The 57,671-nt window shown below is 38.1% G+C and carries 58 protein-coding genes and 1 tRNA gene (2 of these 59 cut by a window edge); 19 read left to right on the forward strand and 40 right to left on the reverse strand.

Annotated features, from left to right (window positions below):
• On the reverse strand, positions 1-960 hold the 5' portion of the coding sequence (locus BUB03_RS06195; protein ID WP_073061124.1) for a lysylphosphatidylglycerol synthase transmembrane domain-containing protein. It extends 69 nt beyond the left edge of the window; 960 of the gene's 1,029 nt are visible here — the first part of the coding sequence; its start codon is at positions 958-960; its stop codon lies off the left edge, out of view.
• Positions 961-963: 3 nt separating this feature from the next.
• Positions 964-1,314, reverse strand: coding sequence for an aspartate 1-decarboxylase (panD, locus tag BUB03_RS06200; protein WP_040998077.1), 351 nt, complete (start codon positions 1,312-1,314; stop codon positions 964-966).
• A 398-nt stretch (positions 1,315-1,712) separates the two neighbouring features.
• Between panD and BUB03_RS06205 the strand changes: the two genes are divergently transcribed.
• Positions 1,713-2,003, forward strand: a complete 291-nt coding sequence (locus tag BUB03_RS06205) for an HU family DNA-binding protein (protein ID WP_002976900.1) — start codon at positions 1,713-1,715, stop codon at positions 2,001-2,003.
• Between the two features lie 159 nt (positions 2,004-2,162).
• On the opposite strand, the gene pdxH is transcribed toward BUB03_RS06205, so the two are convergent.
• Positions 2,163-2,804 carry a pyridoxamine 5'-phosphate oxidase gene (gene pdxH, locus BUB03_RS06210; protein WP_073061126.1) on the reverse strand — a complete coding sequence of 214 codons (642 nt, stop codon included), beginning with the start codon at positions 2,802-2,804 and terminating at the stop codon, positions 2,163-2,165.
• Between the two features lie 24 nt (positions 2,805-2,828).
• Here pdxH and BUB03_RS06215 point away from each other — a divergent pair, with 24 nt between their 5' ends.
• The gene (locus tag BUB03_RS06215; protein WP_040998085.1) at positions 2,829-3,377 is read left to right on the forward strand and encodes a YqgE/AlgH family protein; all 549 of its coding nucleotides are present in this window, start codon (positions 2,829-2,831) and stop codon (positions 3,375-3,377) included.
• A gap of 106 nt (positions 3,378-3,483) precedes the next feature.
• Positions 3,484-4,065 (forward strand): N-acetylmuramoyl-L-alanine amidase family protein, encoded by a 582-nt coding sequence (locus BUB03_RS06220; protein WP_073061128.1) that lies wholly within the window; start codon positions 3,484-3,486, stop codon positions 4,063-4,065.
• A gap of 86 nt (positions 4,066-4,151) precedes the next feature.
• On the opposite strand, the gene BUB03_RS06225 is transcribed toward BUB03_RS06220, so the two are convergent.
• The 12 genes from BUB03_RS06225 to BUB03_RS06280 form a co-directional block, all read right to left on the reverse strand.
• Positions 4,152-4,961 carry an aminotransferase class IV gene (locus BUB03_RS06225; RefSeq protein WP_073061130.1) on the reverse strand — a complete coding sequence of 270 codons (810 nt, stop codon included), beginning with the start codon at positions 4,959-4,961 and terminating at the stop codon, positions 4,152-4,154.
• Between the two features lie 77 nt (positions 4,962-5,038).
• The gene (locus tag BUB03_RS06230; RefSeq protein WP_040998091.1) at positions 5,039-5,425 is read right to left on the reverse strand and encodes an START-like domain-containing protein; all 387 of its coding nucleotides are present in this window, start codon (positions 5,423-5,425) and stop codon (positions 5,039-5,041) included.
• Between the two features lie 188 nt (positions 5,426-5,613).
• Positions 5,614-6,789: an aspartate aminotransferase family protein gene (locus BUB03_RS06235; RefSeq protein WP_073061346.1), complete on the reverse strand. Its 1,176-nt coding sequence runs from the start codon at positions 6,787-6,789 to the stop codon at positions 5,614-5,616.
• A gap of 124 nt (positions 6,790-6,913) precedes the next feature.
• Positions 6,914-7,690 (reverse strand): hypothetical protein, encoded by a 777-nt coding sequence (locus BUB03_RS06240; protein WP_073061132.1) that lies wholly within the window; start codon positions 7,688-7,690, stop codon positions 6,914-6,916.
• Between the two features lie 2 nt (positions 7,691-7,692).
• Entirely contained in the window at positions 7,693-8,520 is an 828-nt protein-coding gene (locus BUB03_RS06245) for a hypothetical protein (protein WP_073061133.1), read from the reverse strand.
• A 1-nt stretch (position 8,521) separates the two neighbouring features.
• Positions 8,522-9,445, reverse strand: coding sequence for a hypothetical protein (locus tag BUB03_RS06250; RefSeq protein WP_073061135.1), 924 nt, complete (start codon positions 9,443-9,445; stop codon positions 8,522-8,524).
• 274 nt (positions 9,446-9,719) lie between these two features.
• Entirely contained in the window at positions 9,720-11,453 is a 1,734-nt protein-coding gene (locus BUB03_RS06255) for an OstA-like protein (RefSeq protein ID WP_073061137.1), read from the reverse strand.
• 3 nt (positions 11,454-11,456) lie between these two features.
• Positions 11,457-11,930, reverse strand: coding sequence for a Fur family transcriptional regulator (locus BUB03_RS06260; protein WP_040998101.1), 474 nt, complete (start codon positions 11,928-11,930; stop codon positions 11,457-11,459).
• 69 nt (positions 11,931-11,999) lie between these two features.
• Complete coding sequence (locus tag BUB03_RS06265; RefSeq protein ID WP_040998103.1) at positions 12,000-13,994, reverse strand: KUP/HAK/KT family potassium transporter; 1,995 nt, start codon at positions 13,992-13,994, stop codon at positions 12,000-12,002.
• 117 nt (positions 13,995-14,111) lie between these two features.
• Positions 14,112-15,092 carry a pyruvate dehydrogenase complex E1 component subunit beta gene (locus tag BUB03_RS06270; protein ID WP_040998105.1) on the reverse strand — a complete coding sequence of 327 codons (981 nt, stop codon included), beginning with the start codon at positions 15,090-15,092 and terminating at the stop codon, positions 14,112-14,114.
• A 221-nt stretch (positions 15,093-15,313) separates the two neighbouring features.
• Complete coding sequence (locus BUB03_RS06275; protein WP_040998107.1) at positions 15,314-15,733, reverse strand: DUF2147 domain-containing protein; 420 nt, start codon at positions 15,731-15,733, stop codon at positions 15,314-15,316.
• Between the two features lie 153 nt (positions 15,734-15,886).
• Positions 15,887-17,815 carry an LTA synthase family protein gene (locus BUB03_RS06280; protein WP_073061139.1) on the reverse strand — a complete coding sequence of 643 codons (1,929 nt, stop codon included), beginning with the start codon at positions 17,813-17,815 and terminating at the stop codon, positions 15,887-15,889.
• An 89-nt stretch (positions 17,816-17,904) separates the two neighbouring features.
• On the opposite strand from BUB03_RS06280, the gene BUB03_RS06285 reads away from it, so the two are divergent.
• From BUB03_RS06285 to BUB03_RS06305, 5 genes are all read left to right on the forward strand, one after another.
• Complete coding sequence (locus BUB03_RS06285) at positions 17,905-18,618, forward strand: CDP-alcohol phosphatidyltransferase family protein (RefSeq protein ID WP_073061141.1); 714 nt, start codon at positions 17,905-17,907, stop codon at positions 18,616-18,618.
• Between the two features lie 86 nt (positions 18,619-18,704).
• The gene (locus tag BUB03_RS06290; RefSeq protein WP_040998109.1) at positions 18,705-19,469 is read left to right on the forward strand and encodes a 3'-5' exonuclease; all 765 of its coding nucleotides are present in this window, start codon (positions 18,705-18,707) and stop codon (positions 19,467-19,469) included.
• Positions 19,470-19,472: 3 nt separating this feature from the next.
• The gene (locus tag BUB03_RS06295; protein WP_073061142.1) at positions 19,473-19,871 is read left to right on the forward strand and encodes a putative signal transducing protein; all 399 of its coding nucleotides are present in this window, start codon (positions 19,473-19,475) and stop codon (positions 19,869-19,871) included.
• Positions 19,872-19,970: 99 nt separating this feature from the next.
• Positions 19,971-20,576 carry a fumarylacetoacetate hydrolase family protein gene (locus BUB03_RS06300; RefSeq protein ID WP_073061144.1) on the forward strand — a complete coding sequence of 202 codons (606 nt, stop codon included), beginning with the start codon at positions 19,971-19,973 and terminating at the stop codon, positions 20,574-20,576.
• A 58-nt stretch (positions 20,577-20,634) separates the two neighbouring features.
• The gene (locus BUB03_RS06305; protein ID WP_040998116.1) at positions 20,635-21,072 is read left to right on the forward strand and encodes a universal stress protein; all 438 of its coding nucleotides are present in this window, start codon (positions 20,635-20,637) and stop codon (positions 21,070-21,072) included.
• 77 nt (positions 21,073-21,149) lie between these two features.
• Here the strand turns inward: BUB03_RS06305 and BUB03_RS06310 are convergent, their stop codons facing one another.
• On the reverse strand, positions 21,150-21,383 hold the full coding sequence (locus tag BUB03_RS06310; RefSeq protein WP_040998117.1) for a DUF6341 family protein: 234 nt from the start codon (positions 21,381-21,383) through the stop codon (positions 21,150-21,152).
• Between the two features lie 42 nt (positions 21,384-21,425).
• Here BUB03_RS06310 and BUB03_RS06315 point away from each other — a divergent pair, with 42 nt between their 5' ends.
• A complete protein-coding gene (locus tag BUB03_RS06315; protein ID WP_073061146.1) occupies positions 21,426-22,331 on the forward strand; it encodes a DUF6427 family protein in 906 nt (301 codons plus the stop codon).
• A gap of 5 nt (positions 22,332-22,336) precedes the next feature.
• Positions 22,337-22,921: a DUF3109 family protein gene (locus BUB03_RS06320; RefSeq protein ID WP_040998121.1), complete on the forward strand. Its 585-nt coding sequence runs from the start codon at positions 22,337-22,339 to the stop codon at positions 22,919-22,921.
• Positions 22,922-23,036: 115 nt separating this feature from the next.
• On the opposite strand, the gene BUB03_RS06325 is transcribed toward BUB03_RS06320, so the two are convergent.
• Together BUB03_RS06325 and BUB03_RS06330 are read right to left on the reverse strand one after the other, a co-directional pair.
• On the reverse strand, positions 23,037-23,723 hold the full coding sequence (locus BUB03_RS06325) for a hypothetical protein (RefSeq protein ID WP_040998123.1): 687 nt from the start codon (positions 23,721-23,723) through the stop codon (positions 23,037-23,039).
• Positions 23,724-23,904: 181 nt separating this feature from the next.
• Entirely contained in the window at positions 23,905-25,239 is a 1,335-nt protein-coding gene (locus tag BUB03_RS06330; protein WP_040998125.1) for a trigger factor, read from the reverse strand.
• A gap of 343 nt (positions 25,240-25,582) precedes the next feature.
• Between BUB03_RS06330 and BUB03_RS06335 the strand changes: the two genes are divergently transcribed.
• Complete coding sequence (locus BUB03_RS06335) at positions 25,583-26,113, forward strand: DoxX family protein (RefSeq protein ID WP_073061148.1); 531 nt, start codon at positions 25,583-25,585, stop codon at positions 26,111-26,113.
• Positions 26,114-26,167: 54 nt separating this feature from the next.
• Here the strand turns inward: BUB03_RS06335 and BUB03_RS06340 are convergent, their stop codons facing one another.
• The 10 genes from BUB03_RS06340 to BUB03_RS06385 form a co-directional block, all read right to left on the reverse strand.
• Positions 26,168-26,740 carry a hypothetical protein gene (locus tag BUB03_RS06340; protein WP_073061149.1) on the reverse strand — a complete coding sequence of 191 codons (573 nt, stop codon included), beginning with the start codon at positions 26,738-26,740 and terminating at the stop codon, positions 26,168-26,170.
• Between the two features lie 43 nt (positions 26,741-26,783).
• Positions 26,784-29,168 (reverse strand): TonB-dependent receptor, encoded by a 2,385-nt coding sequence (locus BUB03_RS06345; RefSeq protein WP_073061151.1) that lies wholly within the window; start codon positions 29,166-29,168, stop codon positions 26,784-26,786.
• Positions 29,169-29,467: 299 nt separating this feature from the next.
• Positions 29,468-29,824: a hypothetical protein gene (locus tag BUB03_RS06350; RefSeq protein ID WP_073061153.1), complete on the reverse strand. Its 357-nt coding sequence runs from the start codon at positions 29,822-29,824 to the stop codon at positions 29,468-29,470.
• Positions 29,825-30,049: 225 nt separating this feature from the next.
• Positions 30,050-31,978, reverse strand: coding sequence for an ABC-F family ATP-binding cassette domain-containing protein (locus BUB03_RS06355; protein ID WP_073061154.1), 1,929 nt, complete (start codon positions 31,976-31,978; stop codon positions 30,050-30,052).
• A gap of 301 nt (positions 31,979-32,279) precedes the next feature.
• Positions 32,280-33,623: a T6SS phospholipase effector Tle1-like catalytic domain-containing protein gene (locus tag BUB03_RS06360; protein ID WP_073061156.1), complete on the reverse strand. Its 1,344-nt coding sequence runs from the start codon at positions 33,621-33,623 to the stop codon at positions 32,280-32,282.
• A 149-nt stretch (positions 33,624-33,772) separates the two neighbouring features.
• The gene (locus BUB03_RS06365) at positions 33,773-34,450 is read right to left on the reverse strand and encodes a response regulator transcription factor (RefSeq protein WP_040998135.1); all 678 of its coding nucleotides are present in this window, start codon (positions 34,448-34,450) and stop codon (positions 33,773-33,775) included.
• Entirely contained in the window at positions 34,419-35,132 is a 714-nt protein-coding gene (locus tag BUB03_RS06370; RefSeq protein WP_228417780.1) for a sensor histidine kinase, read from the reverse strand. The genes BUB03_RS06365 and BUB03_RS06370 overlap by 32 nt, the downstream gene beginning before the upstream one ends.
• Before the next feature lie 65 nt (positions 35,133-35,197).
• On the reverse strand, positions 35,198-35,821 hold the full coding sequence (locus BUB03_RS06375; RefSeq protein ID WP_073061158.1) for a hypothetical protein: 624 nt from the start codon (positions 35,819-35,821) through the stop codon (positions 35,198-35,200).
• Positions 35,822-35,839: 18 nt separating this feature from the next.
• Entirely contained in the window at positions 35,840-36,577 is a 738-nt protein-coding gene (locus tag BUB03_RS06380; protein WP_073061160.1) for a hypothetical protein, read from the reverse strand.
• Between the two features lie 151 nt (positions 36,578-36,728).
• Positions 36,729-37,349 carry a DUF5715 family protein gene (locus BUB03_RS06385; RefSeq protein WP_073061162.1) on the reverse strand — a complete coding sequence of 207 codons (621 nt, stop codon included), beginning with the start codon at positions 37,347-37,349 and terminating at the stop codon, positions 36,729-36,731.
• A 215-nt stretch (positions 37,350-37,564) separates the two neighbouring features.
• Between BUB03_RS06385 and aqpZ the strand changes: the two genes are divergently transcribed.
• Positions 37,565-38,284: an aquaporin Z gene (aqpZ, locus tag BUB03_RS06390; protein ID WP_394359171.1), complete on the forward strand. Its 720-nt coding sequence runs from the start codon at positions 37,565-37,567 to the stop codon at positions 38,282-38,284.
• A gap of 111 nt (positions 38,285-38,395) precedes the next feature.
• On the opposite strand, the gene BUB03_RS06395 is transcribed toward aqpZ, so the two are convergent.
• The 4 genes from BUB03_RS06395 to BUB03_RS06410 form a co-directional block, all read right to left on the reverse strand.
• Complete coding sequence (locus BUB03_RS06395) at positions 38,396-38,941, reverse strand: hypothetical protein (RefSeq protein ID WP_040998144.1); 546 nt, start codon at positions 38,939-38,941, stop codon at positions 38,396-38,398.
• A 30-nt stretch (positions 38,942-38,971) separates the two neighbouring features.
• Complete coding sequence (locus tag BUB03_RS06400; protein ID WP_073061165.1) at positions 38,972-39,955, reverse strand: LuxE/PaaK family acyltransferase; 984 nt, start codon at positions 39,953-39,955, stop codon at positions 38,972-38,974.
• Between the two features lie 181 nt (positions 39,956-40,136).
• A complete protein-coding gene (locus BUB03_RS06405) occupies positions 40,137-40,928 on the reverse strand; it encodes a UDP-2,3-diacylglucosamine diphosphatase (protein WP_081780220.1) in 792 nt (263 codons plus the stop codon).
• A gap of 26 nt (positions 40,929-40,954) precedes the next feature.
• Positions 40,955-41,401 (reverse strand): 6-pyruvoyl trahydropterin synthase family protein, encoded by a 447-nt coding sequence (locus BUB03_RS06410; RefSeq protein WP_040998146.1) that lies wholly within the window; start codon positions 41,399-41,401, stop codon positions 40,955-40,957.
• Between the two features lie 61 nt (positions 41,402-41,462).
• Here BUB03_RS06410 and BUB03_RS06415 point away from each other — a divergent pair, with 61 nt between their 5' ends.
• Positions 41,463-42,902: a WG repeat-containing protein gene (locus BUB03_RS06415; RefSeq protein WP_073061167.1), complete on the forward strand. Its 1,440-nt coding sequence runs from the start codon at positions 41,463-41,465 to the stop codon at positions 42,900-42,902.
• A gap of 77 nt (positions 42,903-42,979) precedes the next feature.
• Here the strand turns inward: BUB03_RS06415 and BUB03_RS06420 are convergent, their stop codons facing one another.
• The 3 genes from BUB03_RS06420 to aceB all read right to left on the reverse strand — a co-directional run bounded on the left by BUB03_RS06420 (position 42,980) and on the right by aceB (position 46,471).
• The gene (locus BUB03_RS06420; RefSeq protein WP_073061351.1) at positions 42,980-43,369 is read right to left on the reverse strand and encodes an acyl-CoA thioesterase; all 390 of its coding nucleotides are present in this window, start codon (positions 43,367-43,369) and stop codon (positions 42,980-42,982) included.
• A 125-nt stretch (positions 43,370-43,494) separates the two neighbouring features.
• On the reverse strand, positions 43,495-44,775 hold the full coding sequence (aceA, locus tag BUB03_RS06425; protein ID WP_073061170.1) for an isocitrate lyase: 1,281 nt from the start codon (positions 44,773-44,775) through the stop codon (positions 43,495-43,497).
• Between the two features lie 118 nt (positions 44,776-44,893).
• The gene (gene aceB, locus BUB03_RS06430) at positions 44,894-46,471 is read right to left on the reverse strand and encodes a malate synthase A (RefSeq protein ID WP_073061172.1); all 1,578 of its coding nucleotides are present in this window, start codon (positions 46,469-46,471) and stop codon (positions 44,894-44,896) included.
• 124 nt (positions 46,472-46,595) lie between these two features.
• Here aceB and BUB03_RS06435 point away from each other — a divergent pair, with 124 nt between their 5' ends.
• From BUB03_RS06435 to BUB03_RS06445, 3 genes are all read left to right on the forward strand, one after another.
• Complete coding sequence (locus BUB03_RS06435; RefSeq protein ID WP_073061174.1) at positions 46,596-48,083, forward strand: helix-turn-helix domain-containing protein; 1,488 nt, start codon at positions 46,596-46,598, stop codon at positions 48,081-48,083.
• 65 nt (positions 48,084-48,148) lie between these two features.
• Positions 48,149-48,802, forward strand: coding sequence for a ComF family protein (locus BUB03_RS06440; protein WP_073061177.1), 654 nt, complete (start codon positions 48,149-48,151; stop codon positions 48,800-48,802).
• Between the two features lie 199 nt (positions 48,803-49,001).
• Positions 49,002-49,694: an alpha/beta fold hydrolase gene (locus BUB03_RS06445; RefSeq protein WP_073061180.1), complete on the forward strand. Its 693-nt coding sequence runs from the start codon at positions 49,002-49,004 to the stop codon at positions 49,692-49,694.
• Here BUB03_RS06445 and upp read toward each other — a convergent pair whose 3' ends face one another.
• Positions 49,695-50,348 (reverse strand): uracil phosphoribosyltransferase, encoded by a 654-nt coding sequence (upp, locus tag BUB03_RS06450; protein WP_040998160.1) that lies wholly within the window; start codon positions 50,346-50,348, stop codon positions 49,695-49,697.
• A gap of 76 nt (positions 50,349-50,424) precedes the next feature.
• Positions 50,425-51,735 (reverse strand): ribosome biogenesis GTPase Der, encoded by a 1,311-nt coding sequence (gene der, locus BUB03_RS06455; protein WP_040998162.1) that lies wholly within the window; start codon positions 51,733-51,735, stop codon positions 50,425-50,427.
• 257 nt (positions 51,736-51,992) lie between these two features.
• Between der and BUB03_RS06460 the strand changes: the two genes are divergently transcribed.
• A tRNA-Gln gene (locus BUB03_RS06460) sits at positions 51,993-52,063 on the forward strand.
• A gap of 74 nt (positions 52,064-52,137) precedes the next feature.
• Here BUB03_RS06460 and BUB03_RS06465 read toward each other — a convergent pair.
• Complete coding sequence (locus BUB03_RS06465; protein ID WP_073061183.1) at positions 52,138-53,370, reverse strand: autotransporter outer membrane beta-barrel domain-containing protein; 1,233 nt, start codon at positions 53,368-53,370, stop codon at positions 52,138-52,140.
• A gap of 135 nt (positions 53,371-53,505) precedes the next feature.
• Positions 53,506-55,785 carry a catalase/peroxidase HPI gene (katG, locus tag BUB03_RS06470; protein ID WP_073061186.1) on the reverse strand — a complete coding sequence of 760 codons (2,280 nt, stop codon included), beginning with the start codon at positions 55,783-55,785 and terminating at the stop codon, positions 53,506-53,508.
• 324 nt (positions 55,786-56,109) lie between these two features.
• Here katG and BUB03_RS06475 point away from each other — a divergent pair, with 324 nt between their 5' ends.
• Positions 56,110-56,571, forward strand: coding sequence for a heme-binding domain-containing protein (locus BUB03_RS06475; protein WP_073061189.1), 462 nt, complete (start codon positions 56,110-56,112; stop codon positions 56,569-56,571).
• Positions 56,572-56,582: 11 nt separating this feature from the next.
• Positions 56,583-56,996, forward strand: a complete 414-nt coding sequence (locus tag BUB03_RS06480) for a thiol-disulfide oxidoreductase DCC family protein (RefSeq protein ID WP_073061191.1) — start codon at positions 56,583-56,585, stop codon at positions 56,994-56,996.
• A 149-nt stretch (positions 56,997-57,145) separates the two neighbouring features.
• Here the strand turns inward: BUB03_RS06480 and BUB03_RS06485 are convergent, their stop codons facing one another.
• Positions 57,146-57,671 carry the 3' end of an alpha-amylase gene (locus BUB03_RS06485; RefSeq protein ID WP_073061194.1) on the reverse strand. The gene runs 908 nt beyond the window's last position, so the window shows 526 of its 1,434 coding nt (coding positions 909-1,434); its start codon lies off the right edge, out of view; it ends in the stop codon at positions 57,146-57,148.

Below are 57,671 nucleotides of genomic sequence, written 5' to 3' on the forward strand. Positions count from 1 at the left end.
TCCCATGACCAGCATAATGGTGATCTGCAATGGAAGTGAAATAAAGGAATAGGTCAGCCCCATTTCGCCACCCAGATCTGCACTTTTCCCCATTGAGATAAACAAAGCCATGAATCCGTACTTCATTGCCAGATTAAATGCGCCGATGCCGCCACTTGCAGGAATAATCATTCCCAGGGTACCGACTACAATGATAAAAAAGCCGTCGGCTATAGTAAAATTCGAGGTTTCGGGAAGTGCAAAGCAAACAAGATAAGCTGCAAAATAATAGCATATCCAGATTCCTAATGTATAAAGGATGAATTTCCCTTTCTCTTTTAATTTGAATATAGTGGTTAAGCCCTGGAAAATACCGTCAATAAAATTCACGATCTTCCCTAGAAACGGAATATTTGCCAGCTTCTTTTTGAAAACAAAAAACAAGACGGTTCCTACTGCCAGAATCAGAATAATTAAAAGGATCTTATTCGGATTAAAGTTAACACCTGAATTTTTATAAAAAGACAGGATCGCGTCGTATTTGAATAAAAGGGTCAGTCCCAAAAACCCAAGCATACAGATAAGATCCACTACTCTTTCCAGAATGATTGTCCCGAAAGATTGATCCACCGGAACTTTTTCCACACCATATAAAGCGGTGGCTCTTGCCACTTCTCCACTTCTGGGAATGGTAAGGTTCATCAGATAGCCAAAAGATATGGACCAGAGCGAATTCGAATTGGAAATGCTGTGTCCCATCGGCTCCAGCATTAAATTCCAGCGCACAGCCCTGAACCAGTAAGCCAGAAGCCCAAAAACAGCTGCAAATAGTACCCAAAGATAATTCGCTTTAGCCAGGGATGCCTTTATAACTTTAAAATCAAGTCCTTTTAATGCAAGCCATAAAAAAAAGCCTGCAAAAGCAAGCGAGATTACTATTGTTAGTATTGATTTTATGGGACTCTTCGATTCCTTCTCCATAGATTAAGTTAGAAGATTTGTTTTTTCGTCCGGGAAAACGATTTTCGGCTGGAAGACTTTTGCTTCTTCTGGCGTCATCTGTGCATAGGCAATGATAATTATGATATCATCTTTCTGAACTTTTCTTGCAGCAGGCCCGTTCAAACATACTTCCCCGGATTTTCTTTTCCCCTTGATAACATAGGTATCAAAACGTTCTCCGTTATTCACATTGACGATATAGACTCTTTCGCCCACTACCAGACCGGCAGCTTCTATAAGATCTTCGTCGATCGTTATACTCCCAATATAATTAAGGTCTGAGGCCGTAACCCTTACCCTGTGGATCTTAGACTTGAAAACTTCTATTAACATTCTGCAAATTTATTAATAAAAATTAATAAATCGAGTGTTTGAAATCATTTTAAAACTCCCACAGACCCAGCCATTTAATTTTACTTTAAACAAGTTTTCAAGACTTTGTTTATAAAATCAGCAAACATATCCATAAAAATATTAATACTTTATACGTAATTCAGGATTTAATAAATACAGTAAATAATATTAATTTTTTGCTAAAGTCAATACTCATAAGCATTTGGCATGATTTTAGTGAGCCGTAACGTAGATTTTACGTGAAAAGTGAAATTATCATATTTTAACTGTTTTCAGCAAAAACCAAAAAAGTTTTATAACTTTTAATAAAATAATTGCACAATTAGAAAATAGTATTATATTTGCTATAATTACGAACTAACTTAATATTAAAAATTATGAACAAGTCTGAATTAATCGACGCAATCGCAAAAGATGCAGGAATCACTAAAGTTGCAGCTAAAGCTGCTTTAGAATCATTCATTGGTAACGTAACTACTACTTTAAAGAAAAAAGACGGAAAAGTTTCTTTAGTAGGATTCGGTACTTTCTCAGTAGCTGAGAGAGCAGCTAGACAAGGGATCAACCCTGCAACAAAAAAACCAATCAAAATTGCTGCTAAAAAAGTTGCTAAATTCAAGGCAGGAGCTGATTTATCAAATGCAGTTTCTGGTGCTAAGAAAAAATAATCATTCAGATTAGAAAATTCAAGACCGTTTCTCAGGAAACGGTCTTTTTTTTGGGCTATTACGCAAAAGCGGGCCAAAGCCTGCTCTATTGATTTTACATTCAAATAATTTTGTAGAACTTGTTTTAAATTAATCAAATTTTAATTCAAAACATGAACCTTATGGTGCCAGTCGGGAAATTTTCCAGTCCAGATCTTCAAGCTGATAAATAATCCTGTCATGGAGCCGGTTGGGTCTTCCCTGCCAAAATTCTATTTCGTAGGGCTTTGCAATATACCCTCCCCAGTTGGCCGGTCTTGGTACTTCGCTGTTTTCATATTCTTTTTCCAAAGCTTTTAATCTTTCCTCCAGGAACTCTCTATCAGGAATTTCCTGACTCTGCGGTGAAACAACAGCTCCCAGCTGGCTTCCTTTAGGCCTTGAATGGAAATAGCCGTCGCTGAGGTTTTCAGCAATTTTTTCAAGGTTGGCTTTTATGATGATCTGTCTCTCCAGGTTGGGCCAGAAAAAATGAAGACAGGCTTTATGATTGCTTTCTATAGACTTTCCTTTCCGGCTGTTGTAGTTTGTATAGAAAATAAATCCTTCATACGTATATTCTTTCAGCAGTACCATTCTTGTCCTTGGGCATCCATCTTCCTCCAAGGTAGAAACCGCCATGGCATTGGCTTCAGAGACTCCAGGAGTATTACTGGCATCCAGAAACCAGTCCCTGAACTGTTCAATGGGATTTTGTTTTATCTCACTTTCAATAAGTTGGGATTTCTCATACACTTTTCTTTTGTTGTGCAGGTTTTCCATAAATATTTTTTATTAAATTTGAGTATGAATTACTCATACAAAGGTAAAATATTAATTTCCACACCTGACATTTCCGGCGATATTTTTTCGAGATCGGTGGTGTTGATCGTTGAGCATAACGAAAGCGGTGCATTTGGTTTGATATTGAACAAGAAAAACGGCCAGATGAGTAGTAAGTTCAAAAACTTTTTTGATTTCAAAATAGAGGTCTATGACGGCGGTCCCGTCGAAAATGACAAGGTCTTTTTTATTGTTAAGAATAAAAAGGTGACTGAGGTCTATTCTGAGATTAACAAAGACTTTTATATCACAGAAGACATCGAAAGCATCATTAGCGCTGTCCTTAATAAGGAACTGAGCATCCATGATGTGAAAATCTTCTCAGGATACTCAGGATGGTCTGCCGAGCAGCTTGATAACGAGGTACAAAGAAAGATGTGGACTGTGGTGGATATCTACAATCTGGATTATACTCTTCCCAATGACCAGACGCTCTGGAAGTCGATTATGCAGAACCTGGGCGGAGAATACCTGCTGTGGGCCAACTCACCTGAGGACATCTCTCTTAACTAACTGAATTTCTATCTGATACGCTTTAAAAACATTAACAAATTTTAAGATTATGTTAACCAATTTTATAGAAAGAATTTCCGTTATTTGAAAAACCAAAATCACTGAAATGAAAGGAATCAAACTACTTGCTTTAGGAGCCTTTTCCGCCTCATTTTTATCATTTACTCCCATCAACAAAAAATATATCGTTATTGATGCCGGACACGGCGGAAATGACATGGGAACGGTTTTTGAAAAATTCTCTGAAAAAGAGATCACCATTAATATCGCCAAACAGATCCAGAAACTGAATGAGAACCAGGATCAGTATGAAGTGGTATTAACAAGAGATTCGGATACTTATCCAAGCCTTCAGGAGAGAACTGATATGATCAACAAGCTGAATCCTGAAATGGTAATTTCCCTTCATATGAATAACAGCCCGCAAAAGGAAACTCCCAAACAGGGCACTGAAGTATATATTCAGAATACTGAAAATTCAAAAAAACTTGCTGAAAAAATCTCCAAAAAATTTGATGTCCGCAAAATTGAAGAAAAAAATCTTCATATGCTGAGAGAAACAAAATCACCTGCAGTACTGGTAGAGCTTGGCTTCATCAACAATACTAAGGACAGGGAATATGTCACGAGTGAAAACGGACAGAAAGAAATCGCACAAAAATTCACAGAAATTATCCGTGAATATTAGATAAAGAAACAATTTCTGATTTAATCAGAATAAAACCCGGTAAAGGACTTGGGTACTTTGTTGTTTACCGGGTTTGTCAATTTTTTTTAAAAACTATTTTTCCAGCTTTCCACCATTTCTTTAAAACGGGAGCTTTCAAAAGTTTTATTTCTTATTTTACCTACAGAAAATATGCCTTTCTCGTCGGAGATCATCAGAATCTCTTCGGCTTTTTGTGATTCAAAGGCAATAATTTCATGTTCCTGAATATCTGCCAGGTTATTTTTATGTAAAAAAGTAACGAAGTTTTCCATTAAGGGAGAGATGTATGCTCCTTCGGACTGCTTTGGAACTTTAATAACGTTCCCTTCCAGAAATAAAAGGTTTCCGGAAGTGGTACGTGCGATCCGTTTGTTGGGATTCAGCAGGATCACATCATCCAGATCATTCTCTTCTGCATAAATACTTCCGTAGATATTTTCCGGGCAATGAACCCTGATATTGCTCAACAGGTTATTATTGACATTGATTTCCTTGATGAGATCCATTTCTAACGGTCTGTGATGAACCGCAAGCACATCTTCCGATTCCGTTACTTCATAAAAATAGGATACAGAAGACTTTGAAACCGTTACTGCATCATCATTCCTGAAAACCTGAAAGTTGATAATCCCGTTTTTTATTCCTTTACCATCGATAACATCTTTATGAAAAAGGGTCTGGAAAAACTCCAATGTATAGGTAAGCGGAATATTCAGCCTCATTTTCCTCATGGAAGCCATTAAGAAGAAATAGCATTCTTCATCCATGATCAGCTCACCATTTCTCACAAAGAAAGAAACCTTCACTGCGTCGCCCAAAAGAAACGCTCTGTTCTTTACATTTAATCCGTCTGATGTAAAATATTGATTTTCCAATTTTTGATGTGATTTATTTATAAAAAAATAATGAACGATAAATCGTTCATCAGTTTTACCATGTCATAGTATCCGGCCTATGCCGCACCTAATTTTATTCTAAGGTTTTCTATAAGGTTTTCCCAATACAGTGCATTCTCCTGCTCGTCACCTTCTTCACAGAAATCTGTAATATTCAGAGCCAGGTCTTCTGTAATATCATCTATTGTAATCGTCATTTCAAAGAAGTTTTTAGTCCCTTCATCTTCTTCCCATCTAAAACGTACGAAACCTTCCGGCTTATATCTAATCAAAGTGGCCTTTTCGGCAGGTCCTCCGCCCCAGCTAAAAAAGAAGTCATCGCCTTTTTCTGTTACCTCATCCGCAAACCATTCAGATAAACCCTCCGCCGTCGCCAGATATTCGTATAAAATCTCTGATAAACAATGCATTGGAAATTCGTAATGGACTTTATGTTTCGCCATATAATCTTTGTTTTTATCGTCCCGCAATATATAAATTAATTTTTTTATTACACTAAAAAGCGGTTATTTTTTTAAACAATCTTCATGATATTTATCACAGATTTTAAATCTATATTGAATCTAATTTCAGAGCCTGAAACTACCATGCAACCCATAAAAAAACTCCCCGTTAAGGAGAGATTTTTTATTTATTTTTCGTTTAAGACATCAAGAATAATCTGGCAACCTTGTCTGATTTCGTCCATAGAAATGGTAAGGGGCGGCGAGATTCTCATATACTCGTTTCTGTAGAGCTGCCAGAATACAATAAGACCTTTTTCCATGCATTTTTTAGCTGCTTCCAGGGTATATTCAGGTGTTCCCAGATTAACTGCAAGCATAAGCCCTTTTCCGTTGATATTTTTGATTTTGGGATGTACCAGAAGTTCCCTGAACAGCTTTTCCTTTTCAGCGGTTTCATCCATCAGCCCGCTTTCCAGGACTTCTTTCAAAGTAGCATAACTGGCTGCTGCAATCAGAGGATTCCCTCCGAATGTTGTAATATGTCCTAATTTAGGGGAATGCGACAATGTTTCCATAATTTCCCTGGAGCTCATAAAAGCACCCACAGGGACTCCGCCGCCCATTCCCTTCCCCATAACAAGGATATCAGGAACAATTCCGAAATGCTCGAAAGAGAATAATTTACCGGTTCTTCCAAAGCCGGGCTGGATTTCATCAAGGATCAGGAGTGCTCCTACTTCTTCACATCTTTTTTTAAGCTTAATTAAATAATCACCTTCCGGAACCAGGAATCCTGCAGCTCCCTGTATGGTTTCAAGAATTACGCAGGCGGTCTTATCCGTAATTTTATCCAGATCATTTTCGTTGTTGAATTCTATGAAGCTGACCATTGGCAGCAATGGGCGGAATTCTCTTTTATGGGTTTCATTACCGGATACACTCAGGGCTCCGTGGGTATTCCCGTGGTAAGAATTTTTAAAGGAAACAATTTCTTCTCTTCCTGTATACCGTTTGGCCAGCTTAAGGCTTCCATCGATCGCTTCTGCACCACTGTTAACCAGATAAGTAATTTCAAGCGGATCCGGAGTAGCTTCTGCCAGAAGTTTACATAATGCGATTGGTTTTTCCTGTGCATATTCCCCGTAAACCATTACATGGAGGTATTTTTCTGCCTGTTCTTTGATGGCGCCCACCACTTTAGGATGTGAATGGCCTAAAGTATTGGCAGAAACGCCTGCTACAAAATCCAGATATCTTTTGCCGTCTGTTCCATAGATATAGCTCCCTTCTGCTTTTTCAACTTCAAAACCTGCTGCAAATTTTGTGGTCTGTGCCTGATATATAAAAAAGTCTTTATGCATTTCCATTGTCTCGAAAATTTTAAGCAAAGCTAAAAAAGATTCAGCACATGCCGAAATTATCAGTCCTGAATAAAAAATTGCCCTCAGAATTCTAAGGGCAATAGTATTAAAATCAATATCTTATCTAAAGTACTTTTTCAACTGTTACGTAGCTATTGTTTATTACGTTATAGGCAGTTGTTCCCCCTACTTCAGAAATCGCCTCCAGTGTAATATATTGTCCCTGAACGGCATACACTGAAAAATCCAGGCTTATTTTTCTGACTGTACCGTCAAAATTCACAGCATTTTCCAAAAGTTGGAATCTCTTGGCATCGTTAACGTATAAGCTTGCTCCTAATCTGCTGCTAAATGTACCTGCAGCACCTGTAAAGTTCAGGCTTACATTAATTCTGTATAAACCGCTCTGACGGATATAAAGCCTGTTCAGATCTGCCCCTGTTGTCGGAACATTTGTTTTAAGCTTTAACGGATCGGCTAAAAAGTTAGGCTTATCAATTAAGGAATTAATAGGAAGCATTACAGCACCTGAAGTAGTATTCACGGGATTTATCGTAAATCTGGAAACATTATCAGATTCCACCTCAAAGGCTTTGCTCCACACAAGTCCGTCAAATACCATTGCCTGACCTGTACTTTTCACAAATATGAGCATACCTCTTAAAACGTCTATCCTTGTGGCAGGAGCATTTATACCGGTATAGGGCAAGTCGGTGTCGGTTTCTACAGCGGGTAAACCAAAACCTTTAACTCCGGTCGCTTCATTTGTATTTGTTATGTACATCATTACCTGATCGTTACTGGTAGCATTAGAATCAGGGTTGGGTATGTTTGTAAAATTAACTTGCGCACTGTATATGTTTAATGCAAACAAGAACAGGCAGAATATATATTTTTTCATCACTAATAGGTTTTAATTAAACGTGCTCCAATATATGAGTTGATAGAACTGCTATCCGTTCCGTATGCAGCAAGAGATCCTCCGGACCCTCCGATAGTTGTTATCGTTGGAACAACTCTCAGTTCTGCACCGGCAGGTAAGGATATGGTCTGGGAGAAACTGGATGTTTTACTTCCCTGAGTATCAATGATAAATATTATAGAATAATTACTCTTGGTAACAACAGTTTCCCAGGCCGAAGCCGGAGTATATTTAACCTGCAATGTCAGTTTAAATTCTGTAACACCTATCTGGGCTCCTACACTGCCCCCGGTAAAGCCAAGAGCTGCTGCTACGTCATACATCCCATTCTGTTTTATAGTTACCGAACTTGCATTTTTCAGAAGAAGGTTATCAACAAGAACCTGGCTTTTGTCATCCGGCGCAAGATACTGGGGAGATCCTAAGGAAAGGCATATTCCAAGACCAAAAGCCAGACATGGTATCGTAATTCCTGAAGAAATTCCCAACCTTGAACCTTTGGGCTGAAAGATTCCCTGTATTTGTCTTGCCGGGTTCCAGGCATAGCCATCGTATTTATAATACTGGTCATCGGCTTTGTTATAGATAAGCCCTCCTACAAGATTAGGATAATCACTAAATAGATCCGTTGATGCAGCATCGTATTTAGGGAACGAAGTATAAATATTGGAATAAGGTAGTATCACCCCTCTTGTTCCATCCTTTATTTTTAATATATTCTGATTGCTGGCAACATTGTCTCCAATCACTACTTGTGCATTTAAACCATATTGAAATAAAAGCACTAGAATTAACATTATCTTTTTCATCTTATTGCATATTTATTTTTTCAACAATAATTTCTGATACCCCATTTCCTGTGGTATTCATTGAAAAAGACATTACATTCCCTCCAATGACACCGGTACAAACCCCTGTTCCAATATTCTGGTTTCCGTAAAATCTAAGTCTTAAATTATCACCTGCCTCAAAACTTCCAACATAAGTAAGAACTAATGACTGTCCCACATCAATGGCTGTAGGATTTAGACTTCCCAAGGATAATGCGCCGCTGGTAGAGCTGGTCGTATTATTGGTAATCGGCCGCCAGGTAGTAGGAGCTGCGGCAGTGCTTGTTTCCAGGTCAACCTTTGAGTAAAGATTAATTGTAACTCCCACGCATAAAGCCGGTGTTTTAACATCTATAGCACCGCTTTTGAAAGAAATTTTATACAAACCTCTTGTCTTGATATTAATGACATTACTTGTAGCCGATGCAAGGGAAACGTCTGACGAGATATCATTATAACTGGGGCTGGCAGTTGTAAAAGGAACATCCATGGCTCCTCCCCCGGTAGGACAAAGCCTGTTTACTCCACCACATCCCAATCCGCACGTTCCGCAGTCTGCCGTCACTACAGCACTTCTTATAAAACGCGCCATTTTGTTGTTTTTCAGAGCCGTTACAATAGGATCTGAGATTTTCCATGCTGTACCATCATTCTGAACAATACTTCCGGTTTCCCTGTTGAAAATAACAGAACCCTGGGTTCCGTTTCCTGTAGTACCGGTAGCAGACACAGGCAGCGCTGAAGCTGTGTTCGCCCTAGGCATCCTGGCTGCGTTGTCATCTTGTTTTACATGTAAAAGTGTTCTAGTGTCAGGTTGAAAACCGGGAGCTTTCGCAATCCCAACCTGTGCGATGACTCTTATAAAGCAAAAAATAAGAGCCAAGAGGAAATACTTGATTTTCATTTCTAAATTTTTTTATCATTCTTGGTGTAATAAATTTAGAAATAATTCTAATTCAAAATCTATCAACTGCTGAAAAATAATGTTAAATAAAAAATGAAATAACAGAAACGTAGATTTAAAGCGGGATTCAGATGATAACAAACCTGATTATCAAGCCAAAAAAATCGTTTTTTTTACACTTTTTTAGTCATTTTTATGGCTTTTTAAAAATAATAATTCACCATTTACTACATGAAAAATGGTGAATTATCGTTTTCTCTGAAAAAATATGATTTTATTTTCTTACCCTTTTAGGTTTTTTCGCTTCTTCTTTGGCTCTTTCTTTGTCTATCGCTTCCTGCGCCTGATTAAACAGCTCATTATCAGCAGAATACTTTATTTCTTCATAATTAGGGCTGTCAACAAGAATATCCTGCCATTTCCTGATCCGGTCTTTGGTATTCCAGTTAAAATCTGAGAATTTCCTTTTCTCAGGCTCTATCTTACTCATGGGATAGGTATCAGAGTTGGCCGCAATACTGCAGGATATGATTTGTAAAGTTCTTTGCTCAAATAAAGCTCCTATAATCCCACAGGTTGAAAGAGTAATTCCAATTCTCTGAGGCTGTTTTGTTTCCTGGTCTACATCATCCACATAAACAATGGACTGCGCATTTCCTACGACTCTGGCTTCTTTAATATCATTATTCTCATAATATACTGTCATGAATTTTCCCTTTACCTGGTTAAATTCATCTTTGAGGTTTAATGAGTCTACTTTACTGATAGCTAAGGCGTTTCCAATGACTTTAAGCGAATCTATATTTTCAGTTTTGGTATTAAAATATGCCTCAACTTTATCACCGGTTACCTGTTTCTCACCGCTCCAGAGAATGGGATGGGTATACATATGCATAATTCCGTCCGTTTCATTGAAAGCAATAGAATCTGCTCTTCCCTGTGCATTGGATTTATAGATTCTTGCTTTTCTGTAAGCTCTTAAAAAACTTTTCTTTACCGTTATGTCTGTTGGATCGGGTTTTTGATAGGACAGGATTTTTTCTGCAGCAAAATAAATGGAATCTTTTTCCATGATTTTAACGGCATACGGGCCTTTGGTCATCATGGCAGAATCTTTCTTCTGAAAAACTTCTCCGTAACCGCCTTTGATATATCTTTTTTCCAGAGGATCATCCAATGTAACGTTTCCGGTTGCTGTCCCGAATCCTGTTATATTATTGAAGTACATATCATCCCCTGTAAGAATTTTATCATTATAAAAAATCTTGGAATTCTTATTGAGGAAGGCTTCTTTCGAATCCATTTTATAAGTTCCTCTTTCAGTATAAATACGATTTTTAGGATTGGCCCGGTTGGTGATTGTTGTAGGTCCAAAGAACTCCGCCACCTTTGTATTCTGGTTTTGCTTGATGTTGGGACCTTCTATGATATAATCAGGATTATCAATTTTCACATTCCCGACAAAATCTATCATTTTGGTATTGAGGAAATAGGTAGCAGATTTGGTATACATTACATTCTGCCCATCAGAAATTGTTCCTCCGGTATTGAAGTATGCCTGATTAGCCAACCTGTCATAGTACAGAATGTCTGTTTTAATGGTCTGCTTAGGATCGGTAAGAACCACATCTTTTTTGGCAACCCCTTTCTGGGTAACCCCGTTGTACTCCATTTCATTAGCCGTGATCACGGAACCGTCTGCATTCTGAAGCTTTGCATTACCGATAGCTTTTACAAGACTCTGGTCATTGTAAAGGATTACCTCATCAGCATAGAGAACTGATCCCTGATGCTCTATCTGAACATGCCCTACCATGTACTGGTTTCCCTCATACTTGGTATCTTTCCTGAATTCATCAGCATGAATGATCTTTACCTTGTCTTCAGGTCTTACAGCAGGTGAAGCTTTTCCTTTATTTTGGATATAAGGATCCATCTGCGTGGTTTTATTGTCCTGTGCGGAGCTTAACGCAGAAATAAAAATTAACAGAAAAAGGATTATTCTCATTGATTAATCATTCTTGGTACCATAGAAATACAGCGAATGCGAATCAATATTTACGCCAAATGCTTCTTCAATTGCTTCTTTGATTCCCTGAATTCTCGGATCACAGAATTCGATAATTTCTTCAATTTCTTTATCCGAGTCTTTTTTGTAGATCACCAGGTGGTCATGCTGTTTGTCAAAATAAGACTTTTCATAAGATGAAGAGGTCAATGTTTTTTCTCCAAACTGATGCTTACGGATCAAGCCTGCATCAAGGAAAATTTCAATAGTGTTGTAAATAGTTGCTTTTGAAACATGATATTTCTTCTGCATCATAAGAAGGTAGAGATCATCCACATTGAAGTGATGATCCATACTGTAAATCTCTTCTAATATCGTATATCGTTCAGGTGTGTTTCTGAAACCCTTCTCTAAAAGGTAATTTCTTAAAACATCCTTGATCAAAGCAATATTCTTTTCTTTTTGTACTGTATCCATCAAAAAAATTATCTACAAATTTATTGATTTTTATTTAAATAAACCTTATGGTATGATGCAGATACTTTTTTATGAATTATGACGGAAGAAGCCGGATTGCTCAATCTTACTGTCATAAACCGTAAGCTCGGTAATAGGTGCAGATTCCACTTCTACGTTGTGTGAAGAGACTCCCCACGCTTTGAAATCATCGCTTCCGATGTACTTCACGAAGTTGTAGATATTAAGGGTAATCTTCTGTTTAACAGTTAAAAGTATATCGTTAATATATGTATTATCTATAATTACATACTTCAGATCCGGTGGTATATTATGGGCTCTGAGAGACGGGTGGCTGCTTCTTGAAGGAATGGTTCCCTCTGCCATAAGATCTTTCAGCACCATATTGAAATAGTCATTGATCCTACGGTCTACTTTAAATCCTAAAAGGAAATTGATTTTGTACACTGTGCCCGGCAGAATTTCATCTACTGTATACTTGAAAGTATATGGATCTTCCTGGTTAACAATGCTTAATATAAAATAATGATCTGCTCTTTTCGGCTGTTTCTTGATGATGGAATAGATAATTTTTGATTCTACCTCATCATTTCTTTTGGCTCTGCTCAGATAAGCAAGATTGGTTGCATATTTCGGAATGCTTTCGTCCAGTTTCATATCTTTCAGAATGGAAACATATTTTTCTATTTTCACAAATTGAATAAATCTGGTTTTTATCAGTCTACCATTATACCATGCATACATAGAGATCCCGATAGAACCAGCAAGCACAACTGTAATCCATCCGCCTTCCATGAATTTGATAATATTCGCACTGAAAAATCCTAATTCAATAGCCATATATACTAATGCGAAAAATACAATTAATACTTTGCTGACTCTGTGTTTCAATAGCCAGAAAACCAATAGAACGGTTGTCATCAGCATGGTTACTGTAATAGAAAGTCCGTAAGCGGCTTCCATTTTCCCTGATTCCCTGAAGTGAAGCACAACAATGATACAAAGAATAAGAAGTCCCCAGTTGATTCTTGGAATGTACATTTGCCCTTTAACCCCGGAAGGATAATCAATTTTCTGATTTGGCCATAAATTAAGGGACATTGCTTCGGAGAAAATGGTGAATGAACCTGTAATCAAGGCCTGGCTTGCAATAATTGCAGCTGCAGTAGCTAAAATTACTCCCGGTACGATCATCCACTCTTCCATAATTCCAAAAAATGGATTCACTACAGAAAAACCAGGTTTCCCATGGTTGGTTAAAAGCCAGGCTCCCTGTCCCAGGTAGTTTAAAATAAGCATGATTTTAACGAATCCCCAGCTTACTCTTATATTTTTGGCACCACAATGCCCTAAGTCTGAATAAAGGGCTTCTGCTCCCGTTGTACAAAGGAAAACAGCACCAAGTATAACAATTGCACTTGGAGAGTTCACAATAAGCTTGTAGGCATAGTAAGGATTGAAAGATCTCAAAATTTCAAGATTTTCACTTAAATGCATCATTCCCAAACCACCTAAAACTAAAAACCATACCACCATTACGGGTCCGAAAAACTTCCCGATGAAACTGGTTCCGAATTGCTGTACCACAAAAATAACAATCAGAATTCCAATGGTAATAGGCACTACAGGTGTGTGAGGGTTATATATCTCAAGACCTTCAATAGCCGACATTACGGTAAGCGATGGCGTAATTACCCCGTCTGCAATAAGTGCGGCAGCCCCAATGATAGCAATAAGATACAGCCATCCTTTTTTAAGGTTTTTGACCAGCGAGAATAAAGCTAAAATACCTCCTTCCCCTTTGTTATCTGCTCTTAAAGCAATGATCACATATTTTATGGTAGTCTGAAGGGTAAGAGTCCAGATAATGCAGGATAAAGCTCCTTCAATATACTCGTTAAAGGGCATATTACTGCCTGCATCTTTTGCATTCACAATCGCTTTCATTACGTAAAGCGGTGATGTTCCGATATCCCCGAACACAATTCCTAGAGAGACTAAAACTCCAATAAAAGAAAGTTTTTTTATATCAAAATGATAACCATCTTCAGTAACGTCTGCCATGTCAGCTTATTTTATTTTAAACGCGCAAATTTATACTAATTTTATGACGTCAAAAACTATTCTTCATGAATATAATAAATGAAAAAACTTCCTTTCGGAAGTTTTTCTCTATAATAGTTATTTTACGTACATCGCTTTTTTGATTTCCTCTTTCACTTTCTCAAGCTTAGGGAACCATTCTGCAAATAATGCAGCTGAGTATGGTGCAGGCGCATCAGGAGTCGTAATTCTCTTGATTGGTGCATCCAGATAATCAAATGCTTTTTGCTGTACCATATAAGTAATTTCGGAAGATACGGAACCAAACGGCCACGCTTCTTCAAGGATTACCAGTCTGTTTGTTTTTTTAACAGAAGCTAAAACGGTATCAAAATCAAGAGGACGAACGGTTCTAAGATCGATTACTTCTACAGAGATTCCTTCTTTAGCCATATCTTCAGCAGCCTGAATAGCCAGCTTCATGATTTTACCGAAAGAAACCAAAGTAACGTCTGTACCTTCTCTCTTAATATCTGCTTTACCTATTGGAAGGTAATATTCTTCTTCAGGAATTTCCATTTTATCACCATACATCTGCTCAGATTCCATGAAAATAACCGGATCATTATCCTGGATTGCTGTTTTCAATAATCCTTTTGCATCATATGGATTGGAAGGAACTACAACTTTTAAGCCCGGACAGTTGGCAAACCATCCTTCAAAAGCCTGGGAGTGCGTTGCTCCCAACTGGCCTGCAGAAGCTGTAGGACCACGGAAAACGATCGGGCAGTTCCACTGTCCACCACTCATCTGACGTATTTTTGCTGCGTTGTTGATAATCTGATCAATTCCTACCAAAGAGAAATTGAATGTCATAAATTCTACGATAGGCCTGTTACCGTTCATTGCCGCACCTACAGAGATTCCAGTGAAACCAAGTTCAGCAATGGGTGTATCGATTATTCTTTTAGGACCAAATTCATCCAGCATTCCTTTAGAGGCTTTGTATGCACCGTTATATTCTGCAACTTCCTCCCCCATCAGGTAGATAGATTCGTCTTTACGCATTTCCTCGCTCATTGCCTGTGCAATTACCTCACGAAAAGTATATTCTGCCATATTTTCTTGAAAAATTTAGACTACAAAAATAGTGTTTTTTTATTATACACATAACAAAAAAGCGATCTCATTGAATGAGGAACCTTAATTAATTTAACTGAAAAGGTTTTTCTTCTGCCGATCCATTTGTTTATACCTTTTCTATGGCTGAATATTATTTTAAAAAACAAAAACGATATTTCATTGCTGAAATACCGCTTTACAATTTTATTTAAACTTAACTAGTTTACTTTGTCCCAGATCTGGGTTCTTCCCAATATAGAAACTCCCATATATCCTCTTACATTCAGCTTGTCACCGCTTTTTGTAATGGTACATTTGTAGGTTTTACCTGTTTTAGGATCTGTAATGGTTCCCCCGGTAAATTCGTCACCATCTTTTTTAAGTCCTCTGATAATCTCCATTCCTAATATTGGCTTTCCTTTTCTGTCGTCCTTACAACCTGTACAGTTGGGATCCGCCGGCTTTATAAGCAACTGGGAAACTTTTCCGTAATATTTTCCGTCGGACTTTTTATAGATCTCAACGATAGATTTTGCCTGCTTGGTTTCATCATCTATAGTCTTCCACTTGCCTTCAATCTGTGCAAACGATAATACGCCAAACAGAGAGAGCACGAATGTTAATAATACTTTTTTCATATTTTTTATAGTTTTAATTCCAATAAAAGATTTCTGCTGTCTATTTACTGCTAAAAATATAAATTAATTTTAAACAAACAAAAACTTTTATTATCCTTCGCATGGTATAACAACACTTATACCAAAATCAATGATTTAAACATTTACTAAACATCAGTTAAGCTTCCTGTTGATTACCCTGTCCATATAATCCTGGTACCATGCCTTTGCCGTCTGCATTTCCTTGTCTGTTTCCGGAGTTTTTACCTTCCCCATCAGATTGTTGGTAAACCCAAGGTCATTCTTTTCATACATTCCTGTGATTTCCTTACCATCGAAACGGTACATATGGTTCCCAATGATAAACTGCTCTGTGCTGCCATCGGAATTAACAATAATAGAAGGATATTGTTTATCGCTTACCAGACTTCTCCCCCAGCTTCTGATCCTCTTATTATATCCGATAAGGTCTGCCAGTGTAGGATAAATATCTATCTGCTGGGCTACTTCTGGGTTTACACCTTTAAGGTTGTATTGCGGATTTGGAGAATAAAATATCAATGGAACTGCAAAACGGTTCATGGCTTTTTCGTATTCACCGTAAGCGATCTGGTTGGTGTGGTCGCCTGTGAAAACAAAGATGGTATTATTGAACCACGGTTCTTTTTTAGCAGTTTCAAAATATTTTTTGATGGCATAATCCGTGTATTGGATCGGTTCATGCATTTCTATGGTTCCTTTTTTAAATTTACCCTTATATTTTTCAGGAATTTTGAACGGGTGATGTGATGAAGCCGTAAAAACCGTTGTCATAAAAGGCTGTGTTTTTCCCACGTTTTTTGCAAAATACTGAAGAAACGGTTCATCCCATATGGCCCACATTCCGTCGAAATCCTCATCATGATTGTATTCGTTTTTCCCGAAATAGTGCTTAAAGCCTAAAATATTTCCAAATCCGAGGAATCCCATGGAACCATTCGGCGCGCCATGATAAAAAGAGGTGTCATAACCCAGGTCGTTACACACCGAAACAATAGACTGGATTTTCTGATTGGAATACGGAGAGCTGGTAAAAGCATCCGTAAGGCTCGGAATTCCTGCCAAAACACTGCTCATCCCATGGATAGACTGCCTCCCATTGGCAAATGTATTGGGAAAGATCAGACTCTGGCTGGCAAGACTGTCTATAAATGGGGTATAAGAAACATAGCCGTTTATATTTTTATATTTATTAAAAGCACCTGAATATTCCCTGCCAAAAGATTCAACGATAAAAATGACAATATTGGGGCGGTTTTCCACTTTCCTGTCGTATATTTTATAAGGCTGAACATTCTCAGTAATATATTTTTCGTCTACAAAATGAACTTCTTTAAAATTATTGGTCCCCAAAGTCCTGAAAAAAGAGAAAGTACTGTTCAGTACAATATTCCCCTGAAGCGGATTAACTACAAAACGGTTGGCGTCCACCAAATTTATGGGTCTTGTACTGTGTTTGAAGTCACCACGGATTCCCCCGACAACAAGGACGGCCGTCCCGCAGAGAACAAGTATAGACCAGATAAAGTATGGAATAAGTTTTACCGGTTTCTGTTCCGTAATTTTCACTTTTTTGTACAGGAAAACCCAAAGAGCCATTAAAACAACGAACCATATAAGCACAAAAGGATGTTGCCCAATGGAAACTGTAAACACTTTAAAAATATTGGATTCATGCTTGGCAACCTGCAATGCGGTAGAGGTCAGCCTTGCCTGGGCAAATTTATAGTAAACAAAATCACCGAAATTCATAGCATAGGCAATACCGTTGGTGATGAAATACAGCCAGAACAAAACGGTCTGGTAGCCTTTCTTTGTATTGATCACAACCGGGACAAGGCTTAACAAAATGAACAGGGCATTAACATATAAGATTGCCGTGGTATCAAAGGCTGTTCCATGAAATGCCAGGCTGAAATAATCTGAAACGGAATCCACTTTGATGAGTTCTTTATTGAAATACCAAAACAAAAGGCGGGCAATCTGATAAAAAACATATGCTAAAAAAATCCGGTAAAAAAGGACCAGAACTTCTTGTTTTCTAAATTCTTTAAAAAATTTCATTCGGCAAATTTACATCAAAATCGTATTAATGTATTTTTTCCTTCATAATATTTCAGGTTAAAATTCTGAAAAACCCTACTTTTGCTGGTATGAATTTCATGAAAAACAATCTTGCCAATCTGCTGACGCTTGCCAATTTATTTGCAGGCTGCGTAGGAGCAATCCATCTTATCCTGGGAGATTATCAGACTACGGCAATCTGCCTTATCCTCTCCTCTGTTTTTGATTTTTTTGACGGGTTTGTAGCCAGGGCTTTAAAGTCGAATTCCAATCTGGGGCTTCAGCTGGACTCCCTTGCGGACATGGTAAGTTTTGGGTTGATCCCGGGGCTTACAATGTACAAAGCACTGGAGCCGTTCGGAAATGAAATTCTGGGAATGCATCTTCCTTTTGCCATCAGCTACCTCGGTATTTTTGTGACGGTTTTTTCATGCCTCAGACTGGCTATCTTTAACCTGGATGAAGAGCAGCGTTATTATTTCAAAGGGCTGAATACACCTACCAATACCGTTTTGCTGTTTGGATTGTATTATGCCTTTAAAGAAACAGGAACATTTGCATTTTTATTTGAAAATTCATTGTTTCTCATCTTACTGACCGCTATCACTTCATGGCTTCTGATCAGCCCTATCAAAATGATGGCAATGAAATTCAAATCCAAAAAACTTCAGGATAATTATCCGAAAATTATTTTATTAGGCGGTGGAATTGCTATTCTGATCCTGTTTCAGATCGTTGGCATTCCGATGCTTGTTATTTATTATATCATCGTGTCGCTGGTTTTTCAGAAACAGCTGGGTTAGATTTCAGATGCCAGACATCAGACTTTAAAACTTAGAAATCAGCACATTTTCAAATTAACACATTATCAAATTTTCAAATTAAAAAAATGAATTTAAAGCTCCATAAACCCCTTTGCATTTTTGATCTTGAAACTACAGGAACGAACATCGGAAAGGACAGAATTGTAGAGATCTGTATTTTAAAAGTAAATCCGGACGCCTCCAGAGAAAGCAAAACCTGGCGTGTGAACCCGGAAATGCCTATTCCACAGGAATGCAGCGAAATCCACGGAATTTATGATGAAGATGTAAAGGATGCTCCGACATTCAGGGAAATTGCACCTAAAATTATGGAAATGCTTTCAGGAAGTGATCTGGGAGGATTCAATTCCAACAGATTCGATGTTCCGCTTTTGGCAGAAGAGCTTTTAAGAGTGGAAATGGATTTTGATCTGAGCAAATTCAAACTGGTGGATGCACAGACTATTTTCCATAAAAAGGAACCCAGAAACTTAGGGGCTGCCTATCAGTTTTATTGTGGAAAAATTCTGGAAAACGCTCACTCTGCCGAAGCTGATGTGATGGCTACCTTCGAGGTGCTGGATGCGCAGGTTGGAAAATATGATGATATTCCCAATGAGATCGCTCCTTTAAGTGAATTCAGTTTTCATAATAAAAATGCTGATCTTGCAGGATTTATCGGATATAACGATAAGTCGGAGGCTGTTTTCAATTTTGGAAAGTATAAAGGACAGGTTGTAAAAGCTGTTTTCCAGAAGGATCTGGGATATTACGGATGGCTTCAGAATGCAGATTTCCCGTTATATACCAAGAAAATTTTTACAAAAATCCAACTTTCAAGTAAATTCTAGAACATGTCGAATCTGGTCCGCTTTAAATTTTATGAATCAGCTCTTGAGGCCAACAGGGATAAGCAAATCCTTGCTGAAAACGGAGTGAACAGCTTTATTGCCAACGAACAGCTGATTCAGTCGGACTGGCTGCTTTCTCAGGCTGTTGGCGGCATTCAGCTTCAGGTTTTTGAAGACGATCTGGAAAAGGCAAAAGAGATTCTGAAGAACTATAATGATAATGAAGCCTATTCTCTGGAAGTGGAACATACCATCACTAATCCTGAATTTGACTTTGTATGTCCGAAATGTGGTTCCAATCATATTTACAGGGATGACAGTGCCACAAGTTTCTTTGGTATTTCTTTCCTGACGAGCCATCAATTCAAATGTTATTATTGCGGAAATGAATTTATTCATTAGCTAAATTCATAATTCAAGAATAGTAAATAGTATAAAAGATTGCTTCGTCATTACATTCCTCGCAATGACGGACTCATAAAACATAAATAATTAAGCATTATGAAAATCATCTGCATAGGAAGAAACTACAGCGAACATGCAAAAGAATTGGGAAATGAAATTCCTGAAAAACCGGTTATTTTTATGAAACCCGACACAGCGGTCTTAAAGGGAAATGATTTTTATATCCCTGAATTCTCCAATGATATTCATTATGAGCTGGAAGTGGTTTTGAAAATTTCAAAAGGAGGAAAATACATCCGGAAAGAAGCGGCCAGCAAACATTATGAAGAAATCAGCCTTGGAATAGATTTTACAGCAAGGGATCTTCAGAGCGAGCTTAAATCCAAAGGTCTTCCGTGGGAACTGGCTAAAGGATTTGACGGTTCTGCTGTGGTAGGAAACTTCTTCAGAAAAGAGGATTTTGATCTTCAGGGACTGGAGTTCTCTTTATTGAAAAATAAGGAAGAGGTGCAGAATGGTAATACAAAAGACATGATCTTCAGTTTTGATGATATCATTGCTTTCGCTTCACAATATTTTACACTGAGGGTGGGTGATCTTATTTTTACCGGAACCCCAAAAGGAGTTGGAAAGGTTGATGAAAATGATATTCTTGAAGCTTATCTGAAAGATGATAAAATTCTTGATATTCGAATATTATAAGTATTTAACATAAAAATCCGGCAATTTTTCTTATCTTTAGAATACAAAATTAAAGGTCATGATAAATATTGTACTACCCGTAGATTTTGGGGACAAAACAGAACAGCTTGTAGACGGAGCCGTAAAATTTGCAAAACAGTTGAACGGCAGAATTTTTCTGATTCACGTAGCGCCTTCAGATATAGGTTTTGCTATCGGTGATATGGGATATCAATATTTTCCTGAAGTAGAAGCGAACGAGATCAGAGATGAGCTGATACAGCTGAATAAGATCGAGCAGAGAATCCTTGCCCATGATGTGGACTGTGAGCATCTCTTAAAACAGGGAATCGCCAAGGACACTATCCTGGAGTATGCAAAAGCTAAAAATGCAGATTATATCGTTATGGGATCACACGGAAGAAGCGGAATTTATGATGTTTTTGTAGGCAGCCTTACAAAAGGGCTTACGAAAGATTCTCATATTCCGGTACTGGTACTTCCCATCCACGACTAGAAAAGTAAATTTTAATCGTTAATAAAAAAACCGATCAGACTAATGTCCGATCGGTTTTTTACTATATAACCAATTAATTAACCTTCTTTTTTATAGATCTTAGGATCGTAGTAAGGGTGCTTACCCTCAGTTGGAGAATAATAGTCTTTGTCTTTATCACCACTTAGTTTTACCACCAATACATAGCACCAGTAAGTAAATAACGTACAGCAAACGATAAATAGAATCCAGTTTAGAACATTTCCAAATGTATCAAAAAAACCAAATGTAAATTTGAAAACTTTACTTAAGAATAACCAGAAAGACGTCATTATTTTCCTTTTTTAAATTAACTTTGTACAAATTTATAAAAAATGTTTAAATTACTTTCAAAAGAAAGCAATATTTTTTCAATTCCTGTTTATATTGGTTTTCTTCTTTTAGTAGTCGTAATATTTAACATACTGAATTTCAACACCTACGAAGCCATTATCGCCGGAATAACTTTTCTTGGGATTGCTTTGGGATATTTTTGTTTTCACAGTATTGCCCTTAATTACCAGACGCATCTGCCGCTGTTTTTATATACATTTTTTATTTTTGGGTTATATCCGGGAAACCTGGACATCGGAATTGCCGTTTCGCTGCTTACCAATTCCTTTCTTCTACTGCTTCTGACGAGCGCTGATGAAGATGTAAGGAAGAAATCCTACGTCCTGGTAGGCGCCATTGTTGCGCTTAACTTTATTTTCCTGCCCACCACCTGGCCCATGGCTCTTTTCGTGATTGTTCACGTGATTGCCACTTCCCAGAAAATAAGTTTAAATCTCTTCAGGTTCCTTTTGGGAATGGTAATGATCGCATTCAGTTATTTTTCCATTATGTTCTTTTTCCGCTTCACTACATGGAATATTGATTATTTCCCGTTTGGAAAGATGAGGCCTATGACGGATTATACGGACCTGCTGCCTTTGCTTCCCGTTCTGCTGATGCTTATTTATGCCGTGTACGACCATTTTAAAAACTATAATAAGAAAAGCCCGATAAGCAGGTACAAATATACCTTCCTGCTTGTTTTTTCGCTGGCCCAGCTGGTAACCATTATTCTATACATGAATAAAAACTATGAATATTTACTGCTTCTGGCATTCCCATCGAGCATTATCCTGAGCAGGATGATGAGATTTTTGCCTAAATACTGGATGCAGGAGGTAAGCCTGTGGCTTATCATTATGAGTATGATTGCTTTTAAAGCAGGTACGTATTTTAATTTATTTTAAAGATTATGATTCAGATAGACGATAAATTGATTTCAGAGGATGTATTTTCCGAAGAATTTGTTTGCAACCTTTCGAAATGTAAGGGTGCATGCTGTGTGGAAGGAGATGTAGGTGCTCCGCTAGACAAGGATGAACTTGAGATTTTAGACAGTATTTTTGATAAAATAAAGCCTTATCTTACCCAGGAAGGCATCAAAGCCCTTGAAGAACAAGGCACATGGACCACTGATCCTATGGACGGAATGTACGTTACCCCTATGGTGGAGGACCGCGAATGTGCTTATGTAACTTTTGATGAAAAAGGGATCACGAAATGCGGTATTGAGAAAGCCTATGAAGATGGTGCCGTAGACTGGCAAAAGCCTATTTCCTGCCACCTCTACCCGATCCGTGTTACGGAATACTCTACTTTTACAGCCCTGAACTACCACGAGTGGAGCGTATGCAGCGATGCTTGTACACTTGGAAAAGAATTGCAGGTTCCTGTCTATAAATTCCTTAAAACCCCGCTGATCAGAAAATACGGCGAGGATTTCTACGATGTTTTATGTGAAGCCGCCGATGAATGGAAAGCCGCTTATGGCTCTTAAATAAACAAAACCGCAGATTCGATCTGCGGTTTTTTAGTTAAAGTTGAGTTAAAATTATTTTTCCATAAAAAAGCCGGAAAATATCCGGCCTATATTTCATTAAAAATATCAGTTTTTATTTGAAATCTGCATCAGAAACGCCTGTATTTAAAACAACCTTTGTTGTTTTTATTGTTACTTTCTGGCCTTTTCCGTCAATATCCACTTCAGAAGGGAATTTTATGTCTTCCACCGTCATGTAATTTTTCACGGTCACACTTCCTTCTCCTACAGAAGATTTGTATAAAAGTCCTGTAGCAGCATCAAAGTAAAACTTACCTTTGTCTGAAGATAATACGTTATAGTCTTTGCCATCGAGCTTTTCTGCTGTCACATCCTTAAAGTTTGAAGGATTAAAAGCCAATGCTTCAATAGTAGTCCCTTTTTTCAGTTCAGCGATATTATCAGCCGGGAAATCGGTTTTCTGGCCTGCTCTTTCTATATATCCTTTTTCACCGTCAAATACCTGGGAAACTTTCTGGCCCATAGCAGTTTGTACAGATTTAAATTTATTGCCCTGCTTCATCGTGCTCATGGTAATATCCATACCCTGAACATTAAGTGTATTATCAATAATTGTGGACTTTACTGCTTCCAGCTTACTTTTACCTCCTAAAGCTTTAAAGTAATTATCTACAACATCTTTTGGGGTCAGTTTGGATTTTACGACTTCCGTCTTTGCGGGAGCTGCACTGGTCTTCTGAGCTGTTGCCGGAACTGAGAACAGTACGGCACAAAAAAACGGAATGATGATCTTTTTCATATCTCTATATAATAAGTTTAAGGTGTAAATATAGGAATAATGACCACACAAAAATAAACACCGTGAATTTATGTGAAATACGTGGTGATTACGTCCCTAATTCATTAAGATTTTTTAAGAATATCGGAAAAAACAAAACCTCCGATCGCTCGGAGGTTTCAAATATTTATATCGGAATAGATTATTTCTTAAGTTCTTCCAAAAACTCGTCGTGAGAAATTTTAGTTTCTTTTTTAGACGCTTTTTCAAGAATTACATCTTTCAGTTTAGCCATAGCTACTTCAGAAGAAATTTGTCTTACCTGCTCCTGGTCTTTCAACATTTCAACAGCATATTTCTGGATTTCTTCGTCACCTAGGTGGTGGATTCCGTAGATTGCCAACTGGTTTCTTACCAACTGCTCAGCCTGTGCCAATACATCAGCATAGTCTAATTTGATCTCGTTGTCAGTCATTAATTTACCTTCAATGATCTGGTATCTTAGCTGGCTCTTCTCTGCATTAAGGATTTCTTTAGCCTGCTCTTCAGACTGGATGTTCTGGTTAGAGAACATTAACCATTTCACAAGGAAGTTTTCCGGAAGTTTTACTTCTTCTTTTTCAGTAACCTGCTCCAATACTTTATTCACATAGTGAACATCAGCATTTTGCTGGAAGTACTCATCCAACTCAGATTTTACTTTTTCTTTAAGCTCTTCTTCAGATTTGATTGTTCCTTCTCCGTATACTTTGTCGAATAAATCCTGATTAAGCTCAGCCAGGTTCAATGAATAGAAATCTTTTACTTTAACTTCTACTTCAGCGTGGTGTAAGTGCTCAACTTCTTCTTTAGAGAAACCTAATTCTTTAGCCAGTTCTTCATCACCTGCAAGAGTTTCTTTAGATACTTTTACAGAACCGTCCATTTTTAAAGATTTTACCAATTTGAAAGCTTCTTTGTTTTCAGCAGTAATGGTAACGTTCTTTGGATGGTGGTGGTGCTCTCCTTCAGCATCTTCTTCTACAACCTGAGAAACTTCTAAAGCTATATAAGAATCTTTAGTGATTTTATCCTGAGGAACCTGCTCTGCAAAACGTCTCTGCATGTTCTCAATGCTCTTCGTGATTTCTTTGTCAGAAGCTTCTACTTTATAATGAGGCGCTTCATATTTAGCTAAATCTATAGTGAATTCAGGCTCATATCCTACCTCGAAAGCAACTTCAATTTTGTCAGCGTTGTAATCTAGTTCGTTTACTGGCTGAGGAACAGGCTGACCAACTAATCTTAGTTTGTTTTCGTTAACATAGTTGTTCAATGCGTCAGAAACCTGTCTGTTGATTTCTTCGAATGCAATACCTGCTTCATATTGTTTTTTAACCATACTCAAAGGCACTTTCCCTTTTCTGAAACCAGGAACTTGCGCATTTTTAGCATAATTAATCAACTGCTTTTCTACTTTTTCTTTGTAGTCAGATTTTTCCAATGTCACTGTAAGTAATGCACTTACGTCATCATGGTTTTGTGCGGTAACCTTCATTATTGATTAAAATTTTAGGTTGCAAAAATATGAAATTTTTATGAGAATTACCCACTTCTCATCAATTCTTAGTGTTCAAATATTTATAAAGATGATATCTTCAGAAATTTAGCTTCAAAATCTTCAATTGTATGGGTTATTTTAATGATCATCAACAAAACTTTCCCCGGTTTATAAGCAGAGAGAGATTAGTATGACAGATTTTGTCTGAATATTCTAAACCATCAACAGCATTTTCAACAACTTCATGACTTTCTGACGTAAAATATGAATATAATTCACAAAAATAACCTTTTGCATATCAATTGATTGAAATTTAAAACCAATCTTTAAAAACATTACAATGCTTAAAAAAAATGATTTTCTTAATATTCTGGAGTGGTCCTGCTGCCTTTATGTTTCTGGAATTATGATTTTGTTTGGTGCAGGTAAATATTCGCAGTTCAATCATTCTGTAAATGAAAAGTTTAAAGGAATGAAAATAATGTGGGAATTTTATTCTTACTCCAAGCCATTTGTTGTAACCTTAGGAATCTTTGAGATATTGGGAGCCCTTTTACTGTTCATCCCAAAAACAAGGATTATCGGATGCCTGTTTTTAACTTCCCTTCTTATCAATGTCATTTTACAGGATTATTTTTATGAAGTTCCGGCAATTTTTGGCGCCCTTACATTACAGTTAATTGTTTTTTTTATTTTATGGTTAAACCGTACCCCATTAATTAATGGTATCAGAGCTTTTACAACAGTTTCAAAAAGAATTAATTCCGGCAATCAGATTAAGCAAATCATATACATTGTCTTAGGTGCTTTATTAATTTTTGTAATCATGTTTTATCTGATTGCTTTTTTACTTAATGCTTTTATACTTTAATACAATAAAAAACCGCTGAATATTTCAGCGGTTTTACTATTCACATCAACTATTTTAATTGCTTAAATTATAGGTAGCTTCAGCATCTGTTTCTCCACCTACAACGCTTCCCCAGGCTGTTCCTGCTTTAGCATCATTTACACTTTCAGGTGAATGGATCAGGGTCAGTTTCAGGAAAGGAGAAGTTCCGTCAACGGCCTGTACTACATCCCATTTTGTTTTTAACCCTACTCTTTTGCCGTCGTTTCTCAGGTCATTACCATCCAGTCTGGTAATGTTGATCTTTGATTTTGGAAAGTCAAAAATAAGGAAATGCTCATTTTTAGCATCAATAATTTCTCCTGTAGCATCTTCATTCCCGTTTCTGAATTTCGCTTCAACGGTATAAGATTTCCCGTCTTTCAAAGGAATGGTAGGAATTCCTCCTGCCCCGATGCTGTAATTATATTCGATAGCCGTAGATCCCGGGGTATCTTCTTTTACCAATAAAATAATATTCGTGAGCTCTTCCTGAGGAAGGTCATCTTCTGCCACCGAGCCGTCTCTCTGGCATGAAATAACTGTAACCGTGATGAATAAAAGTGCTAATAATCTGAAAATATTTTTAGTATTGAATAATTTGTTCATTGTAAGAATTTTAAAGTTGTAAAATTTAATTGTTCTGAAATCTTTAGAATCTGTATCTAAAGTTTAAAATAAAGTTTCTTCCTGCCTCATCCGCAAAGAATCTCAAACGGTTCAGATATTCTCTGTACGAAGTATTGAAAATATTGTTTACGATAAGTCCTGCAGAAAGATTTTTGCTGATATTGATTCCTGTCTGGATATTCCAGAGTGAATAACCGCTGGGCGGTGTACTGAAATCAATCATTTTATCCACCAGCTCGCCATCTACATAAATTTCCAGCGGAGCATTGCGGATCGGGAATCTGGTCTGTTTTAAAAACGTCTGGTTTTCAAGAGTAAAATAGAAGTTATTCCATTTTTCTTTTTTAAACTGTAATGCATTGGAAAAATTCGGTGGCATCATTAAAATCAGAGGTTCATTGTTCGTATCATCCTGTCCGTACACATAAGCCCCTCTTCCCACATAGGTAAGCTCATCGGTAAGCTTCCAGTTAACATCCAGATCTACCCCATACATTTTGGCGTCGATCTGCTGGTAAGCCCATTCTGGAAATACGCCTCTGATGGTTCCTTTAATTCCTACCGGCACCTGATTGATAAAGTTTTTAGTGATAAAGAAGTAGGGATTCACAGAAATATTCAGTCCCTTCAAAACATTGATTTTTGAATCTACCGTTAAGTTGAACTGATGTCCCTGCTCATTTTTCAAGCCCATATCACCTGTTTCAATCACCCCTGCGGAATGATGCAGCCCGTCTGAAAACAATTCGGCAATATTCGGGGACCTGCCCACTTTTGCATAATTAAATTTCAAATCAAAACTTGAGCTCGGGCGGTATTCCAGGCCTGCATTGAAGGAAACATTATTATAGTTAAGCTTAGGACGCGTCAACACCCTGTTTTCATCCTGTTTTACATAAAACTGAGGAAAAGTGTTTGCATACAATTTGTCCCAGTCACTTTTGTCATACCATTTCGTAACATCATAACGGGTGAAATCATATCGTGCTCCCGCCTCAAAATTAAATTCGTGGGAAATCTTATATTTAAAAACAGAATATATTCCGGCAGAATATTTATCGTAATTAGGGATCAAACGTCTTGCTTTAGTGGCAGGATCTGAATAATTGTTTTGAAAACCTGCATCAATTCCCGTTTCCAGAGACCACTTTTCCCTTTCCAGAAGATCGTTGATATTAAACTGATGCGTCATCAGCTCAAGATCAAGAGAAGGTGTATCCTTTAATTCCCCTCTTCTGATATCATATTCCTGTCTGTGGTTATACTGATAACTATAGGTTGCCGAAAGTTTTCCGATATTTTCAAACCTTTTAAAAGCTGAAACTTTCGCAATATGATGCTCGATAACCTGTCTCGGATTATCAATATCATAACTGAATTTCCCTGAATAAACAGGTGGATTGGCATTCATTGCCCTGTCATAATCCCCCGAAGTGGAAACATGGGAATCTCTTAAAATCCCTATATTCTGGTTAGTCAGATAATAATCAAAGGAGATTCCTTTTTCATAGCTGTTGTTCTGAACCGTAAAATTAAAAGAAGAGAAATCCATTCCCGTATTCTTCAGGTTATAATCCGGAGCGCTCTGGTCGCCCAGCTTTTTGATGCTTCCACCGGACTTTACCGCCCAGCCGTTTTTCCAGACTCTGGCGACATCTACATCCAGCCCAAGCCCTCTTCCGTTGGAAATCCCGGTAAGACCAACAGAACCTTTAATGGTATCCTTTTTAGGGAAAATTTCAGGTTCCATTACCACAACACCTCCAATGGCATCGCTTCCGTACTTTAATGCAGAAGCCCCTTTTATGACATCGATGTGCTGAAAATTATTAATATCAACATTGGGAGCATGCTCTACGCCCCATTCCTGCTCGGCCAGCTTCACTCCATTATTTAAAATAGAGATGCGGCTTCCGTATAACCCGTGAATCACAGGTTTTGAAATATTATTCCCGGTTTTTAAGGTAGTAACTCCGGATATTTTTGATAATAAATTACCGAGGTTATCCGTAGAGTTTCTCTGGATCTCGGATTTATCGAGTGTTTTAATGATTAAAGAGCCATTGGATTTATGACTTCCATGGATCGTCACCGTCTCGATATCCTTAACGTGGTGCTCCAGTGTAATGGCCAGATGCATATCCTGATCTACTCCTATATTTTCAGTATAATCATCACAATCAGGATGTTTAGCAATGAGAATATATTTTCCCGCAGGAATTTTATTGAATATAAACTTACCGGTACGGTCTGTTTTGGCTGTAAATTCTCCGATTTTCACTACAGCGTTTTCCAATGCTGCTTTATCATGAAAATCATGAACAGATCCTTCCACAGTATAAGTTTTCTGTGCATTTATCAATGTCAGTCCGCAAAGAACCAACATCAGGCTATATATCAATTTCATTGTCTATAGATTGATTGCGTACCATTTTCAGGTACATTTTTTCGTAAAAATTTGTTGAATGGGACTATTTTTTCATTGTAAAATGTATAATGTATTAATGATGATAGATGCGGTCTGAATATAAAAGTAATGAGAGGTATACAATTAATTACACCTGAAAACTTCTAATATCATGTATCACAAACCCCGAATCCCGAATCCCGTAACTTAAATCTGAACCACGTAAAACCGGCTATCAGCAAATACTAATCCCAAATATTGAACTTTAAAACGAATTAAAGCCAATAAAAAATAAATGATTATGCAACTGCGGGAGGCCCCCGGAGCTGAAAAGTAAACTTGGTCTGAGACCATATTTTTTCCTGAACGGTAATGGTCTGCTTTACCTGATGCGTAAAATGCTCAAATGTAAAGCTGAATTCGTCAGGAACCAAAGTATGTCCTGTAGCCAGGAAATGACAGGCCAGACAGTCGCCCGGCTTTTCTTTGGCTGAAGTTTTAGCGATGGAGTTTTCTGCCTTTTTAAGATTGAAGATCTTAAAGTTATCGACAGCATCGTGGTGGTGAAAACTCTGGGAAAACAGCGCAATGAAGTAGATCCCAAACAAAAGTTTGGAGATAAAACTCTTCAGATTTCTGCTTTCCTTAAAAATCATCCTGTAAAATTATAAAAATAATTTAAAGTTTTTAATTAAGTTTTTATTAAACTGCTCAATACGTCGCAAAAAGTCTTTTTTTGTTACAAAAAAGAACCTCGACAAGTATATTTATTTAAAATCCTTCGACTTCGCTCAGGATGACACGTTAAAATTACACCGTTAGTATTAGAAATGTCATCCTGAGCGGAGCCGAAGGATTTATTTATTATTTAATTCAAAAATTTAAGCAAGTTGAGATCCCAGATGCTCCCATTCCTGCAAAGCAACATCTAATTCCTCTTTGGCTTTATTGTACTTTTCCAAAGTTTCTTCAGAAGGGTTTTCTTTGGCAAAGGAAGCTTCCATGGTTTCAATTTCGGCTTCAAGTTCAGAGATTTTCTCTTCTACTTTCTTTAGTTTATTCTGAATATTTTTTTGCTCTTTGCTTACAATGGTTGATGATTTATCTTCCACTTTCACCTCTTTCGGAGCAGGTTTTTCTTCAACTTTCACATCATCTCCGTGAAGTTTTGCTTTTTCAGCAGATATTTCGCGAAGCGTTTCTTTTTGTCTGTATTCAAGGTACTCACCTACGCTTCCAAGGAATTCTTTCATTCTCCCGTCACGGAATTCGTAGATTTTATCACAAAGACCATCCAGGAATTCTCTGTCGTGAGAGATGACGATCAGGGTGCCTTCAAAATTCTGTAAAGCCAGTTTGATAATTTCTTTAGACTGAATATCAAGGTGGTTGGTAGGCTCATCCATAATCAACGTGTTGAACGGACGAAGTAATAATTTACAAAGTGCCAGACGGTTTCTTTCTCCCCCGGAAAGCACTTTTGTTTTCTTGGTTACGGCGTCTCCCTGGAAAAGGAAAGATCCCAGAAGGTCTCTTACTCTTGGTCTGGTTTCTTCCGTAGCAGCATCTTCTGCCTCTTCCAGAACAGTTTTATTAGGAGTCAGAACTTCTTCCTGGTTTTGGGCAAAGTATCCGATGTTCACATTATGTCCAAGGTTCCAGGTTCCTGTATAATCTTTGATGTCTCCGGCAAGAATTTTGGCTAAAGTAGTTTTCCCCTGTCCGTTCTGTCCTAAAAGAGCAATTCTGTCTCCTCTCTGAACAATAAAATCTACTTTATCAAAAATCTGTTTGTTGCCGTAAGCCTTTCCTAGGTTTTCTGCCTCGAAAATAACTTTTCCGGGAACCATAGACTGCACGAAACGGATATTGAATTTGGAAACGTCTTCGTTATCCACTTCAATACGTTCGATCTTATCTAATTTTTTAATAAGCGACTGCGCGAAAGACGCTTTTGTAGCACTTGCACGGAACTTATTAATGTTGTCTTCCATCTGCTTGATCTCCGCATCCTGATTCTTTTTAGCCTGAATCAGTTTTTCACGGCGCTCTTCACGCATAACCAGATATTTGGAATAGTTGGCTTTATAGTCGTCAACTTTTTTATTGTTGATATCAAAAGTCCTGTTGCAGACAGCCGTCATGAACTGTTTATCGTGGCTCACCAGAACAATGGCTCCGGGATAATCTTTCAGAAAGTTCTCCAGCCAGATAATGGATTCCATATCAAGGTGGTTGGTAGGCTCATCGAGAAGCATGATATCGTTCTTCTGAAGAAGCAGCTTGGCCAGCTCAATTCTCATTCTCCATCCTCCTGAAAATTCATCGGTAATTTTATGGAAATCATCTGCTTTAAAACCCAGACCGAATAATATCTTCTCCATATCGCCTTCCAGATTGTAGGCATCATGGTTCATCAGAAGATCATTCAGTTCCGTCATTTTATTGATCAGATCTGTATAGGAATCACTTTCATAATCGGTTCTTGTTGCCAATTGGTGATTAACTTCTTCCAGTTCACTTTTCCATGCATTAATCTGCTCAAAAGCCTGCATTGTTTCATTCCAAACGGTTCTTCCTTTTACGAAATCAAGATCCTGTTTCAGGAAACCGATGGTTACATTTCCTTCAGGGACAACACTTCCTTCGTAGAAATTAATTTCTCCGGAAAGCATTTTCAATAAAGTAGATTTTCCTGCTCCGTTTTTTCCAACGAGTCCCACTTTATCATCCTTTTTGATGGTGAAATTTGTATTTTGAAACAGATAGTTTCCTGAATGATGTAATCCTAAACCTTGAACCGAAAGCATTTTATTAAATAAAAATTAAGTGAATGAATAATGAATTTTCGGGTGCAAAAGTACGGAAAAAGAAATGAATAGTGAGAATAACTGAAAGATGAAGAGACAGAGGGGTAAAATCGCGGAAAGGTAAAAGGCAAAACGGCTAAGAAAATCAGTAATTAATGAGATGTGTACTTGCTATTTTCTTGTTTATATTTTTGCTGATAACCATTAAGGTTTTGCTATTTTGCATTTTTGCTAAAAAAGGAGTGCCTATACAGACACCCCTTCGCAACCTAAATTTAAAACTGAAAAGTACTTGTATGATCTATTTAACTCTGTTTGAAACAAATGATTTTATCCCGATAGAACGGCTCCAGATATCATTGTTGGGAACGTTGGTCCCATACATAAAATCTACGACAAAACTATCCTCAGGAAGATGCAGTTCGGTAAGAAATCTGGTCTGTATGCCCTGGTCTACGGATGTGCTGCTGGGTACATTCAGCCCGATGTTGATAAGCTCTGCTTCTATTTCACCGGCCGACTTCTGCAATACATCATGGTGGTACATTCCGAAGTTAGCTGAAATATGGGTATAGTCTGCAAAACCGGCATAATCATAATGAGGTTTCAGAGCCGGTAAAAAGCTTTTGACATACGCTGTGAGATCTGCCTCAAAATCTGCCAGAAAAGGATCATCCACAATCTCAAGTCCGGAATTGGCAAGATCTGTACTGAAAATTCCCGGCGTTGCATTATTGGTTTCAGTCAGCATGATTCTTCCGTATACAAACGGCAACGTATTCAGGACCAGTTCCCTGGAAACATAAGCCTGGGACAGTACAAGTCCTTTTTCTACCTGAAAATCTGAAAGCAGAGCGTCCCATATTTTGTTTCCTTCAGCGTCCGTTTTTGTATTTCTTACGTCTGAAACATAATTCTGTAAATCATCTGCATTAATAAAATCTGTAGAAACATATACAGACTGAGGTGCCTGCAAGTACCCACCCCCCACATCAGCATGGGCTCCCGGAACAAAGATTTCTTTCCATATGGCTCCTCCCGTTTCTGTTTGGGTATCCTGCATATTCTTTGAGTTTTCAAAAAAACCGGTGAGCGGGAAAAAGAACCGGCATTCATTCACGGCACATATATGAAGGGCATTTTCTACCTGCTGAGGCAGAGCCATATCATAGGTATTGAAAGGCTTTGATTCAACGGTATCGAAAACACCCAGAAACTTTATGGTAACATTTGCTGTGGGATAATTCGTGACAAGCTGGTTGCAAAATTCTCTTGCCAGCATACTTCCCCTGCTGAATCCGTAGATATAAAAATGATAATCAGTATTTTTATCAGTCACCAGATTTTCTACGAAAGCATTGGCTTTCTGAAGTTTGTCATCGGAAGAATATCCCTGGGAATCCGGAGGATTTACGCAGGTAGCCATAGCAAAATTGCTGTCTTCACTGCCTGTGACTGTTCCTATTCCTTCGATATATATTTTATGGTTCCCGTTGAATATATTAAACAGTTTGTAAACATTCGTCGGGGCTCCTTTATAGCTCTCATTATTGGCGGGCGGCCTGGTTGCCGAACCTGCATTGATTCCGTTATTTCCGGTTCCGTCAAAAAAAATCCCGACAGGTAATAGGGTATCATTTTCCATCGCTGTGTTTTGCTTTAATTATTGAAAGTTTTTTGTAAAAGCTTCATTTTGTGATTCTGCCATAAAAACTTATCTCCAAATTAACGGAAGAAGGAAAAGCAATACTAGCGTGAAAAATACCAAATAAAAAATTCCGTATTTCTACGGAATTACATTTTATCAAGAGAATATATATTGTTTACTACGGCATAGATAACGATACCCACTGTATTTTTGGCACCTATTTTTTCCAGGATGCGCTGCCGATGGCTTTCTACTGTTCTCGGACTGATGAATAGCTTTTCTCCGATCTCATTATTGGTATATTCCTGGCAGATCAGCTTCACCACGTCTTTTTCCCGTTCGGAAAGCTCGTCTTCCATTTCAAAAAGAGATTTCTTTTTTGCGGAGCTGTTCATGTAGGTAAAAAGCATCTGGTGATCTTCTGCCGTAAAGAAAACTCCATTTTTATACACCATGGTAATGGCTTCGATGAAGGTTTTCCTGTCCGAATTTTTAGGGAGAAAAGCAGAAACACCTAATTTTACCATATATCCCAGAATGGAGGTTTTATAATGGGAAGAAAGAATAATAATCCGGAGGTCAGGATATTTTTCTTTGAGTACTTCCACCAGCTCAAAACCGTTCATGGGCTGCATCTGTACATCTACAAGGGCTATGTGTGGGAATTCATCTTCAGAAAGGGTTCCGAGCTTTTCAATAAAATCCGGGCCGTTGTTGGAGGTAAGACATACGGATATGTTTTTTTCGTTGGAAAGCAGCATTTTCACCCCTTCAAGGATCAGCTGTTCATCATCAATTAAGGCTATTTTTATTTGGGAGTTCATGGTTTCTTGGAATTAAAATAATTAGACGGCTTCCCTTATTCGGGGCACTTTTCCATTTATGTAAAGCATTCATGGATTTTATCCTGGATTCGATGTTTTTGATGCCCATTCCTTTTTTCACGAGATCATAATCAAATCCCTGTCCGTTATCAGAAATAACAACAGCCATGTGCCGGGGATAATCTTTGATGTAAATCCAAAGGTCTGTAGCGGTGGAATGTCTGATTACATTGGTTGTAAATTCCTGAATGATCCGGTACAGCTGCACTTCTACAAAGATATCTTTTTTCTCATATCCGGGCATGACCTTCATGGAAATACTGATCTTATGAGAAAGATTGGCAATAAGCTCTTCCACATAAAGAACAAAGCCCACAGACTCCAGGTTGACAGGATATAAGGAATGGGAAATGCTCCGGGCCGCATCAATTAATGAAGACATCTGGCTGTAAATATTCTTTTTAATGACTTCATCTCCCTGTGTATCGAGGTTGTTCAGCCACAGGGAAAGGATATTGAGCCGGTTCCCGATATCATCATGGATCATGACGGCTATTCTTTTTCTTTCTTCTTCCTGGGCTTTGATATTTTCGAGCACGAGGTTTTTCTGATGAAGAACTTCGGCTTCATGCTGGGCATTTTTTTCTTTAATGATCCTGCTGATGAAGGATCTGTAAGCCAAGAGAATAAACGAAACTATAACGGTTATGGTAACAATTATAAGGATCAGCAGGCTAATATTTAAGGTTACTTCTTTAATTTGATGAAGGTATATAAAAATGAACAATATAAGATGCCTGACAGAATATTATTAGCACTGAGAATAATATAGTAATCATCTTCTGAAAGGTCCGCAATCTGGTGCTGAATAATAAAAATAAATACAGAAACCGAATAGTAGAAAAAGATACCGGCATCTGCAAAAAGAAAACGGTTCTGTGCAGAAACGCCCCTGATTTCCCGGATCAAAGTAAACCCAGAAAGGCAGACAATGATAATATTTGATATTACCTTTACAATATCACTGTTGAACGGATAGTCAAACACATATTTAGATATCATAAATCCACATGCCAGCAACGCTGTAATTCCCAGAAAGTATTTTGAGAGGTTCAGTTTTCTGATAAATAAAGCGGTAACCAGAAAAAATTCGCCGGCAATGTATAAAGGGTAGAGAAACGAGGTATCATTCAGATTGAAAACATAAGGCAGAACCAGGTTCAGCAACTCAATAAAAAAAAGGAAAGCAATACAGTGAAAATATTGCTTTTCTTTATTATTCAGTATACGGTATTTTGCTGCTCCCAAAAGTATAACGGACAGAAGCAGAGCATAATTCAGGAATAAAATGGCTTTGAAAAAATCTGTCATTCCTATTTATCCTGGTATTTAAGATCCAAGTTCTGGGATACGGCATACAGGCGGACATGGCTTCGCCCAGTCGTAGGTATTGGAAATAATGCTTTCGCTGTTTCCCTCTTGTAACATTTCATGGAAAGAGATAAAGATCAGTGTTACCAGCATTCTCTGATAAATATCGTTGTATCTGAGCCCAAAAGAGCACTTGATCCCGATCACTTCAGGATAAGGATGGGTAAGGTCCTGCATCGGAATATAGAATCTTCTGAAAACTCTTTCTCCACCGAATTCGTTGCATTCACGGAAGAACCACTCCATTCCTTCATTTCTCCAGCGCTCAATAGCTTCTACTGCGATATCCTGGTCCAGAACCGGCTGTTCGGATACCGGGAAAGAGGTACTGGTATTATCATCCACTTTGGTAAGGTTGCCGGAAAGAACTGCATTTTTGGTTATGGAAAATTCTTTGGTTTCCTGTAATCTCAGATCATATTTAAGCGGACACAGAACAGTGTACTGGTATTCGGTAATACTTTTGTCAATATGCCCCTGTGAATCCAAAGGAAGGAAAATTAAAACCACTGCACCGTTATATATGCCGACTTCTGCGCAGATGTCCACATATTTGTTTTGCTGCTTGATTTTATCAATCTGTTCTGATGAAAGTTCGAAAATGTAGTTGGTGGGAATTAAATTGGCAATTTTGGAATAATCTGACAAGCATCTGCCCCATTCGGCAACGGCCAGTTTGTAATCGTTCTCGTTCATAAGTTCATGGTTTATTTAGTTGCATAAAATTATACAAACTAAACATCCTGCACAAATAATCGCATCATAAATTTATTATTTGTAAGATTAATTTAATCTTAGCGATCTAAAATTTTCCAGATTACAATGAGGTTTGGGACGAGCCGGCTGCTTAATAATTCCTCACTGTGACGTGATAACAACTCTGCTGCTTTTCTTTAATGTAATAAATCCTGCCGGCATTTGCATAATACTTTAAAACTTTCTCAAGTGCAGTTTCCATTTTCGGATTATACTTCAGCACATCATTAAACCTGATATAAGAAATATCAAACGAGTTTCCGTAATTGTGGGAACTAATCCCCAGCGAAGCATTGGAATTGACTCTTCTGAGCCTGCACTGGTCCTCTAATGTCCTTGTGATGGATGATACGGTAAAAGTATGGCCTTTGGTTTCCTTGCTGAATCTGGCTCCCATTTTTTCAAGAGTGGCTTTCGCTTTAGAGACCATGTAAGGTCTGCTGTAATCAAGCTTCTGGACACGATAGCCTTTCCCGCTCTTTTTTATTTTGTGAAATTTCCCGCCGGATATATATTTCTGTACTGTTTTGGAATCTTTCAGCAATTTTACATTAAAGCTTTTGGAAGCATCCAGATGCGGTTTGTAGAGGGAGGTAGGCTCTACTTTAAGTACTGTTGCAAGATCATAGCAGGGGAATGCTTTTTTTGCTGCCTGCGAATAATAAAAGCTATACATGAAGGGCACAAAGGCTACACAAAAAAACTTTCTCATTAACCACTCTTTTAAATTACTAATCGAAAGATAAACATTTATGAAACATCATTCAACTCACGAATAATGTCTTCTTAAAAAAAATCCCAACAAACATTAAACCAAATTAATAAATGTGCAATACTATCTTAATGAATCTTAAAAGATTTTTAAATTTTATCTTTTAATTTTAAAATTTAAATTTTACATTTGAGATGCATTTAAATAATAAACATATGATAAAAAAACTTTTTGCTGAATTTTTCGGCACATTTTGGCTTGTTTTCGGGGGTTGCGGAAGTGCAGTATTTGCTGCCGGAGTTCCCGACATCGGTATTGGCCTTTTAGGGGTTGCATTAGCCTTTGGTCTTACGGTTCTTACGATGGCATATGCTGTAGGCCATATTTCCGGCGGACATTTCAATCCGGCGGTTTCCTTCGGGCTTTTGGCAGGGGGCAGATTCTCCGCTAAAGATCTTATTCCTTACGTTGTGGCGCAATGCCTGGGAGCTCTTCTTGCAGCAGGATGCCTGTATGTTATCCTTAGCGGTTCAGGTGCTGTAGATTTTTCCAAACCGGGAGCTTTTGCAACGAATTTCTACGGAGAGGCGGTCTATAATGGGAAAGCTTTCAGCATGGGAGCAGCATTCCTTGCAGAGTTTTTACTGACAGCTTTCTTCCTGATTGTTATTATGGGAGCTACAGACAAATGGGCTAACGGTAAATTTGCAGGTATTGCAATCGGTTTAGCTCTTACCCTGATTCACCTTATTTCTATTCCTATCACCAATACTTCGGTAAACCCGGCAAGATCACTTTCACAGGCAGTCTTCACCGGTGGGCTTGCCATGTCTCAGCTTTGGCTGTTCTGGGCGGCGCCTATTTTAGGAGGAATTACAGGAGGTTTGATCTACAAGTTTTTACTTCAGAGAGATACTGCTGAAGTTACTGATTAATATTAATTTTGATATTTATATAAAATCCTGTCAGGCGGCAGGATTTTTTTATGGGCGAAAAATTATTTCTCTACCGAACTTACATTGACAGGAACAGAATGCGAAAGTTTTTTATTTGTTTTTTTTGATCTCAAAAGGATTTTTAAAGATAAGTTCTTCGTGCTTTCCTTTGATCTCCAATTTACGCTGCAACAGATTCAGGGCCATTTTGCGGATAAAAAGATCTTTGTCATTCAACTTCCAGTAGGAATCCTCATGGACTCTTTTAGGCTTACGGATAAGATAAAATTCGGTTTCCCAGGTATCTGCATTGTGGTAAAATTCTATAATTCCGCAATGTTCCGGAATTACAGCATGGTCTATCATGCCCATCGGAAGAAGAAAACTGAAAGCATTGCACATATAGTCACCACATGAAATTTTATCATGTTTCAGGAATTTCTCCCCGGTATCTTTATTGAGGTATGCTTTTTTGAAATCGTTTTTAAAATCACTTTTTGAAAGCTTGATCTCAATTTCATGACTGAATCCATCAGCATCTATGAACAGCATATCCGCTTCCCAGTCGGCCTGGAAATAGTTCGTCAGCACAATTTCTTTTTCGAAATCACAGTGGGAATGAATATATGCGTGAACAAGTTCTTCTATTTTCAGCATTAGAGGTAGTATTTATGTTGTCAGCTGCTATTAAGAAACCAATAAACTACATCCGCGGATATCGGAATGATCTATCCTTCCCAATACCTGAAATTTATCTCCCGGAAGGGTTTTCCCTAAATCCTGTGTAGCAATAAAGCAGCACGAATGGATATTGGCAAGGTCTATAATATTAATTGCCCCGGTCCGTCCCTCCTTTTCATAGGAAAAAGGATCTTCTGCATTCCGAACCAGTATTTTCATCCAGTTTGGGGATTGATATTCGTTATTTCCCAGGGAATATGCCTGCGAAAGCAGTTCTGTCATTGAATATTCTGAATAAATCTTCTCAGTTTTAAAGCCATTCTGCAGGATTTTCAGCAACTCATCCTTGGTCATTTCTTCTTTTCTGCCTTTCATTCCACCGGTTTCGATAACGATCAGATTTTGAGATCCGGTAATTGAACGTCCCAGAGATTCAACGGAATCCAGGAAATCCAGTAAAGCAAAGGATACTCCGAAAAGAATGACCTTTTTGTCTTTTAAATCGTTCAAAAGCTGGAACAGCTCAGCATGGTTGTAAAGAAAATATCCGTTCTCAGGTTTTCCGGATTTTTTCATAAGATCATCTACCATGTAAATTAAAGAAGAATTCTGCTTCTCCAGGTAACTTGGCAGCAAACCCAGAAATACAAACTCTTCGGGCTTTCCTATAAATTGTTCAAAGCTTTTAGAGATGCTTTCTTCATACAGCCCGGGATCTGCAATAAAATGCTTTGAAAGATTCATCTGGGTAGTTCCTGAGCTATGAAAATACAGATCGGCTGTTGCATTTCTGTCTAAAATCTGATGGTTTTTAAACATCTCGATGGGCAGAAAAGGAATTTTAGCCAAATCAGTCACCTCATCGGGGTTAATTTTCAGAAAATCCACAAACTTTCTATATACCTCAATATGGTCATATTGGTAACGAAAAGCTGCCAATGATGCCTCCAGAAAATCCTGTTCTGTCCGTATATCGAATATATTTTTCAATTTTTAAAGACTATTTTTAAACTAATTAAATAACTGAAAAATAGCGAGTTATTTAAAAAATGTATTTTTTTAATATTTTTTTAATCAAAGAATTCTACTTTGGTAAAGTTCTTGTAATTACTTAACCGGAATATGGATTAAAAACAAGAGTGGACTTCGGTTCATTCGAAAATTACCCCGCTCAGGGGTAATTTTTTTTTGTCCCGTCTGCAAAAGTTTTCAGCTCGAAATCTTTTTCAAATACGCCATAGGTGAAGTAAGAGATCCAGTCGCCAAGGTTAATGTATTTTGCTTTCTGCTCCAGGTCCAGCACCATCGGGAGATGGCGGTGCCCATAGATAAAGTAATCCAACTTCTCGGACTTCAGTTTCTCTTTTGAATAAATGATAAGAAACTCTTTATCTTCACCAAGGAACGCTTTATCTTCTTCTCCGGAAATCATTTTATTTTTCTGGGAAAGATATAGAGCCACTTTCATGGCAATATCGGGATGAAGCCATTTGAAAAACCACTGTGCCACAGGATTTGTAAACAGCTTTTTCATTCTTTTATAACCCTTATCACCTGGTCCCAGACCGTCTCCGTGAGCGAGGAGAAACTGCTTCCCTCCCATCTCAAAATACTGTTTTTTGTAAAACACGGTACATCCTATTTCTTCTTCCAGGTAGTCTTTCATCCACAAATCATGGTTTCCTACAAAAAAATAAATATGGATTCCCCTGTCTTTCAGTTCGGCGATTTTCCCGAGGACACGCACATATCCTTTAGGAATTACGTGTTTCCATTCGTGCCAGAAATCAAACAGATCACCCATTAAAAACAAAACCTGTGCATCTTCCTTGATCTCGTCCATCCACCGGATGAATTTCTCTTCACGCATCTTACTTTCCTTAGGATTTGGAGCGCCAAAATGCTGGTCTGAAGCGAAATAGACTTTTTTTCCAGGTTCTAAATTAATGATCGTTTTTAACACCGGTCTGAGTTTTAATGTACATACTGTTACTTATTGTCTTCTGCGAACCATTCTCCATAGGAGTTTTCCGTTTCGTGAAGTTTAAGATAGGCCAGAGATACCTCAGCCGGAAGTTTCGATTTTATTTTTGCTGCAATGGCATACAGCATATTTTCGCAGGTAGGCTGAAAACTGCAGTAAATTACTTTGTGACCTTTATTTTCAAGATCTTCACCAAGTTCTTTATGGGGAGACAGTGCATTAACAAGAACCGCATGATCCCATACATCCACGATTTCAGATTTCACGATACTTTTAATATCTCCAAAATCCACCACCATCCCGTTTTTGGGATTCTCCAAATCATTAACGGGTCTTCCTTTCACTGTTACAAACAGCTTATAGGAATGTCCGTGCATATTTTTACATTTCCCATCGTAATTATACAGCACATGGGCTGTTTCGAATGTGAAAATTTTTGTAATCCGTATCATAATGCAAAGATAAGGCTTAAGTTTGAAATTAATTATTTTAGCTTTGATTTAAAATTACAAAATGGATAACGATAATATGGATGCTGAGTTCAAAAAAGCCCATCATTTTATAAGAACCTATCTTGGAAAAGACCAGATCTATACGGATGAGGAAATTCAGGAACAGGAAAAAGCCAACAGATTTGATTATAAATTCATTCCGGATCTGGATTTCCGTGAATATCTTGAGCATGTTTCTCTGGAAAACCATAGAAGCAATGATTTTATGGCAGCTTATCCGGTAATTGTTAAAGATGATCAGCATTTTCTTCATTTTAAAAATCAGCAACATCCTTTTTCTGTCCTGTGGGAATATCAAAATCTTCTGTATCAGGTAAATTTTAACATCAACAAATGTTCCCAGCCATTTGATCATTTTTTTGAAAAAAACTATTTTCACCTGACGGGAGTGATGGACTCTAAAAACAGCAGTATCCTGATCCTTCCGTATTTTAATGAAATAAGATATTATAAAGAGTTCAGTGTATTTTGTGCTTCCATGTTTCCTGACAATGAGGAAGATTCGGACAATTTTATCAAAAAGCTGTTTTATTTTGACACAAAAGGGCGTTTTATAAAAGAGGAAAAAGGACACATTCCCAATCGTATCCCAGGTATTGCATTTAATGAAAAAGAGAATGTTTTCACTGAAATCAGTTTACAGTTTGCTGAGAAAATACATTCTCACACGGTTTATATCATCGAGCAGGAAAGAAGATTCAGTCTGGTTAACCATCAGAATGAATTTTTAATTGATGGGTTTTATGAAAAAATATTTGTTAATGATACTTTAGATTCTGCCTTATCTCAAAGCGAGAATAATATCTGTCTTCATTTTTTTGCTGATAAAACCAAAGTTAAAATTACAGAAGGCCAGATGGCTGATCAAAAGAACTCATGGGTACGATTTTTTGATGGTCACAAGAAATGGGGTATTTTAAATCATCATGGTATTGAGACTACCCCCGAATATGATTATCTGGACTGGACTTATGATTCTACAAAATTAAAAGCATTTAAGGGAGATTTTTCGTGGACCTTTAGTGATGAGTTTAATGAAAATATCAGCCCCAGAATTATTGGTGACAATGAGGACCTGTATACCAGCGCCGGCCTTGAATTAGGAAAGGGCAAATGGGGAATAATCAATCTGAAATCGGAAATAATTGTTCCTTTTGAATATGAATGGATCGAGGAACTAAATCCTGAATTATATCTGGCTAACAAAAACGGGAAAGTATATAAATTCGATCTGTATAATGAGTACAGTGACTGGAAGAGACCAGAAGAATATCCGGATGAACATGCCGTAGCAGGTGGAGAATGGTATTTGCTGGACCTGCACGGAAATATCGTCAAAGAAATCAGTCTTAAGGAAGTTAAGCAGCTATATGATTCGGAAAGTACTAAAGATTTAGACGAATTTAAAGAAAACTGCGGTGTACTGGCTTATAAGTTCTGACTGCAATGGATCAGTCACTTAATAGGGCAATCATAATTAAATTGATAGCTTGGAAAAACAGCGGTTTCTAAGCACGATTATTGTGAAAGCTTATCCAGCCAGTTACTTTCCAGTCTTTTAATCTTCTGGGTTTTCAGATCAACCAATACCCAAAGCGTATCTGAATCCACTACAAGCTGATCATTACAGTAAAACTCCACTTTTCTGGGCTGCCTGATGCCTTCAGGAGGCTTCGGATAGGTTTTAACGGTAAGTATATCTCCGAGATAGACTTGCTTTTTGTATTGAATATGATGATCAACAAGCATCCAGATATCTTCGGGATACTCTGTTTTATCCTTTACTTTTTCCCAGTGCTCGCCTGCTATTTCTTCTACCCAATGGACATACTGCACATTATTGACATGGTTGTTCTGGTCTATATGCTCTTTTGTTACCTCAATCTGTTTTTGATAAATTAAATTCATTGGTATTTCTTCTTCATGATCAGTCAAAGATATGGACTTTAAAGCTTCAAACATTCTTCAAAGCGAAAAACCTTCCCAAAACTGAGAAGGTTCACAACTAAAAATTTATGTAATATGGAAAATGATCAATGAAACTGTGCGGTTTCTGTAGAATCTTTCATTGCTACTGTTGCAGAAGATCCGTTGGTCACCACATTCTGAACCTCATCAAAATATCCTGTGCCTACAAACGACTGGTGTTTTACCGCCCTGAAACCCTTCTGCTGAAGGGCAAACTCACGTTCCTGAAGCTCGGAATATCCTGCCATTCCTCTTTCTTTATAAGCTAAAGCAAGCTCAAACATCGCTGTATTCAGGGCATGGAAACCTGCCAGTGTGATAAACTGGAATTTGTAGCCCATTTTGGCAAGCTCTTCACGGAAACTGGCCATTTCTTCCACACTAAGCCTTGCTGCCCAGTTGAATGACGGTGAACAGTTATAAGCCAGCATTTTTCCCGGAAACTGAGCATGGATGCCTTCAGCAAATTTTCTGGCCTGCTCCAGGTCAGGATTGGAGGTTTCCATCCAGATCAGGTCTGCATAAGGAGCATACGATAATCCCCTGTCAATTCCCTGCTCTACTCCATTTTTCACTACATAGAAACCTTCGGAAGTTCTTTCTCCGGTCACAAATTTTTTATCCCTGTCATCAATATCCGAAGTCAGAAGATCCGCAGCATCAGCATCTGTTCGCGCAATAATGATACTTGGCACACCCAATACATCAGAAGCCAGACGGGCTGCAATGAGTTTATTAATGGCTTCCTGAGTCGGAACCAAAACTTTCCCTCCCAGATGGCCGCATTTTTTGGCTGAAGAAAGCTGATCTTCAAAATGCACTGCTGCTGCCCCTGCCTCAATCATCTGTTTCATCAGTTCAAAAGCATTTAAATTTCCGCCGAATCCTGCTTCTGCATCTGCAATGATGGGAACCAGATATTCTTTATTCCCGTTTCCACTCACGGATTGGACCTGATCTGCTCTCAGTAAGGCATTATTGATCTTTTTCACTACAGAAGGTACTGAATTGGCAGGATACAGTGACTGGTCCGGATACATTTCCCCTGAAAGGTTGGCATCCGCAGCCACCTGCCACCCTGAAAGATAGATGGCTTCAAGTCCGGCATCCACTTCCTGAACCGCCTGGTTACCCGTTAAGGCGCCAAGTCCGGCTACATAATTTTGATTATTCAGTTTATCCCAGAATTTTTTGGACATTTCTGTTGCAATGGTATAATCAATCTTATAAGAACCGCGCAGCTTTAATACTTCTTCAGCGGTATACGTTCTTTTTACTCCGTTCCAGCGAGGATTATTCAGCCAATCCTGTTCTATAGCATGGATCTGTTCTTGTCTTGTTTTCATAATATTTGGATTTATTGTTAATTAGGGATTAGGTTGCAGGGATTAGGGAAATGTTTATGATAAATTATGAATAGGATCTTTTCTTTTTTCCCTCATAAACTCTCCTACTCCCACTCTCTTACTCAATAAAAGGGTACGCTTTCAAAGTGAGGAATTCCTCGAATTTTTCTGCAAATACCAGTTCATTGAAAAGCTCTTTTGCAAGGTTGAATTTTCCATGTTTGAAACGTTCTTCACCTACATATTTTTCAATATTTTCGATTTCTTCAGCCTCCCATTGAAGGATCATTTCACGGGTCAGGACCTGACCGTTATCAAGCTTTGCTTCATTTCTCAGCCATTGCCAGAGCTGCGTTCTTGAAATTTCGGCAGTTGCTGCATCTTCCATCAGGTTGTAAATCGCTGCTGCGCCGGTTCCCATCAGCCAGCTTTCCAAGTACAGAATTCCAATATTGATGTTCTTTCTGACTCCTTTCGCTGTAATTTCACCTTGCGGAACTTCCAGGAGATCTTTTTCTTTAATATGATATTCAAATTTTTTATCAATCTGATTCTTTTCAGGCATATGACGATCAAAAACTTCTGTTGCAACAGAAACCAAAGCCGGATGTGCTACCCAGGTGCCGTCATGACCATTGTTCACTTCTCTTTCTTTATCTTTTCTTACTTTTTCAAAAGCAGCGTTGTTCGCCTCATCATCGTTTTTCACAGGAATCTGGGCAGCCATTCCTCCTATAGCATGAACGTTTCTTTTATGACAGATTTCAATTACTCTCTTTGAATAGGCGCTCATAAAAGGTGAAGCCATGGTTACCTGGTCTCTGTCCGGAATCATAAACCCGGAAAAATTTCTGAATTTTTTGATGAATGAAAAAATATAGTCCCATCTGCCACAGTTCAGACCTGCGCTGTGCTCCTTTAATTCAAATAAAATTTCATCGATCTGAAATGAAGCTGTAATCGTTTCAATCAAAACAGTAGCTTTAATGGTTCCTGAAGGAATCCCCAGGTAGTTTTGGGCAAAAACAAAAACATCATTCCACCAGCGGGCTTCTTTATAATGCTCCAGCTTAGGCAGGTAAAAATAAGGGCCGCTTCCGTTTTTCAGCAGCTGCTCTGCATTATTGAAAAAGTAAATTCCAAAATCAGTCAGTGAGCCTGAAGCTTCTTCTCCGTTGATCTCCAGGTGTTTTTCCGGAAGATGCAGTCCTCTTGGACGAACCTGCAGTACAGCTGTTTCTTCATTAAGCCGGTAAGATTTCCCGTTTTCAGCATTAAAGTCTATATTTCGCCGTACTGCATCCGCCAGGTTAATCTGTCCCTGAATACAGTTCTCCCAGGTGGGCGAGCTGCTGTCTTCAAAATCAGCCATAAAAGTTCTGGCACCGGAATTCAGTGCATTAATGATCATTTTGCGGTCTACAGGTCCTGTAATCTCTACTCTTCTGTCGAGTAAATCATCCGGAAGCGGCGCACAAGTCCAGTTTCCGTTTCTCACCTCTTCAGTTTCGGGTAAAAATCCCGGAAGGTTGCCTGAATCGAAAAACTGCTGTGTCTTTTTTCTTTCTTCTAACAGATCTAATCTTTTTTGATTAAAGTTCTGATGAAGGGCAATTAAAAATTCACTCAATTCCGGAGTAAAAACCTCTTCAAACTGCTTCTGAGCATTTATTTTCAGTTGTGTCTTTGTTTCCATAACCTGTTGATTTTGTGATTTGACATTACAAACATAAATAAAAATATTCACAAATAGCGAACGTTCGCTATTTATTTTAAAAAATTATTATGCGAATAATCGCAATCATTCTTTATATTTGATTATGAATTCAGAAAGTGATTATATCAAAACGGTATTCGGATTGAAGCTGAAACAGCTGAGACAAAAGAAAAACTGGTCTCTGCAGGATCTTGCCGTAAAGACAGGACTGTCCAAATCTTACCTTAACGAAATTGAAAATGGAAAGAAATATCCAAAGCATGACAAGATCATCCTGCTTTCCGAATCACTGAACTGTGCTTTTGATGAACTGGTCTCTACCAAGCTTGATAAAAGCCTGGCACCTTTTAACGAAATCCTGCAATCGGATTTTTTCAAGGAAGTACCACTGGATCTTTTTGGCATTAATAAAAACAACCTGATCAGCATTATCAGTGATGCTCCCAAAAAAGTAACCGCTTTTATTAATGCCCTTATTGAAATTTCCCAGAATTATAACCTGGGAAAAGAACGTTTTTATTTTGCTGTGCTCCGGTCTTTCCAGGAGCTTTATGATAATTATTTCCCTGAAATAGAAGAGAAAGCAAAAGAATTTATCCGGCAAAACGGACTTGACATCAGCAAAGACCTGAGAGCTTCGGTACTGGAAAACATTCTTACTGAAAAATTCAATTACAGCATAAGATCTGAAGATTTCGTACAGTTCGGAGCTCTGGATAATCTGCGTTCTCTTTTTATTCCTGAACAGAAGCTGTTACTTTTGAATGAAAAACTCGAAAAAGATCAGCGAACCTTTATCTTAGCTAAAGAGATCGGATTTAATGTCCTGGAGTTAAAAGTTCGCCCCAACACGTATTCATGGCTGGATTTTGGAAGTTTTGAGGAAATACTGAATAATTTTTATGCTTCATATTTCGCCGGAGCCCTGCTGATCTCTAAAGAAAAGACGGTTGAGAAAACAACAGAATTCCTTCTTCAACATACATGGGAACCGAAAAGCTTTGAAGAACTGATCGAAAATTTTACAGATTCTCCTGAAACTTTTTATTACAGGCTTACCAACCTGCTTTCTTCTGAATTGGGGATTAAAGATTTGTTTTACCTGTGCCTGGTCAAGAAAAAAGATTCGGATAAGATCCAGATTCTGAAGGAGCTTCACCTGAACCATCAACAGGCTCCTCATGCCAATGCCACCAACGAACATTACTGCCGAAGGTGGATCGCTGTGAAAAACCTGCACCATTTAAAAGAAAACGAAACCCTTACAGATGCCCAGATCTCTCATTATAAAGACCAGGGAGTAAGTTATCTTGTGATTTCAACCTCACAAAGGAATCCGTTTTCAGATGGCAGCAACAGAAGTTACTGTCTGGGAATTTTGTTGAGTACACAGACTATTAAAAAGATTGGCTTTGTAAAATCGCCGACCTTAAAGACGATTAATGTAGGAGTAACCTGTGAATCCTGTAGCATTCCGGACTGTGAAGTGAGACAGGCACCACCGGTACGCCTGGAAAAAGAATATTTCAATCTTAGCATGAAGAATGCGATTGAGAAGATCAGGAAACAGATGATAATGGATAATGAATAATGAAATTACCAATTGCGTTCTAAAATCTAATTTATTATATCTTTATTTTTTAATTAAACACACAAATGATATTAGATTTATTTTTCCCAAACCGCTGTATAGACTGCAGCAGGATCATTGACGGGGACCTTTTAGTCTGCAGCTTATGCTTTGAACAGATTCATTTTACCCATGCTGACTATTTCAGTGATAGTATTATTAAAGAAAAATGCAGACTTCTGTTTCCTGTTGAAAAAACCTATGCTCTAATGAAATTCGAGGAAAATGGCTTAAGCCGGAAACTGATCCATGAACTGAAATACAAAAGCAGGGAAAATGCTGGAAAAATTCTTGCCGAATGGACAACAGAACGCCTGGACTTTAAAGACGAAAAACCAGACATCCTGGTTTCTGTTCCTCTTCACCCCAAAAAACTAAGGGAAAGAGGTTATAATCAGCTGCATTTATTTACAGAAACTTTATCAAAATTTTATTCCATTCCTTTTGATCATAAGCTCATACAGAGGAATCAATATTCAAAAGCACAGGCATTAAAAGATAAGAAGCACCGTCTGGAAACTGTGAATCCTTTTTCTCTATCAAAGCCTATTTCAGGGAAACATGTTCTTTTAATTGATGATGTTTTTACGACGGGCAATACAGTTTCATCAATTGCCTGGGAAATTTTAAATGCGGGAGAGAATAAGGTGAGTGTTCTGGTGATGGCAGTGGATGCGTGATGAGGGGTTTGGGGTTGAAAAGTTTAAGGTTTAAAGTTTTATGTTGCAAGTTTAGAGATGCGGGTTAGGTCTCGATGAATTGATGAATATCTAATTGGATCTCGTAACTCAAAATTCGAAACTCGTAACTCAAAAACCCGAAACTCAATAATCTTTCATCTTCCGATTCTTTTTCCTAATTTTCAGCAAACTATTGATCATGAAAAATATTCTTCTGCTTCACGGTGCTTTGGGACACAGCGATATTTTTAAGCCTTATGAAAAGGAGTTGTCAAAACATTTCAACGTCCATACTCTTTTATTTTCCGGCCATGGAAATACAGAACTCCCTGAAAACGGGATCAGTATTGAAAAATATACTGAGGAAATAAAGGATTATCTGGAGAAAGAAAATCTAAATGATGTTTGTATTTTCGGACACAGTATGGGAGGTTATGCAGCTCTTTGCTGTGCTTTAAGGCACCCCGAAAGAATTAATTCCATCATGACTCTGGGAACAAAATTCGACTGGACTGAGGAACAGGTTTTAAAGGAAAGTAAAATGCTTGATCCGGAAGCTATTCTTTTAAAAGTTCCGCAATATGCTGAACAGCTGGATAAACAGCATGGTTCAAAATGGAAGCAATTATTGCCTACGGTTGCAGATCTGATGGTTTCTCTCGGAAAAAATCCGGTACTGAATGAGAGCAGTCTCTGGGCCATCAATATTCCAGTGCAGATCATGACCGGGGATAAGGATAATATGGTCAGCATTGAAGAAAGCGTAAGTGCATACAAAAGTATTCCGAATGCAAAATTGGCCATACTCCCGGATACAAAGCACCCAATGGAAAAAGTACGGCCAAATTTATTATTTGATCTGATGAAAGATTTCTGGAATCTTTCGTTATAGTTATCGTTGTAATTTTTCGCCGTAGCTTAAATCTCCGGCATCACCAAGTCCAGGTGTAATATATCCTTTTGAAGTCAAACCTTCATCAATGGCTCCTACCCAGATTTTTGCATCGGGATAGGCTTTTTCAATGGTTTCCACACCTTGTCTGGAAGCGATTGCCGCTACAATGTGCAGCTGGGTCGGTGTCCCGTTGGTCAATAGGTCTTTGATGGCCTCAATCAGTGAAGCTCCTGTCGCTAACATAGGATCCGCAACAATTAAGGGTCTTCCCTCGATATTCGGACAAGTCAGATAATCCTGCTTGATAGAGAAATAGTCATTGGCGTCGTGTTTTCTATAAGCGGCCACGAAACCACAGTCTGCCCTGTCGAGATAGCTAAGAATTCCTTCAAACAAAGGTACTCCTGCTCTCAGAATAGTAGTAATTACGGGCTGAACCGCTATTTCCTGAACTTTAATCTTATCTAAAGGGGTCTGGATCTCTACTTCTTTATATTCCAGCCCTTTGCTGATCTCGAAAGCTGCAATTTCACCAATACGTTCCATATTTCTACGGAATCTCATTCGGTCATGCTGGATGTCTACATTCCTAAGCTCATTAATCCAGGAGTTTATTAAAGAAGACTGTTTTGACAACACAATTGTATTCATTATTCTGAAAAAACGTTTAATATATTATTGGATATGAATAAAATCCCTCTCAGAAAAATCTAAAAGGGATCATTTTTTATTTCTGTCTGAAATACACTTCGATCGGAACTCCGGTGAACCCGAATTCTTTTCTCAATTGGTTTTCAGTAAATCTTTTGTAAGGTTCTTTTACATACTGTGGCAGGTTGCAGAAAAATACAAACTGCGGAGACGGCGTCGGAAGCTGTACACAGTATTTGATTTTAATATATTTTCCTTTATTGGCCGGTGGTGGTGTCTGCTCAAAAATTGGAAGCATCACTTCATTCAGTTTTGAAGTTTTGATTTTCTTTTTACGGTCTTCATAGACCTGCATAGCCACTTCCACAGCTTTCAGGATTCTTTGCTTCGTTAAAGCTGAAACAAATAAAATAGGAATATCGTTGAACTGTCCAATCTTATCTTTAATCACTTTTTCGAAATCACGCATGGTATTGGTTTGCTTGTCTTCCACAAGGTCCCATTTATTTACCAGAATTACAATTCCTTTTCTGTTTTTCTGAGCCAGCCCGAAGATATTCATATCCTGAGATTCCCATCCTAATGTAGCATCTACCATTACGATCACTACATCAGAATATTCAATAGAACGGATGGATCTCATTACGGAATAGAATTCCAGATCTTCATTTACTTTAGATTTCCTTCTCATTCCGGCGGTATCTACCAATACAAACTCGTGACCGAATTTGTTGTAAAGCGTCTGAATACTGTCTCTCGTAGTCCCGGCAATATCGGTTACAATATTTCTTTCCACGTCCAGCAAAGCATTTGTCAGAGTAGATTTACCTACATTCGGACGTCCTGCAATGGTAATTTTAGGCAATCCTTCAAACGGATCTTTATATTCCGTTGTTGGAAAATCTTTAACGATATCATCTAAAAGATCCCCGGTTCCCGAACCTGTAGCGGAAGAAAGTGTATAATATTTATCTATACCCAACTGGTAGAATTCTGTAGCCGGAAGTTCTTCTTTTGCAGAATCCACTTTATTGATGACAATGTAGATCGGCTTGTTTGATCTTCTTAAAAGACGATAGATCTCATAATCGGTATCAGTAAGGCCTTCTTCTACGTTCATCATAAAAATGATAGAGGTAGCTTCATCCACTGCCAGCTGAACCTGCTTACGGATTTCTTCTTCAAAAATATCATCCGTTCCTACATCATATCCGCCGGTATCTATAACTGTAAAATCTACTCCGTTCCAATCGGATTTCCCGTAATGACGATCTCTGGTAACACCAGCTGTAGAATCTACAATGGCTTCCCTTCTTTCAAGCAAACGGTTAAAAAGTGTTGATTTTCCTACGTTGGGACGCCCAACGATTGCGACAATATTTGACATAAAAATGTTTAATAAATGAAATTATTAATGGGTATCTCCAACTTTTGGAGCCCAATTTTTTTGCAAAGATAAGATTTTATTATTTAGATGCTAAAACCGACCTTATATCAATGAATTTTTAAAATAAAAAGTGGTTTTGTATTTTATTAAAAATCACTTAATTATATATTACCACAGTCTTTATTGCCACCCAACTATGAAAAAATACTTTTTTCAATGAAATATTTTTTATAATTTCGCGCCACCAAAAACAACAAAGACCCATGGTGTAGCGGTAACACTACTGATTTTGGTTCAGTCATCTGGGGTTCGAATCCCTGTGGGTCTACAAAAAACTACCACTTGATATTCAAGTGGTAGTTTTTTTACAATAACCATTATCTATATCATATAGATTGAATCCTAATACCTCGAAATCAGAACCCATGCAGATCCGTTACTTTGTACGGAAATCGCTCTTCCAAAATTACTGTTGTTTAAATCGTAATTGGTAAAATTCCCTCCATTGATCCGGAATGTTCCGTTCACCGTAACGGTAGCAGCTGTATCATTGACCAGATTATAAATTTTCCCCTGATTGGCTGTACTTGCAGCAGGAAGAGATATATTTCCTGTTACGAGAACCGTATAATCGTCAGCAGCAACTGTTCCTGAAGCTAAAGTTCTTATTTTTGCATTCAGAGACGAAGTATCTTTCCAGGAAAGTGTTCCGGCTCCATCCGTTACCAATGCCTGATTGGCCTGCCCATTGGTCCTCGGGAAAGTATAATTGCCCTGAAGAGTACTTGTAGCATCCTTATAGGAGAAAGTAACTCCCTTAGTTTTTTCAAGAACAATGTCTGTTGAACTTGCATTAATTCCATTGTGACTCAATGTCAGATTATCAATAGTCCCATTACTTATCCCCCATACGGAAGCGTTTACACTTTGATTCAGATTACTGGCTACCAAGCCAAAAGAGCCACCCGTAGCCTGTGAAAATGTGGCTATACTTCCTCCACCGTTTCCATAATTAGATTGCATGGAGCTTACTCCAGGTCTAGCCAAAAACATACTTGAAGTTGTAGATGCAGAAATATCAACGTTATCAGAATAATAGAGTCCGTTACCTACCCCTAAAAGGTTAGTATCTATCCCGAAATAATTGGTTCCGCTTCCATACTGAGCCTTCATATCACCCTTCACTTCAAACTGTCTGTCTGAAACCGCATCAGCAGCTGTAAAACCAATCCCTACTTTACCGTTCTGGTAAATATTTTGAGTATTGGCAGTGGAAGGATTTGCTGTATTTTGAATATTCCATGGTGAAGAGATGATTCCTGAATTCAGTTTTACCCATTTATTCAGGTCTCCGTTAAAATAATAATACCCTTGAGAATTTACATCAGCAGTTTGTCCGGTTAAAGCTCCGGCAGCAGTTACGTAAACCAATGATCCTGTTTGTAAGGAAGTGTAATTTTTTGCATTCAGCTGGTCTCCTGTAATCCTGGGAGCAATGATTCCGTCAAATTTTGAAGTATCAGCCGGGTTGCCAACTACATCGAGTGTAGCATTGGGAATTGATGTATTAACTCCAACTTGTGCGAAGCTAAAAGAGCCTACCAATAAGAAGGCAGGAAATAATTTTTTAAGCATATTCTATTTGTTTGTTTTTCAACAAATATATAATTAATCTAGATATTCCATTCATTTTTTAATAAATTTAAATTAAAATCAATAAAAAAAGACAGCTTTTACAGCTGTCTTCGCAATATTATGTTAAATCAATGATTATTTTAAATCAAATCGGTCTGCGTTCATTACTTTTACCCACGCAGAAACAAAGTCATTTACAAACTTACCCTGAGCATCAGAGCTGGCATATACTTCTGCAATGGCTCTTAGTTCAGAATTGGATCCGAATACAAGATCAGCGCGGGTAGCTGTCCATTTTGGCTGACCAGTTGACCGGTCTGTACCCATATACAGTTCATTATCTTCAGAAATTGCTTTCCATTGTGTTCCCATATCCAGAAGATTAACAAAAAAGTCGTTGGTAAGTACTCCGGGACGATTGGTAAATACTCCGTGCTTTGATCCGTCAAAATTCGCATCCAACGCACGCATTCCTCCGATAAGTACCGTTAGTTCGGGAGCAGTAAGGGTTAAAAGCTGTGCCTTATCAATCAATAAAGACTCTGTAGATACACTGAATTTTCTTTTAAGATAGTTACGGAATCCGTCAGCTGCTGGTTCCAGATACCCCATAGATTCTATATCGGTTTGAGCCTGTGAAGCATCCATTCGACCGGGTACAAACGGAACGTTAATATAATGTCCTGAATCTTTAGCTGCTTTTTCAACTCCTGCGCTTCCTGCAAGAACAATTAAATCAGCTAATGAAACCTGTTTACCGTCGGCCTGGCTTTCATTAAATTCTTTCTGAATATTTTCTAAAATTCCCAATACTTTTTGAAGACGGGCAGGGTTATTTACCTCCCAGTCTTTTTGAGGGGCAAGCCTGATTCTGGCTCCGTTTGCTCCTCCACGCTTGTCACTTCCTCTGAATGTAGAAGCAGAAGCCCATGCAGTAGTCACAAGTTCTGAAATACTTAGTCCTGAGCTGATTATTTTTTCTTTCAATGCAGCAATATCTGCTTCGTTTACCAATTCGTGGTTAACTTCAGGAATAGGATCCTGCCATATCAGCTCTTCCTGTGGTACATCCGGTCCAAGATACCTTGCTTTTGGTCCCATATCTCTATGGGTCAGCTTAAACCATGCTCTGGAAAAAGCATCTGCAAACGCTTCAGGATTTTCATAGAAATGTCTTGATATCTTCTCATATGCCGGATCGAACCTTAAGGAAAGGTCTGTGGTAAGCATGGTAGGTCTGTGTTTTTTTTCAGGATCAAAGGCATCAGGAATGATCTCTTCTCCACTTTTGGCTACCCATTGGTGGGCACCGGCTGGGCTTTTAGTCAATTCCCATTCATTCTCAAATAAATTTTTAAAGAAATAATTGCTCCATTGTGTCGGAGTTTCTGTCCATGTCACTTCAAGACCACTGGAAATGGCATCTGTTCCTTTTCCTGATTTGTACGTGCTGCTCCATCCCAATCCCTGAAGTTCAATTCCGGCTGCTTCCGGTTCTTTTCCTACATGATCAGCAGGACCTGCACCGTGGGTTTTACCAAAGGTATGACCACCGGCAATTAAAGCTACGGTTTCCTCATCATTCATAGCCATACGCCCGAAAGTATCGCGAATATCTTTAGCGGCTGCAATAGGATCAGGATTTCCGTCCGGTCCTTCAGGATTTACGTAGATAAGCCCCATTTGTACGGCAGCAAGAGGTTTTTCAAGATTTCTGGAATGGATATCACCATCTGCATTATCATCCGTCGGAAGCACTGCTCTTCCTTCTACTACGCCCTCTGAACCGTGAGCATAACGTAAATCTCCTCCAAGCCATGTTTTTTCCGAACCCCAGTACACATCCATATCCGGTTCCCATACATCCGCACGCCCTCCTGCAAATCCGAATGTTTTGAATCCCATTGATTCCAGAGCAATGTTTCCGGTAAGGATTAAAAGATCCGCCCAGGAAATCTTATTTCCATATTTTTGTTTGATAGGCCAAAGGAGTCTTCTGGCTTTATCTAAACTAACGTTATCCGGCCAGCTATTCAAAGGGGCAAAACGCTGCTGTCCAGCTCCTGCACCTCCTCTTCCATCTCCCACACGGTATGTCCCGGCACTGTGCCATGCCATACGGATAAACAGAGGCCCGTAATGACCAAAATCGGCCGGCCACCAATCCTGAGAATCAGTCATTAAAGCATGAAGGTCTCTTTTTACAGCTTCCAGATCGAGACTTTTAAATGCTTCAGCATAATTAAAATCTTTATCCATAGGATCGGAAAGGGATGAATGCTGGCGCAGAATATCCACTCTCAGCTGATCCGGCCACCAATCCAGATTTTTGGTTCCTCCGCCGGCCACAGCTTCTTTTTTCATCGTTCCGTTATGAAACGGGCATTTACTAATGTCGTTTGAATCTTTTTCCATATAGTTAATTTTTAATGTTATTGATACAGTTTATTTTAGTACCTGACAAACTTACAAAGCTTCAGCAATAAATACAATCTATTAATTCTTATTTAAACAATAGTTAAAAACTATTATTTATGATTTTTATTAAGTTGCTTAAGGCATGTCATTAAAAGATTAAATAATGCAATTAAGTTAGTAAAAATTCAAGAGCAGATGTATAAAAAGCAAAAGCAAATGATCATATTTAGAATCATTCAAATGTGGATTTTATATTTTGATAATCAATACATTCCGATTTAATAAAATTTGATTATTTTTATCTTTTAAGAATAAAATGATATGAAAAAAATCCTGGTTGTATTACTTGTTGCATTTATTATTATACAGTTTTTCCCGATTGATAAAACCAATCCGGCCCCTACTCCCGGAATGGATTTCCTGAGGATCAAGAAGACACCGGAACCTATTGCGAAGATCATCAGGACTTCCTGTTACGACTGCCATTCCAATGAAACCCAATATCCGTGGTACTCAAGTATTTCACCAGCTTCATGGTTTGTTAAAAATCATATTGATGAAGGCAGAAAGCAGCTTAATTTCTCTACCTTTGCAGTATACGAACCTAAAATACAGTCTCATAAACTGGAAGAATGCATAGAAATGATTGAAAAAGAGGAAATGCCTCTGGAATCTTATTATGTAGGACATCAGGATGCCAAACTTACTGCGGAACAACGTAAGCAACTGGTAGAATATTTTAAAAAAGTAAAGGAAGAGACGGACAGAAAAATGGTATTTTAAAATCAGACGTTATGAAGGAGAAGTGGGAAGATAAGCATATTGTATTTTTTGACGGCGATTGCGGCGTCTGTAATTTCTGGGTACAGTGGATCCTGGAAAGGGATCAGCATGACAGGTTTATGTTCGCTTCCCTGCAGTCTGATTTCGGGCAGAAATTCCTTTCTGAAAGAGGCCTGGAAACTAAAGTATTCAATACGCTTTATCTTTGGAAACCTAACCAGTATTACTTTATCAAATCCCGGGCTGTACTGCAAATCGCTAATATTCTGGGTGGGATTTATAAACTATCAGCCATTGGGAAAATAATCCCTGCTTTTTTAAGTGACAAAATTTATAATCTTGTTTCTGAAAACAGAATGAAGCTGGCCAACCAAAAATGTTTCCTTCCGGACCGTGATCAAAAGAAAAAATTTATTGAAGTATAATTTTTTTGATGAATGCAGTCATTAAGTTTCGGCTAAAGCCAGTAAATTTTTCTGAATGAAAAACGGGCTAAAGTCCGTTCCTAATAAATATTTTCTGAAAAATTAAAAGCAAGGATGAAACGATTATCCTTGCTTTTTTTATTCTTATTTTACTGGTTCAGTGACCAAATTGAATAGCTGTTTGGCGGTGCCTGGATCTTCACCCATTTATCTCCCTGCGTGGTAGGATACCAGCTTGAGTTACCTGTAAAATCTTTTATCTGCTGGCTGCTCCAGTTCGTTTCTATCCATCTTTCCTGCCAGCTGGATGAGTTATTGATGTACACTACAAGCCCCGGATTTCCGTTATAGCCGTTACGTCTTGCAATATATTCATCATTATCCGTATATAATATGGAAGTTGTTCCTGTAGCTTTGTTATTATGGATCCAGATCAGGTTATTCAGCCTTTCTTTATTTAACCATTCTTCGTAATCACGGTAAAAGATGGTAGGATATCCTTCATGGGTGAGGATATAAGCATAAGCCGGCATTTTATTGTAAATAATATCTGTGTCGTGATTTGCTACAAAGGTTACTGCTTTATAAGGATTTCTTTTCCACATCATATCATCATTCAGAACATTAAGGTTTCCGTTGTCGAAGGCCTCATCCATTTTATAGTAGGCAGCAAAA

The sequence above is a fragment of the Chryseobacterium oranimense genome (genome assembly GCF_900129755.1).
Taxonomy (GTDB): Bacteria; Bacteroidota; Bacteroidia; order Flavobacteriales; family Weeksellaceae; genus Chryseobacterium; species Chryseobacterium oranimense.

What these genes read in the sequence shown, in the direction of transcription:
- panD (WP_040998077.1), bottom strand. Translation starts at nt 1,314, where the DNA reads ATGTTAATAGAAGTTTTCAAGTCTAAGATCCACAGGGTAAGGGTTACG.
- BUB03_RS06205 (WP_002976900.1), top strand. Translation starts at nt 1,713, where the DNA reads ATGAACAAGTCTGAATTAATCGACGCAATCGCAAAAGATGCAGGAATC.
- pdxH (WP_073061126.1), bottom strand. Translation starts at nt 2,804, where the DNA reads ATGGAAAACCTGCACAACAAAAGAAAAGTGTATGAGAAATCCCAACTT.
- BUB03_RS06215 (WP_040998085.1), top strand. Translation starts at nt 2,829, where the DNA reads ATGAATTACTCATACAAAGGTAAAATATTAATTTCCACACCTGACATT.
- BUB03_RS06220 (WP_073061128.1), top strand. Translation starts at nt 3,484, where the DNA reads ATGAAAGGAATCAAACTACTTGCTTTAGGAGCCTTTTCCGCCTCATTT.
- BUB03_RS06230 (WP_040998091.1), bottom strand. Translation starts at nt 5,425, where the DNA reads ATGGCGAAACATAAAGTCCATTACGAATTTCCAATGCATTGTTTATCA.
- BUB03_RS06235 (WP_073061346.1), bottom strand. Translation starts at nt 6,789, where the DNA reads ATGCATAAAGACTTTTTTATATATCAGGCACAGACCACAAAATTTGCA.
- BUB03_RS06240 (WP_073061132.1), bottom strand. Translation starts at nt 7,690, where the DNA reads ATGAAAAAATATATATTCTGCCTGTTCTTGTTTGCATTAAACATATAC.
- BUB03_RS06245 (WP_073061133.1), bottom strand. Translation starts at nt 8,520, where the DNA reads ATGAAAAAGATAATGTTAATTCTAGTGCTTTTATTTCAATATGGTTTA.
- BUB03_RS06250 (WP_073061135.1), bottom strand. Translation starts at nt 9,445, where the DNA reads ATGAAAATCAAGTATTTCCTCTTGGCTCTTATTTTTTGCTTTATAAGA.
- BUB03_RS06255 (WP_073061137.1), bottom strand. Translation starts at nt 11,453, where the DNA reads ATGAGAATAATCCTTTTTCTGTTAATTTTTATTTCTGCGTTAAGCTCC.
- BUB03_RS06260 (WP_040998101.1), bottom strand. Translation starts at nt 11,930, where the DNA reads ATGGATACAGTACAAAAAGAAAAGAATATTGCTTTGATCAAGGATGTT.
- BUB03_RS06265 (WP_040998103.1), bottom strand. Translation starts at nt 13,994, where the DNA reads ATGGCAGACGTTACTGAAGATGGTTATCATTTTGATATAAAAAAACTT.
- BUB03_RS06270 (WP_040998105.1), bottom strand. Translation starts at nt 15,092, where the DNA reads ATGGCAGAATATACTTTTCGTGAGGTAATTGCACAGGCAATGAGCGAG.
- BUB03_RS06275 (WP_040998107.1), bottom strand. Translation starts at nt 15,733, where the DNA reads ATGAAAAAAGTATTATTAACATTCGTGCTCTCTCTGTTTGGCGTATTA.
- BUB03_RS06280 (WP_073061139.1), bottom strand. Translation starts at nt 17,815, where the DNA reads ATGAAATTTTTTAAAGAATTTAGAAAACAAGAAGTTCTGGTCCTTTTT.
- BUB03_RS06285 (WP_073061141.1), top strand. Translation starts at nt 17,905, where the DNA reads ATGAATTTCATGAAAAACAATCTTGCCAATCTGCTGACGCTTGCCAAT.
- BUB03_RS06290 (WP_040998109.1), top strand. Translation starts at nt 18,705, where the DNA reads ATGAATTTAAAGCTCCATAAACCCCTTTGCATTTTTGATCTTGAAACT.
- BUB03_RS06295 (WP_073061142.1), top strand. Translation starts at nt 19,473, where the DNA reads ATGTCGAATCTGGTCCGCTTTAAATTTTATGAATCAGCTCTTGAGGCC.
- BUB03_RS06300 (WP_073061144.1), top strand. Translation starts at nt 19,971, where the DNA reads ATGAAAATCATCTGCATAGGAAGAAACTACAGCGAACATGCAAAAGAA.
- BUB03_RS06305 (WP_040998116.1), top strand. Translation starts at nt 20,635, where the DNA reads ATGATAAATATTGTACTACCCGTAGATTTTGGGGACAAAACAGAACAG.
- BUB03_RS06310 (WP_040998117.1), bottom strand. Translation starts at nt 21,383, where the DNA reads ATGACGTCTTTCTGGTTATTCTTAAGTAAAGTTTTCAAATTTACATTT.
- BUB03_RS06315 (WP_073061146.1), top strand. Translation starts at nt 21,426, where the DNA reads ATGTTTAAATTACTTTCAAAAGAAAGCAATATTTTTTCAATTCCTGTT.
- BUB03_RS06320 (WP_040998121.1), top strand. Translation starts at nt 22,337, where the DNA reads ATGATTCAGATAGACGATAAATTGATTTCAGAGGATGTATTTTCCGAA.
- BUB03_RS06325 (WP_040998123.1), bottom strand. Translation starts at nt 23,723, where the DNA reads ATGAAAAAGATCATCATTCCGTTTTTTTGTGCCGTACTGTTCTCAGTT.
- BUB03_RS06330 (WP_040998125.1), bottom strand. Translation starts at nt 25,239, where the DNA reads ATGAAGGTTACCGCACAAAACCATGATGACGTAAGTGCATTACTTACA.
- BUB03_RS06335 (WP_073061148.1), top strand. Translation starts at nt 25,583, where the DNA reads ATGCTTAAAAAAAATGATTTTCTTAATATTCTGGAGTGGTCCTGCTGC.
- BUB03_RS06340 (WP_073061149.1), bottom strand. Translation starts at nt 26,740, where the DNA reads ATGAACAAATTATTCAATACTAAAAATATTTTCAGATTATTAGCACTT.
- BUB03_RS06345 (WP_073061151.1), bottom strand. Translation starts at nt 29,168, where the DNA reads ATGAAATTGATATATAGCCTGATGTTGGTTCTTTGCGGACTGACATTG.
- BUB03_RS06350 (WP_073061153.1), bottom strand. Translation starts at nt 29,824, where the DNA reads ATGATTTTTAAGGAAAGCAGAAATCTGAAGAGTTTTATCTCCAAACTT.
- BUB03_RS06355 (WP_073061154.1), bottom strand. Translation starts at nt 31,978, where the DNA reads ATGCTTTCGGTTCAAGGTTTAGGATTACATCATTCAGGAAACTATCTG.
- BUB03_RS06360 (WP_073061156.1), bottom strand. Translation starts at nt 33,623, where the DNA reads ATGGAAAATGATACCCTATTACCTGTCGGGATTTTTTTTGACGGAACC.
- BUB03_RS06365 (WP_040998135.1), bottom strand. Translation starts at nt 34,450, where the DNA reads ATGAACTCCCAAATAAAAATAGCCTTAATTGATGATGAACAGCTGATC.
- BUB03_RS06375 (WP_073061158.1), bottom strand. Translation starts at nt 35,821, where the DNA reads ATGACAGATTTTTTCAAAGCCATTTTATTCCTGAATTATGCTCTGCTT.
- BUB03_RS06380 (WP_073061160.1), bottom strand. Translation starts at nt 36,577, where the DNA reads ATGAACGAGAACGATTACAAACTGGCCGTTGCCGAATGGGGCAGATGC.
- BUB03_RS06385 (WP_073061162.1), bottom strand. Translation starts at nt 37,349, where the DNA reads ATGAGAAAGTTTTTTTGTGTAGCCTTTGTGCCCTTCATGTATAGCTTT.
- aqpZ (WP_394359171.1), top strand. Translation starts at nt 37,565, where the DNA reads ATGATAAAAAAACTTTTTGCTGAATTTTTCGGCACATTTTGGCTTGTT.
- BUB03_RS06395 (WP_040998144.1), bottom strand. Translation starts at nt 38,941, where the DNA reads ATGCTGAAAATAGAAGAACTTGTTCACGCATATATTCATTCCCACTGT.
- BUB03_RS06410 (WP_040998146.1), bottom strand. Translation starts at nt 41,401, where the DNA reads ATGATACGGATTACAAAAATTTTCACATTCGAAACAGCCCATGTGCTG.
- BUB03_RS06415 (WP_073061167.1), top strand. Translation starts at nt 41,463, where the DNA reads ATGGATAACGATAATATGGATGCTGAGTTCAAAAAAGCCCATCATTTT.
- BUB03_RS06420 (WP_073061351.1), bottom strand. Translation starts at nt 43,369, where the DNA reads ATGAATTTAATTTATCAAAAACAGATTGAGGTAACAAAAGAGCATATA.
- aceA (WP_073061170.1), bottom strand. Translation starts at nt 44,775, where the DNA reads ATGAAAACAAGACAAGAACAGATCCATGCTATAGAACAGGATTGGCTG.
- aceB (WP_073061172.1), bottom strand. Translation starts at nt 46,471, where the DNA reads ATGGAAACAAAGACACAACTGAAAATAAATGCTCAGAAGCAGTTTGAA.
- BUB03_RS06435 (WP_073061174.1), top strand. Translation starts at nt 46,596, where the DNA reads ATGAATTCAGAAAGTGATTATATCAAAACGGTATTCGGATTGAAGCTG.
- BUB03_RS06440 (WP_073061177.1), top strand. Translation starts at nt 48,149, where the DNA reads ATGATATTAGATTTATTTTTCCCAAACCGCTGTATAGACTGCAGCAGG.
- BUB03_RS06445 (WP_073061180.1), top strand. Translation starts at nt 49,002, where the DNA reads ATGAAAAATATTCTTCTGCTTCACGGTGCTTTGGGACACAGCGATATT.
- upp (WP_040998160.1), bottom strand. Translation starts at nt 50,348, where the DNA reads ATGAATACAATTGTGTTGTCAAAACAGTCTTCTTTAATAAACTCCTGG.
- der (WP_040998162.1), bottom strand. Translation starts at nt 51,735, where the DNA reads ATGTCAAATATTGTCGCAATCGTTGGGCGTCCCAACGTAGGAAAATCA.
- BUB03_RS06465 (WP_073061183.1), bottom strand. Translation starts at nt 53,370, where the DNA reads ATGCTTAAAAAATTATTTCCTGCCTTCTTATTGGTAGGCTCTTTTAGC.
- katG (WP_073061186.1), bottom strand. Translation starts at nt 55,785, where the DNA reads ATGGAAAAAGATTCAAACGACATTAGTAAATGCCCGTTTCATAACGGA.
- BUB03_RS06475 (WP_073061189.1), top strand. Translation starts at nt 56,110, where the DNA reads ATGAAAAAAATCCTGGTTGTATTACTTGTTGCATTTATTATTATACAG.
- BUB03_RS06480 (WP_073061191.1), top strand. Translation starts at nt 56,583, where the DNA reads ATGAAGGAGAAGTGGGAAGATAAGCATATTGTATTTTTTGACGGCGAT.